Origin of the sequence: Xanthomonas nasturtii (assembly GCF_023337365.3) — a bacterium.
Lineage (GTDB): Bacteria > Pseudomonadota > Gammaproteobacteria > Xanthomonadales > Xanthomonadaceae > Xanthomonas > Xanthomonas nasturtii.
Map to the genome: position 1 here is coordinate 1,204,226 of NZ_CP142084.2, position 54,790 is coordinate 1,259,015.

At 62.2% G+C, this 54,790-nt stretch carries 52 protein-coding genes, 2 tRNA genes, 1 other RNA gene and 2 pseudogenes (1 of these 57 only partly in view); 33 read left to right on the forward strand and 24 right to left on the reverse strand.

What is annotated here, in order from left to right; all coding sequences use genetic code 11:
• Positions 1-342: 342 nt before the first annotated feature.
• Together M3O59_RS05255 and gloB are read right to left on the reverse strand one after the other, a co-directional pair.
• On the reverse strand, positions 343-1,524 hold the full coding sequence (locus M3O59_RS05255; protein WP_116906221.1) for a lytic transglycosylase domain-containing protein: 1,182 nt from the start codon (positions 1,522-1,524) through the stop codon (positions 343-345).
• On the reverse strand, positions 1,521-2,288 hold the full coding sequence (gene gloB, locus M3O59_RS05260; RefSeq protein WP_064634253.1) for a hydroxyacylglutathione hydrolase: 768 nt from the start codon (positions 2,286-2,288) through the stop codon (positions 1,521-1,523). The genes M3O59_RS05255 and gloB overlap by 4 nt, the downstream gene beginning before the upstream one ends.
• A gap of 12 nt (positions 2,289-2,300) precedes the next feature.
• Between gloB and M3O59_RS05265 the strand changes: the two genes are divergently transcribed.
• Genes M3O59_RS05265 through dnaQ form a run of 3 tightly spaced genes read left to right on the forward strand, consistent with a single transcriptional unit; the run spans position 2,301 to position 4,196 of the window.
• Positions 2,301-2,957, forward strand: coding sequence for a hypothetical protein (locus tag M3O59_RS05265; RefSeq protein WP_064634254.1), 657 nt, complete (start codon positions 2,301-2,303; stop codon positions 2,955-2,957).
• A 43-nt stretch (positions 2,958-3,000) separates the two neighbouring features.
• Positions 3,001-3,453: a ribonuclease HI gene (gene rnhA, locus M3O59_RS05270; RefSeq protein ID WP_064634255.1), complete on the forward strand. Its 453-nt coding sequence runs from the start codon at positions 3,001-3,003 to the stop codon at positions 3,451-3,453.
• An 8-nt stretch (positions 3,454-3,461) separates the two neighbouring features.
• A complete protein-coding gene (gene dnaQ, locus M3O59_RS05275; protein WP_064634256.1) occupies positions 3,462-4,196 on the forward strand; it encodes a DNA polymerase III subunit epsilon in 735 nt (244 codons plus the stop codon).
• Positions 4,197-4,239: 43 nt separating this feature from the next.
• Here the strand turns inward: dnaQ and M3O59_RS05280 are convergent, their stop codons facing one another.
• Complete coding sequence (locus M3O59_RS05280) at positions 4,240-4,944, reverse strand: PP2C family protein-serine/threonine phosphatase (RefSeq protein ID WP_064634257.1); 705 nt, start codon at positions 4,942-4,944, stop codon at positions 4,240-4,242.
• 197 nt (positions 4,945-5,141) lie between these two features.
• On the opposite strand from M3O59_RS05280, the gene M3O59_RS05285 reads away from it, so the two are divergent.
• Positions 5,142-5,232, forward strand: a tRNA-Ser gene (locus tag M3O59_RS05285).
• A 241-nt stretch (positions 5,233-5,473) separates the two neighbouring features.
• Positions 5,474-5,878, forward strand: a complete 405-nt coding sequence (locus M3O59_RS05290; protein ID WP_064634258.1) for a DUF6165 family protein — start codon at positions 5,474-5,476, stop codon at positions 5,876-5,878.
• 94 nt (positions 5,879-5,972) lie between these two features.
• On the opposite strand, the gene M3O59_RS05295 is transcribed toward M3O59_RS05290, so the two are convergent.
• Positions 5,973-7,022 carry a glycosyltransferase family 9 protein gene (locus M3O59_RS05295; protein ID WP_116906222.1) on the reverse strand — a complete coding sequence of 350 codons (1,050 nt, stop codon included), beginning with the start codon at positions 7,020-7,022 and terminating at the stop codon, positions 5,973-5,975.
• 20 nt (positions 7,023-7,042) lie between these two features.
• Here M3O59_RS05295 and M3O59_RS05300 point away from each other — a divergent pair, with 20 nt between their 5' ends.
• The 6 genes from M3O59_RS05300 (at position 7,043) to M3O59_RS05325 (ending at position 10,938) form a co-directional block, all read left to right on the forward strand.
• The gene (locus M3O59_RS05300; RefSeq protein WP_116906223.1) at positions 7,043-7,792 is read left to right on the forward strand and encodes a 3-deoxy-D-manno-octulosonic acid kinase; all 750 of its coding nucleotides are present in this window, start codon (positions 7,043-7,045) and stop codon (positions 7,790-7,792) included.
• Positions 7,792-8,544 carry an MBL fold metallo-hydrolase gene (locus M3O59_RS05305; RefSeq protein ID WP_116906224.1) on the forward strand — a complete coding sequence of 251 codons (753 nt, stop codon included), beginning with the start codon at positions 7,792-7,794 and terminating at the stop codon, positions 8,542-8,544. Before M3O59_RS05300 ends, M3O59_RS05305 begins: the two co-directional genes overlap by 1 nt.
• Complete coding sequence (gene moaA, locus M3O59_RS05310) at positions 8,544-9,575, forward strand: GTP 3',8-cyclase MoaA (RefSeq protein WP_116906225.1); 1,032 nt, start codon at positions 8,544-8,546, stop codon at positions 9,573-9,575. The genes M3O59_RS05305 and moaA overlap by 1 nt, the downstream gene beginning before the upstream one ends.
• A gap of 180 nt (positions 9,576-9,755) precedes the next feature.
• Positions 9,756-10,253 (forward strand): cyclic pyranopterin monophosphate synthase MoaC, encoded by a 498-nt coding sequence (gene moaC, locus M3O59_RS05315; RefSeq protein ID WP_116906226.1) that lies wholly within the window; start codon positions 9,756-9,758, stop codon positions 10,251-10,253.
• On the forward strand, positions 10,250-10,495 hold the full coding sequence (locus M3O59_RS05320; protein WP_064634264.1) for a MoaD/ThiS family protein: 246 nt from the start codon (positions 10,250-10,252) through the stop codon (positions 10,493-10,495). The genes moaC and M3O59_RS05320 overlap by 4 nt, the downstream gene beginning before the upstream one ends.
• Positions 10,492-10,938 (forward strand): molybdenum cofactor biosynthesis protein MoaE, encoded by a 447-nt coding sequence (locus M3O59_RS05325; protein WP_064634265.1) that lies wholly within the window; start codon positions 10,492-10,494, stop codon positions 10,936-10,938. Before M3O59_RS05320 ends, M3O59_RS05325 begins: the two co-directional genes overlap by 4 nt.
• A 276-nt stretch (positions 10,939-11,214) precedes the next feature.
• Here the strand turns inward: M3O59_RS05325 and ffs are convergent.
• An RNA gene (ffs, locus tag M3O59_RS05330) (signal recognition particle sRNA small type) lies at positions 11,215-11,311 on the reverse strand.
• Positions 11,312-11,968: 657 nt separating this feature from the next.
• Between ffs and M3O59_RS05335 the strand changes: the two genes are divergently transcribed.
• The gene (locus M3O59_RS05335; RefSeq protein ID WP_040151037.1) at positions 11,969-12,220 is read left to right on the forward strand and encodes a type II toxin-antitoxin system CcdA family antitoxin; all 252 of its coding nucleotides are present in this window, start codon (positions 11,969-11,971) and stop codon (positions 12,218-12,220) included.
• Positions 12,220-12,540 (forward strand): CcdB family protein, encoded by a 321-nt coding sequence (locus M3O59_RS05340; RefSeq protein WP_116906228.1) that lies wholly within the window; start codon positions 12,220-12,222, stop codon positions 12,538-12,540. The genes M3O59_RS05335 and M3O59_RS05340 overlap by 1 nt, the downstream gene beginning before the upstream one ends.
• An 83-nt stretch (positions 12,541-12,623) precedes the next feature.
• On the opposite strand, the gene M3O59_RS05345 is transcribed toward M3O59_RS05340, so the two are convergent.
• The 4 genes from M3O59_RS05345 to M3O59_RS05360 all read right to left on the reverse strand — a co-directional run bounded on the left by M3O59_RS05345 (position 12,624) and on the right by M3O59_RS05360 (position 15,612).
• Positions 12,624-12,947 carry a hypothetical protein gene (locus tag M3O59_RS05345; RefSeq protein ID WP_116906229.1) on the reverse strand — a complete coding sequence of 108 codons (324 nt, stop codon included), beginning with the start codon at positions 12,945-12,947 and terminating at the stop codon, positions 12,624-12,626.
• Positions 12,944-14,302 carry an IS5 family transposase gene (locus M3O59_RS05350; RefSeq protein WP_330462279.1) on the reverse strand — a complete coding sequence of 453 codons (1,359 nt, stop codon included), beginning with the start codon at positions 14,300-14,302 and terminating at the stop codon, positions 12,944-12,946. The genes M3O59_RS05345 and M3O59_RS05350 overlap by 4 nt, the downstream gene beginning before the upstream one ends.
• 200 nt (positions 14,303-14,502) lie before the next feature.
• Positions 14,503-14,817, reverse strand: coding sequence for a hypothetical protein (locus tag M3O59_RS05355; protein WP_116907014.1), 315 nt, complete (start codon positions 14,815-14,817; stop codon positions 14,503-14,505).
• 42 nt (positions 14,818-14,859) lie between these two features.
• Positions 14,860-15,612 (reverse strand): hypothetical protein, encoded by a 753-nt coding sequence (locus tag M3O59_RS05360; RefSeq protein ID WP_116907013.1) that lies wholly within the window; start codon positions 15,610-15,612, stop codon positions 14,860-14,862.
• Between the two features lie 104 nt (positions 15,613-15,716).
• On the opposite strand from M3O59_RS05360, the gene M3O59_RS05365 reads away from it, so the two are divergent.
• From M3O59_RS05365 to pycC, 3 genes are all read left to right on the forward strand, one after another.
• Positions 15,717-16,043 carry a helix-turn-helix domain-containing protein gene (locus M3O59_RS05365; protein ID WP_116907012.1) on the forward strand — a complete coding sequence of 109 codons (327 nt, stop codon included), beginning with the start codon at positions 15,717-15,719 and terminating at the stop codon, positions 16,041-16,043.
• A 369-nt stretch (positions 16,044-16,412) separates the two neighbouring features.
• Positions 16,413-17,324, forward strand: coding sequence for a Pycsar phage resistance system effector protein PycTIR (gene pycTIR, locus M3O59_RS05370; RefSeq protein ID WP_116907011.1), 912 nt, complete (start codon positions 16,413-16,415; stop codon positions 17,322-17,324).
• A 7-nt stretch (positions 17,325-17,331) separates the two neighbouring features.
• Positions 17,332-18,027: a Pycsar phage resistance system uridylate cyclase PycC gene (gene pycC / locus M3O59_RS05375; RefSeq protein WP_116907010.1), complete on the forward strand. Its 696-nt coding sequence runs from the start codon at positions 17,332-17,334 to the stop codon at positions 18,025-18,027.
• A gap of 86 nt (positions 18,028-18,113) precedes the next feature.
• On the opposite strand, the gene M3O59_RS05380 is transcribed toward pycC, so the two are convergent.
• The 3 genes and pseudogenes from M3O59_RS05380 to M3O59_RS05390 form a co-directional block, all read right to left on the reverse strand.
• Complete coding sequence (locus M3O59_RS05380) at positions 18,114-19,127, reverse strand: site-specific integrase (RefSeq protein ID WP_116907009.1); 1,014 nt, start codon at positions 19,125-19,127, stop codon at positions 18,114-18,116.
• Between the two features lie 36 nt (positions 19,128-19,163).
• A protein-coding gene (locus M3O59_RS05385) for an IS3 family transposase (RefSeq protein ID WP_249047164.1) occupies positions 19,164-20,266 on the reverse strand; the annotation gives its coding sequence in 2 pieces (ribosomal slippage) (positions 19,164-20,017 and positions 20,017-20,266; 1,104 coding nt in all).
• Positions 20,267-20,333: 67 nt separating this feature from the next.
• A pseudogene (locus M3O59_RS05390) lies at positions 20,334-20,531 on the reverse strand (integrase); the annotation flags it as partial.
• 552 nt (positions 20,532-21,083) lie between these two features.
• Between M3O59_RS05390 and M3O59_RS05395 the strand changes: the two are divergent.
• The 9 genes from M3O59_RS05395 to M3O59_RS05435 all read left to right on the forward strand — a co-directional run bounded on the left by M3O59_RS05395 (position 21,084) and on the right by M3O59_RS05435 (position 32,508).
• Positions 21,084-21,308, forward strand: coding sequence for a hypothetical protein (locus M3O59_RS05395; RefSeq protein ID WP_147308600.1), 225 nt, complete (start codon positions 21,084-21,086; stop codon positions 21,306-21,308).
• A 403-nt stretch (positions 21,309-21,711) separates the two neighbouring features.
• The gene (locus tag M3O59_RS05400; RefSeq protein WP_116906936.1) at positions 21,712-22,191 is read left to right on the forward strand and encodes a JAB domain-containing protein; all 480 of its coding nucleotides are present in this window, start codon (positions 21,712-21,714) and stop codon (positions 22,189-22,191) included.
• 70 nt (positions 22,192-22,261) lie between these two features.
• Positions 22,262-22,453, forward strand: a complete 192-nt coding sequence (locus M3O59_RS05405) for a hypothetical protein (RefSeq protein WP_116906937.1) — start codon at positions 22,262-22,264, stop codon at positions 22,451-22,453.
• Between the two features lie 217 nt (positions 22,454-22,670).
• Entirely contained in the window at positions 22,671-23,561 is an 891-nt protein-coding gene (locus M3O59_RS05410) for a DNA adenine methylase (protein ID WP_116906938.1), read from the forward strand.
• Between the two features lie 13 nt (positions 23,562-23,574).
• Positions 23,575-25,665, forward strand: a complete 2,091-nt coding sequence (locus M3O59_RS05415) for an ATP-binding protein (RefSeq protein WP_116906939.1) — start codon at positions 23,575-23,577, stop codon at positions 25,663-25,665.
• Between the two features lie 2 nt (positions 25,666-25,667).
• Complete coding sequence (locus tag M3O59_RS05420) at positions 25,668-27,032, forward strand: DNA double-strand break repair nuclease NurA (protein WP_116906940.1); 1,365 nt, start codon at positions 25,668-25,670, stop codon at positions 27,030-27,032.
• Positions 27,033-27,166: 134 nt separating this feature from the next.
• Complete coding sequence (locus M3O59_RS05425; protein WP_116906942.1) at positions 27,167-27,805, forward strand: DUF1629 domain-containing protein; 639 nt, start codon at positions 27,167-27,169, stop codon at positions 27,803-27,805.
• Between the two features lie 37 nt (positions 27,806-27,842).
• Complete coding sequence (locus M3O59_RS05430) at positions 27,843-31,817, forward strand: hypothetical protein (protein ID WP_249047162.1); 3,975 nt, start codon at positions 27,843-27,845, stop codon at positions 31,815-31,817.
• Between the two features lie 40 nt (positions 31,818-31,857).
• On the forward strand, positions 31,858-32,508 hold the full coding sequence (locus M3O59_RS05435) for a hypothetical protein (RefSeq protein WP_116907063.1): 651 nt from the start codon (positions 31,858-31,860) through the stop codon (positions 32,506-32,508).
• A gap of 391 nt (positions 32,509-32,899) precedes the next feature.
• On the opposite strand, the gene M3O59_RS05440 is transcribed toward M3O59_RS05435, so the two are convergent.
• From M3O59_RS05440 to M3O59_RS05450, 3 genes are all read right to left on the reverse strand, one after another.
• Positions 32,900-34,258, reverse strand: a complete 1,359-nt coding sequence (locus M3O59_RS05440) for an IS5 family transposase (protein WP_330462196.1) — start codon at positions 34,256-34,258, stop codon at positions 32,900-32,902.
• A 105-nt stretch (positions 34,259-34,363) separates the two neighbouring features.
• Positions 34,364-36,685, reverse strand: coding sequence for an AAA family ATPase (locus tag M3O59_RS05445; protein ID WP_249047113.1), 2,322 nt, complete (start codon positions 36,683-36,685; stop codon positions 34,364-34,366).
• A gap of 285 nt (positions 36,686-36,970) precedes the next feature.
• Positions 36,971-37,297, reverse strand: coding sequence for a conjugal transfer protein TraD (locus M3O59_RS05450; RefSeq protein ID WP_116906593.1), 327 nt, complete (start codon positions 37,295-37,297; stop codon positions 36,971-36,973).
• 266 nt (positions 37,298-37,563) lie between these two features.
• Here M3O59_RS05450 and M3O59_RS05455 point away from each other — a divergent pair, with 266 nt between their 5' ends.
• Together M3O59_RS05455 and M3O59_RS05460 are read left to right on the forward strand one after the other, a co-directional pair.
• A complete protein-coding gene (locus tag M3O59_RS05455; protein ID WP_249047112.1) occupies positions 37,564-38,130 on the forward strand; it encodes a MobA/MobL family protein in 567 nt (188 codons plus the stop codon).
• A 214-nt stretch (positions 38,131-38,344) separates the two neighbouring features.
• On the forward strand, positions 38,345-39,160 hold the full coding sequence (locus M3O59_RS05460; RefSeq protein WP_249047114.1) for a hypothetical protein: 816 nt from the start codon (positions 38,345-38,347) through the stop codon (positions 39,158-39,160).
• Between the two features lie 50 nt (positions 39,161-39,210).
• Here M3O59_RS05460 and M3O59_RS05465 read toward each other — a convergent pair whose 3' ends face one another.
• The 4 genes from M3O59_RS05465 to M3O59_RS05480 form a co-directional block, all read right to left on the reverse strand.
• Positions 39,211-39,552: a hypothetical protein gene (locus M3O59_RS05465; protein WP_103093317.1), complete on the reverse strand. Its 342-nt coding sequence runs from the start codon at positions 39,550-39,552 to the stop codon at positions 39,211-39,213.
• Between the two features lie 589 nt (positions 39,553-40,141).
• Positions 40,142-40,882 carry a hypothetical protein gene (locus M3O59_RS05470; protein ID WP_065466149.1) on the reverse strand — a complete coding sequence of 247 codons (741 nt, stop codon included), beginning with the start codon at positions 40,880-40,882 and terminating at the stop codon, positions 40,142-40,144.
• 181 nt (positions 40,883-41,063) lie between these two features.
• A complete protein-coding gene (locus tag M3O59_RS05475; RefSeq protein ID WP_147308556.1) occupies positions 41,064-42,578 on the reverse strand; it encodes a site-specific integrase in 1,515 nt (504 codons plus the stop codon).
• Between the two features lie 85 nt (positions 42,579-42,663).
• A tRNA-Ser gene (locus M3O59_RS05480) sits at positions 42,664-42,756 on the reverse strand.
• Positions 42,757-42,891: 135 nt separating this feature from the next.
• Between M3O59_RS05480 and dnaX the strand changes: the two genes are divergently transcribed.
• The 4 genes from dnaX to M3O59_RS05500 all read left to right on the forward strand — a co-directional run bounded on the left by dnaX (position 42,892) and on the right by M3O59_RS05500 (position 46,445).
• Positions 42,892-44,973 (forward strand): DNA polymerase III subunit gamma/tau, encoded by a 2,082-nt coding sequence (dnaX, locus tag M3O59_RS05485; RefSeq protein ID WP_116906594.1) that lies wholly within the window; start codon positions 42,892-42,894, stop codon positions 44,971-44,973.
• A 6-nt stretch (positions 44,974-44,979) separates the two neighbouring features.
• Complete coding sequence (locus tag M3O59_RS05490) at positions 44,980-45,300, forward strand: YbaB/EbfC family nucleoid-associated protein (RefSeq protein ID WP_116906595.1); 321 nt, start codon at positions 44,980-44,982, stop codon at positions 45,298-45,300.
• A gap of 100 nt (positions 45,301-45,400) precedes the next feature.
• Positions 45,401-45,994 carry a recombination mediator RecR gene (gene recR / locus M3O59_RS05495; protein WP_116906596.1) on the forward strand — a complete coding sequence of 198 codons (594 nt, stop codon included), beginning with the start codon at positions 45,401-45,403 and terminating at the stop codon, positions 45,992-45,994.
• 100 nt (positions 45,995-46,094) lie between these two features.
• Positions 46,095-46,445 (forward strand): histidine triad nucleotide-binding protein, encoded by a 351-nt coding sequence (locus tag M3O59_RS05500; protein ID WP_064631625.1) that lies wholly within the window; start codon positions 46,095-46,097, stop codon positions 46,443-46,445.
• 244 nt (positions 46,446-46,689) lie between these two features.
• On the opposite strand, the gene M3O59_RS05505 is transcribed toward M3O59_RS05500, so the two are convergent.
• Genes M3O59_RS05505 through M3O59_RS05520 form a run of 4 tightly spaced genes read right to left on the reverse strand, consistent with a single transcriptional unit; the run spans position 46,690 to position 51,080 of the window.
• Positions 46,690-47,223 (reverse strand): Slp family lipoprotein, encoded by a 534-nt coding sequence (locus M3O59_RS05505; protein ID WP_064631623.1) that lies wholly within the window; start codon positions 47,221-47,223, stop codon positions 46,690-46,692.
• On the reverse strand, positions 47,220-49,172 hold the full coding sequence (locus M3O59_RS05510; protein ID WP_116906597.1) for a transglutaminase TgpA family protein: 1,953 nt from the start codon (positions 49,170-49,172) through the stop codon (positions 47,220-47,222). Before M3O59_RS05510 ends, M3O59_RS05505 begins: the two co-directional genes overlap by 4 nt.
• The gene (locus tag M3O59_RS05515) at positions 49,165-50,121 is read right to left on the reverse strand and encodes a DUF58 domain-containing protein (protein WP_116906598.1); all 957 of its coding nucleotides are present in this window, start codon (positions 50,119-50,121) and stop codon (positions 49,165-49,167) included. The genes M3O59_RS05510 and M3O59_RS05515 overlap by 8 nt, the downstream gene beginning before the upstream one ends.
• Before the next feature lie 5 nt (positions 50,122-50,126).
• Complete coding sequence (locus tag M3O59_RS05520) at positions 50,127-51,080, reverse strand: AAA family ATPase (RefSeq protein ID WP_064631617.1); 954 nt, start codon at positions 51,078-51,080, stop codon at positions 50,127-50,129.
• A gap of 37 nt (positions 51,081-51,117) precedes the next feature.
• Here M3O59_RS05520 and M3O59_RS05525 point away from each other — a divergent pair, with 37 nt between their 5' ends.
• Both M3O59_RS05525 and M3O59_RS05530 read left to right on the forward strand, forming a co-directional pair.
• A complete protein-coding gene (locus tag M3O59_RS05525; protein WP_147308555.1) occupies positions 51,118-52,971 on the forward strand; it encodes a glycosyltransferase family 39 protein in 1,854 nt (617 codons plus the stop codon).
• Positions 52,968-53,762 (forward strand): annotated as a pseudogene (locus tag M3O59_RS05530) (glycosyltransferase family 2 protein); the annotation flags it as partial. The gene M3O59_RS05525 and the pseudogene M3O59_RS05530, both read left to right, overlap by 4 nt.
• A gap of 461 nt (positions 53,763-54,223) precedes the next feature.
• Here the strand turns inward: M3O59_RS05530 and M3O59_RS05535 are convergent.
• On the reverse strand, positions 54,224-54,790 hold the 3' portion of the coding sequence (locus M3O59_RS05535) for a Maf family protein (RefSeq protein ID WP_116906600.1). It continues 9 nt past the right edge of the window; 567 of the gene's 576 nt are visible here — the last part of the coding sequence; its start codon lies off the right edge, out of view; its stop codon occupies positions 54,224-54,226.

Consider the following 54,790-nt stretch of genomic DNA (forward strand, 5'->3'; position numbering starts at 1 on the left):
AAGCAAGGCAGCCAGATAGCGATGCATGTGGCTGACTCAGCAGCGCGCGTCGTTGTCATCATGGCTTGCGCTGCGGAATGCTTCTGCAGGGTGTGTGATCCTTGCCGGATCGCGAGTGGCAAATGCGGCGCGCATTTCAGCTCTTTGGCGCGTCGCGCCGTAGCTGCTCACCGGGCTAGCTGCGCCCTGCCACCACTCCGCTACCTCTCGGGACCGCAGCGGCATTCCTGCAAGAAGGCTAGTTCGGTGAGTGAAGCTCGGTGTCTAGGCAATTGCGATGCTGGTCGGTTGCCTGCACCGCACCGCAGAACGCTCAAGCGCGCTGCAAACAAGACCTACAACTCAAGGCGTGTCGTCGAACGACAGCACCATGCCCGGCTTCAGAACGGCACGTTTGTCCAGGCCGTTGTTGGCGAGCAGCGTCGTCACGGTGACCCCGTAGCGGCGTGCGATTGCCCAGGCCGATTCCCCATTGCGCACGGTGTGGGTGCGTGTGGGTGAGGCCGATGCTTTGCTGGATGCCCTGGCAACAACGGTCGGCTTAGCATCGTCGCTGTCGGCGGCATTTCCCAGATCAGCGGATGCGACCGCGACGCTGGTCGAACCAGGTTGCGCCGGCGCGATCGGAGCCAGCACATGCACGCCGCCCGGCGCGGCGCGTGCGCCGGCCAGGGCGGGATTCAGGCGGGCGAGCAGCTGCGGCTCGATCGCGCGCTGCCCGGCCCAGGTGTTGAGGCTGGTGCCAGCCGGCAGCGCATGTTCGGTGAGTACCGGAACTTGACGATCCAGCGAGGTCAGCAAGTTGCCCTGTTGCTGCGCGTGATCGAGCACGCAGGCGAGTGCGTGCAATTTTTCCACGTATTCGTAGGTGACTTTGGACATTCCCGGCAGTTCGGACGGGCGCGCGTTCTGTGCGTTCATCCCGGCACTGCGCATTGCCTGCAGCACGCGGTACTCACCGGCGTTGTAGGCCATCAGCGCCAGGCGCCAGTCACCGCCGAACATGCCGTAGAGCGTTTTGAGATAGCGCACGGCCGCAGAGGTGGAATCCACTGCCGACAGGCGGCCGTCGTATTGCGCGCCGACCGGCACGTGGTGGTTGCGCGCAGTGGTGGCAATGAACTGCCACAGGCCGGCGGGGCCGCTGCCATTGCGTGCGCCGGGCCGGTAGCCGCTTTCGACGAAGGGAATCAGCGCGAACTCGGTCGGCATATCGGCTTCGCGCAGTTCGTCCACCACGTAACCGAACAGCGGCAATACATCCTGTGCATCGTCGGCCAGGCGTGCCGGGGCGCGTGAGAAATGTTGTTCCCAGCGAGTGTCGCTATGCTCGCTATCGCAGCCGGGGTCAGCACGGCCTTCCAGGAACGAGGAAAAGATCTCGCGCCCATTGCGCACACCCGGTGCGCTGCTCGGCGTGGCGGTGCTGGTTGCGGCTGCAAGACGGCTGGCATCGTTGGACGACGCGGCTGCCGGTGCGATGGCCGCACAGGCGGCCAGCGCTGCCAAAACCAGGCGCCTCATGCGCGAAATTCGTCTTTCCAGCGCCGAAGTTCGGCGAAAACATCAACTTCAGAGGAAAGTGCGCCGGCTGCGCGCGGTGCCACTGCGGCGCGGATCTCGGGGCGGTTGGTGCGTAAGAACGGATTGGTGGCCAGTTCACTCTTGAGCGAAATCGGCAGGGTAGGACGGGCTGCATGACGCATGGCCTGGGCTTCCTGTTGACGGCGCTGCAAGGCAGCGTTGGTGGGATCGACGTGCAGCGCAAAAGCCGCATTGGCCAAGGTGTATTCGTGGCCGCAACACACAAGCGTTTCGCCGGGCAGGGAGGCCAGGCGCTGCAACGAGTCGAACATCTGAGGTGCGGTACCTTCGAACATCCGCCCACAGCCTAGGCTGAACAGGGTATCACCGCTGAACAGATGGCCGTCGGTCACGAAGGCGATGTGACTGCGGGTGTGACCAGGCACTTCAAGCACCTGGAAATCGACATCGAGCAGGCTCAAGCGCTCTCCCTGACCGACCTGATGGGCGCCGGCAGGAATGCGTTCGTCGGCCGGGCCGAACAGTGCCAGGCCCGGCCAACGCTCCTGCAGCGCCGCCACGCCCCCGATGTGGTCGCCATGATGATGGGTCAGCAGGACGGCGCTGGGAACCAGGTCATCGCGCTCTGCGGCAGCCAAGACCGGCTCTGCCTGGCCGGGGTCGACGATGACGGCGCGGCCGTCCGCAGCGACCAGCGCCCAGATGTAGTTATCGTCGAATGCGGGCAGGGCGATCAGTCGCATAGAATTGGGACCATGCCCGCCACGCCATTCTCCCGTCAAGCTGGTGTCTCATCCTGGTTTGATACTGGAGCCGGGCGAGGCCTGCTCCAATTGGAACGCCGCCTGGCGCTGGAAGCGCTGCAGAGCCGTCCGTCGCAGCCCTGGCTGTGGCTGACACCGACGCGCGAGCTGCCTGCGCGCGAATCCCTGCAAGGGCGCGGTTTGCGCCTGCATCGCAGTGCCGGGCGCTTCACCGGCGATGCGCGCTGTGCAATGCCGTTTCCGTTGCCGACCGAAAGCCTGCAGGCGATTGTGGTTCAGCATGCTGTGGTTGGCGGGGCAGCGGATTTTCTGGCCGAATGCGAGCGGCTGTTGATGCCCGGTGGCCGGCTGTGGCTGTTCACGCTCAATCCGATGAGTCCCTACCGTTTCCGTTGGGCGCGCCGTGGGCCGGTGGCGCTGCGGCCGGATCGTTGGCGTCTGCTGGCACAACGCGCTGGCCTGCAAAGCGTGCAGGCGGAGCGCTACCTGGGGCCGATCTGGCGCACCGATAGCAGTTCTATCGATCCTGGCCGCGCACCCTGGCGCGCGGTGTATCTGCTGGAAGTGGAAAAACGCGCCGCTGCCGCGATCGGCCCGACGCCGATCATGCTGCCGACGCGCTGGCCGCAACCGGTGGCCACGCTCTGACCTGGCTAAGTCTGACCTGTTGAAGTAACAACTCTGGAAGCTGATGAAATCAATCGAAGTGCATACCGACGGCTCCTGCCTCGGCAATCCCGGGCCGGGCGGTTGGGCGGCCCTGTTGCGTTACAACGGGCGCGAGAAGGAGCTGGCCGGCGGTGAGGCGGTGTCCACCAACAACCGCATGGAACTGATGGCGGCGATCATGGCGCTGGAAACGCTGACCGAGCCGTGCCAGATCGTGCTGCATACCGACTCGCAGTACGTGCGGCAGGGCATCACCGAGTGGATGCCGGGCTGGGTGCGGCGTCACTGGAAAACCGCGGGCGGCGACCCGGTCAAGAATCGCGAATTGTGGGAGCGGCTGCATGCGGCCACGCAACGCCACAGCATCGATTGGCGCTGGGTGAAAGGCCACAATGGCGACCCGGACAACGAGCGCGTCGACGTGCTCGCCCGCAATCAGGCCACCGCCCAGCGCGATGGTCGCGCAACATCGTAAGAGGACACATGCGTCAGATCATTCTCGATACCGAAACCACCGGCCTGGAATGGCGCAAGGGCAACCGCGTCGTTGAAATCGGTGCGGTGGAGCTGCTCGAGCGGCGCCCGAGCGGCAATAACTTCCATCGTTACCTGAAGCCCGATTGCGACTTCGAGCCTGGCGCGCAGGAGGTGACCGGGCTGACCCTGGAATTTCTGGCCGATAAACCGCTATTCGGCGATGTGGTGGAGGAGTTCCTCGCCTACATCGATGGCGCGGAGCTGATCATCCATAACGCTGCCTTCGATCTGGGTTTTCTGGACAACGAGCTGGCGCTGCTGGGCGACAACTACGGGCGCATCGTCGAGCGCGCCACGGTGGTCGACACCTTGATGATGGCGCGCGAGCGCTATCCGGGGCAGCGCAATTCCTTGGACGCCTTGTGCAAGCGTCTGGGCGTGGACAACTCGCATCGCCAGTTGCATGGCGCCTTGCTCGATGCGCAGATCCTGGCCGATGTGTACATCGCGCTGACCTCGGGTCAGGAGGAGATTGGTTTTGCCAGCGCCGACACCGGCCAGCACACCGACACCGCCGGCGGCATGATCGCGTTCGACCCGGCGCTGTTGTTGCCGCGTCCGCGCGTCGCGGTGACCGCCTCCGAATCGCAGGCGCACGAAGCGCGTCTGGCGCAGCTGCGCAAGAAAGCCGGGCGTGCGTTGTGGGATGCGCCGGCCGAAGAAATCGCTGTTGCCGGCTGAGGCGTCTGGCACAAGGTGGATTGCCGCCGTTGGGGCCGCCGCGTCAGTAACTGCGCACCAGGATCGCGGTGATGTTGTCCGAACCGCCGCCATCCAGGGCTGCGGCAACCAGACATTCCACGCATTCCTGCGCGCTGCAATCGGCCTGCGACAAGGTGGCCGCGATGGCGGCATCGTCCACTTCTTCGGTCAGGCCGTCGCTGCACAGCAGTAGCTGCATGCCGGATTTTAGTTCGCCCTGCATGGTGGCAACATTCAGATGCGCCGGGTCGGTCACGCCCAGTGCCTGGGTCACCACGTTGCGGTGCGGGTGTGCGCGTGCCTGCTCGCTGGTGAGCGTGCCCTGGGCGATGAGTTCCTGCACGTAGCTGTGGTCCTGGCTCAACTGCGCCAGCCGGCCATCGCGCCAGAGATAGGCACGGCTGTCGCCGACCCAGGCCACTTCGAAGCGCTGGCCCAGCACGCGTGCGGCCACCACGGTGGTGCCCATCGGCAAGGTGTCGTTGCAACGGCGCGATGTCTTGATGATCTCCTCGTCGGCGATGCGCACTGCCTGGACCAGCGGAGTGCCCGCGCGGATTTCACGCACGATGGTCTCGCGTGCCAGCGCGCTGGCCACTTCGCCGCAGGCATGCCCGCCCATGCCATCGGCGACCAGCCACAGTCCCAGTTCGCTATCGCCGTAATAGGTGTCCTCGTTGAGGTCACGGCGCAGGCCGACATGGGTAAGGTGTCCGAATTCGAGCATGGGGCCGGGTCGCCAAGGATGAAGATGCGCCACCATCATCGCGGCCCGACCGGTCAGCGGCAACAGACCGCACACGGGCGTCGCAGCACCGGTTCACGCCTGAGCGATGGCCGACCCTGCCGGCGCTGGCCCAGGCCGCTTGTGGCCTGGCGCGTGTGCCCGTATGATGCACGGCCCCAGGACACTGGGGACCATCTGGAGAGGTGGCAGAGCGGTTGAATGTACCTGACTCGAAATCAGGCAGGCGTTTATAGCGCCTCGGGGGTTCGAATCCCCCCCTCTCCGCCAGATTGAGGCGAGCAGTTGTGCCAGTGCCGCGTGCGTTTCGCCGGCGTCATTGGGGGGGTGAAAAGCCCCGGGTTCGACAGACAGCGCAGCTGTTTGCACGGCGAAGGCACGTGGTGCCGAGTGAATCCCCGCTCTGTCGCCAGATTCGCATCAGCCCCCGCAAGGGGGCTTTTGTTTATGTGTCGCAGCCGCCTGTGGATGCGATGACTACAATCCGCTCGACCCCCGTTGGAGGCCTGTCATGTCCGAGATCCTGGTGCCCGTGTCCTTTGGTGAGCTGCTCGACAAGATCGCGATCCTGCAGATCAAGTCCGAGCGCATGAGCGATGCGGCCAAGTTGACCAATGTGCGCAACGAGCTGTCTGCGCTGGAAACCAGCTGGATGGCGCATCCGGCCGCCGGCCACGACATCGTGCGCCTGCGCGCCGAGCTCAAAGCTGTCAACGAGCGGCTGTGGGTCATCGAGGACGACATCCGCCTCAAGGAACAGGCGCAGAGCTTCGACGACACCTTCGTACAGCTGGCGCGCAGCGTGTACATCGAAAACGATGAGCGCGCGCGCATCAAGAAAGAGATCAACCTGGCGCTGGGGTCTTCCTATGTGGAAGAAAAGTCGTATCAGGACTATCGCGCCAAAGGCGTCTGAGCGCATTGGCTCATAGATTGTGCCGGTATGGATTGCGCTGGTGATGCAGCCAGCGCGATCAGGGGCGTAGGCGGGTCTGGTTGAGCTGCGATCGTCAGCGCGGATGGTCGGTGCGATAACGCTCGAAGGCGGCGATTGCATCGTCCACGGTGATCAGCGACATCACCTCGTCGAATTCAATCTTGGTACCCCAGCTCAGCTGGTCGGCCGGCTTGTGCAGGAACTTGCGCGCGGCCGCGTCGTAGCGATCCACGCAATAGCGCACGTCCGAATACGGGCCGCTGCGTAGCGGGTTGCTGGCCGCGTGCAGGCCGAGCACTTTGATGCCCATCGCGTTGGCGATGTGCATCGGCCCGGAATCCGGCGTGGCCACCAGATCCGCACGTGCGAGCAGGGCGGGCAGTTGCTTGAGCGTGTCCTTGCCGACCAGGTCCAGCAGCGGGGCGCGCGCGGCCGCGACGATGGCATCGGCGGTGCTGCGTTCCAGTTCGCTGCGCCCGCCGCATAGCACGACCCGCCAGCCTTGTGCGGCGGCATGATCGGCCAGTGCGGCGTGGCGATCGGGATACCAGTTGCGGCGCGCGTGGCTGGAACACGGGGAAATCATCAGCACCGGGCGGCCATCGTCGTCCCATTGCGCACGCGCCCAGGCGTGCGCCTCGGCAGGTACCGGGAGATCCCAACGGACCTGGGTCTGGCGCAGGCCAAGCGGCTCGGCAAAGCTGCCGATGGCGTCGAGCACATGGATGCCGGGGCGGTCGGCGATGCGCTCGTTGACGAACAAGCCATGCAGGTCCTTGGAGCGGCTGCGGTCGTAGCCGATGCGGCGCCGCGCCGGCACGAAGGCCGACAGCACGTTGGCGCGAAAGGCCACCTGCATCTGCAGCAAGGCATCGAAACGGCCCAGCGGTGCCAGCGACCGGCGCAGCGCGCGCATGCCGGCCACGCCGCTGCGTTTGTCGTAGGCATGGAAGTGCACGCCGGGCAGGCCATCGAGCAATTTCAGCCCGGCCTTGTCGATGATCCAATGCAGCTGGCTTGCCGCAAACCCTGCCTGCAAGGTGCGCACCAGCGGCACCACATGGGTGACATCGCCCAGGGCGGACAAGCGCAGCAAACACAGCGATGCGGGCGTTACAGCCATGGTGTTGTTAGACTCGATAGATGGTTTCTTTCGATGCCACCGAAGCGATGGCGCCGTACCGCGAAGGTCGCGGCTATGGTGCCATTCTGTTCGACCGCGAACGGCTGCGGCAAGCCGATGCCAGCCTGTTTTCGCCGCAATCGTGGGGCGACAGGGCGCGGCCGGTGGGCGAAGGCGGGCGTGGCGGCGCGTGGTTCGTGGACGCGCCGTTCGGCCACAGCGTGCTGCGGCAGTATCTGCGTGGCGGCATGGCCGCACACGTGAGCCGCGATCGTTATCTGTGGAAAGGGGCAGGGCGCACACGCAGTTTTGCCGAGTTCCGGTTGATGCGGGAGCTGATCAAACGCAAGTTGCCGGTGCCGCGCCCGTTGGCTGCCTGCTATCTGCGCGAAGGCTTGGGTTATCGCGCTGCGCTATTGATGGAGCGGCTGGAACATGTGCGCTCGCTGGCCGATCACGCGCAGGTGGCCGGCCGCGGTGCACCGTGGGAGGCGACCGGCCAGCTGATTGCGCGCTTCCATCGCGCCGGCCTGGATCATGCCGATCTCAACGCGCACAACATTCTGTTCGACGCCGGCGGGCATGGCTGGCTGATCGATTTCGACCGCGGCGTGCTGCGCATTCCGGCCACGCGCTGGCGCGAACGTAATCTCAAGCGCCTGCATCGTTCGCTGCTGAAGCTGCGTGGCAAGCGCAGTCGCGAGGACGTCGACAAGGACTACGAGCGCCTGCATCGCGCCTATGAACTGGCCTGGGGCCGGGGCTACTGATGGACTGGGCCTTGCGGGTGCAGGGGGTCGGCAATGCGTCGGCGGTGGCGCTGGGTTCGCCGATGGCCACGCTTGAGTACGCTGGCGCGCCATGGCTGACCATCGATTGTGGCAGCGAGGGGCTGACCGCCTACCAGGCCCATTACGGCCAGCTGCCGCAGGCGATCTTCATCACCCACGTGCATCTGGACCATGTCGGCGGGCTGGAGCGGATGTTCGTCGACAGCTATTTCTCCGAACGCCGCGGGCGCACGCGCCTGTATGTGCCGGCGCCGGTGGTGCCGCTGCTGCAGCGGCGCATCGCCGATTACCCGAACGTACTGGCCGAGGGCGGGGCGAACTTCTGGGATGCGTTCCAGCTGGTGCCGGTTGGCGACGCGTTCTGGCACGCCGGCGTGCGGCTGGAAGTGTTCCCGGTCCGCCACCACTGGCCCGAGACGGCCTACGGCTTGCGTCTGAAGGGCGCGCTGGTCTGGACCGGCGATACCCGGCCCATCCCAGAGATGCTGAAGCGTTATGCAGACGACAACGAGCTCATCGCGCATGACTGCGGCGTTCACGGCAACCCGTCGCATACTGGAGTGGATGATTTGGAGCGGGAATACCCGCAGGACCTGTTGAGCCGCATGCTGCTGTACCACTACGCCAGCGACGCCGACGGCGATGTGCTGCGTGCACGTGGTCACCGCGTTGTCGTGCCCGGTCAATACCTCACTTTGGCGGACCCGACCGCCGCCACGGTGCGCTGCTGATGGGCGCCTTGTTGCTGCCGGATCTTGCCGCAGCGCCGATGCAGGACCGCTACCGCCGCCCGTTGCGCGATCTGCGCCTGTCGGTGATCGAAGCCTGCAACTTCCGCTGCGGTTACTGCATGCCGGCCGATCGCGTGCCCGACGATTACGGATTCGACGCGCAGCAACGGCTGAGTTTCGATCAGCTGGAAACCCTGGTGCGTGCCTTCGTCTCGGTCGGGGTCACCAAGGTGCGCCTGACCGGTGGCGAGCCGCTGCTGCGCCGCGACCTGCCAAGCCTGGTTGCGCGGCTGACTGCGATCGAAGGCATCGAGGATCTGGCGCTGACCACCAACGGCACGTTGCTTGCGCGCCAGGCCGTTGCGCTGCGGCAGGCCGGGCTGCGACGCATCACCGTCAGCATGGATGCGCTGGATCCGGCGTTGTTTCGGCGCATGAGTGGCGATCGCGGCGAGATTGCGCAGGTGCTGGCCGGCATTGCCGCCGCCGAGCAGGCCGGTTTCCAGCGTCTGAAGATCAATTGCGTGGTGCAGCGGGGCGTCAACGAAGATCAGGTGCTGCCGCTGGTGGAGCACTTCCGCGGCACCGGGCACGTGCTGCGCTTCATCGAATTCATGGACGTGGGCAGCTGCAACGGCTGGACGCCGGATGCGGTGGTGACGTCTGCGCAACTGCACGAACGCATCCACGCGCGCTGGCCGCTGGTGGCGCTGGACGCCAATTACACCGGTGAAGTGGCGCAGCGCCATGCGTTTGCGGATGGCGCTGGCGAAGTGGGCTTCGTCAGCTCGGTCAGCGTGCCGTTCTGCGGCGATTGCCAGCGCGCGCGCGTTTCGGCCGACGGGCATCTGTATACCTGCCTGTTTGCCAGTCAGGGCCACGACCTCAAGCCGGCCCTGGCCAACGGCGAGCCTGCGCTGGCGACGCATCTGCGTCAGCGCTGGAGCGTGCGTGGCGACCGCTACAGCGAAGTGCGTGCCTCGGCGCCACGGCGCGGCAAGCCGGTCGAGATGTTTTTGATCGGCGGATGAGCGCGGACCCAGTGCTGGCGCAGCTGCGCACGCCGTCGATGGATGGCCGTCGTAAGGTCGTGCGGGCCTTGCGCAGCTGGCTGTTGCGCAGGAGCTGATGGATGGCAGTTGCTGTTCCATCAAGGCACCCTGTTCACCGAGAATGCCGCATCCTGATCGCCTGCCTTCGTATCGCTTCCCATGCCTGCAAACTCCCGTTCCGCCCGTCTGACCCACCTGGATGACGCCGGGCTTCCCGCCATGGTGGATGTCTCGGACAAGGCGGTCACCGCCCGTAGCGCCACCGCAGAAAGCCGTGTGCGCTTTCCTGCAGCGGTAGCTGCACATCTGCGCGCCAACGGCCTGCGTAGCGCCAAGGGCGGCATCGTGGAGACCGCAGTGATCGCCGGCACCATGGCGGTCAAGCGCACGCACGAATTGATTCCGTTCTGCCATCCGTTGCCGATCGATGCATGCCGCTTCGAGATCGACTGGGCCGGCGAGCAGGTGTTGGACATCCGTTGCACGGTGCGCTGCGTGCATCGCACCGGCGTGGAAATGGAAGCGCTCACCGGTGCCAGCGTGGCGGCGTTGACGGTCTACGACATGTGCAAGGCGTTGTCGCACAGCATGAGCATCGGCCCGACCAAGCTGGTGTCCAAGCGCGGCGGCAAACGCGATATCGGAGCGGCGCAATGACGGCCACGGTGACGGTGTTGTATTTCGCCAGCCTGCGCGAGGCTGCAGGCATCGCCGACGAGCGCGTGCAGACCGGTGCGGCGGATTTGCGCGGGCTTTATGCGCAGCTCGATGCGCGGCATGGACTGCGCTGGACGCCTGCGCAGTTGCGCGTGGCCGTGGATGGCGCCTTCGCGCGCTGGGAGGATGCGGTGCGCGATGGCAGCGAAGTGGTGTTCATTCCGCCGGTGTCGGGAGGTTGAGCGTGAGCGAGCAGGTTGCAGGGATCTTTGCGCTGTCCGACGCGGCATTGCCGGTCGATCATCTGCGTGCCGGCATGGAGCACCCGCATGCCGGCGCGTTCGCCAGCTTCGAAGGCTGGGTGCGCAATCACAACGAAGGCCGCGGCGTGGCCGGCTTGCGCTACGAAGCCTACGCCGCGCTCGCGCAGGCCGAAGGGCAGCGTGTTCTCGACGAAGCAATGCAACGGTTCGCCATCGTGCACGCGCAGTGCGTGCATCGCGTGGGCGAGTTGCGCATCGGCGACATGGCGGTATGGGTCGGCGTCAGTGCGGCGCATCGTGGCGCCGCATTCGACGCGTGCCGCTACATCATCGACGAGGTCAAGGCGCGCGTGCCGATCTGGAAGCACGAGTACTACCTGGAAGGCGATGCAGGCTGGCTGCATCCAGAAACGCAACCGTAGGCATGCGTGCTTGCGAATCGGGCGGCGCGAGGGTGCCCGTGCGTTGGCGGGTCTCCCTGCCGGTTGCCCGCCTCGTCCGTATCGCGCCGTGGGAGAAGCTAACGCTTCGGGAATGCGCGCGCCGGTGTCACGGCGGGCACGAACGAATAACTGATCGGCTTTGCGCATAGGTGCACAGCGTGGCGCAGGAAGAGTGCTGCTTCTTGCTCGATCAGTTGCACGCAAGTCAGCGTTCCGCCTGGTTCGAGGGGCGTCTGTCGAAAAGTGAGGGTGGTGTCCCCGCCGGTTGACCTCGGCGCCCGCGTCAATCGATACCGTTGCTGCCTTCCGGCCCTGGCGGGATTTTCGATCTAGCGTCGCGAGGGACCGACGGGGCCACCATAAGACGTGGGCCATTGGCATGGCCCTGCGATTTGCGGCGTTGGTGCCTGTGCGCAAATCATGAAACTGGCGGAGAGAGGGGGAGGTACTGATCCCGCTCTAACTTCCTGACTCTCCTACAGCCACGCAAACCAGGAAGGTGTCCTGCCTTGTGGTCTGCCATTGTAGCGGGCTGGCTTCTGTGCCGCTAGCCCAACGTTAAAGTATGGGTGCCTCACGAGCGATGGCCCTTGCAGGTCCAGGAGGACGCACAACGCGCCTCCGGTAGCTAAGGGCTGCCCCCTGAAGTTGCGGCAAATATCCTTGGGCCGACACGAGCGTGCATAATCCTACGGCAAATACGCTTGAATCGGCAGTGGAACGGCTTTCAGGTGCCTGGCAAAACGCGTTTCGACTCGCGAGCGCTTCTCCCCAAGAGTCTTCAAGTCTGGCACTCGATTGCACCTAAGCTTCCAGATGCGTTCACGTATGCGGTCGAGTTCGATTCGAGGAGCTGATCGAGTCAATTCATAGTGTAGGCATGGTGCTGCGGGAACCATTCGTGAAGCGAATGGACCATGCTGCAGCGATGCCTAGCGTTTAAGTGTGCCTCTTGTCAACACTCATCTTCGCGCATATCATGGATACGTAATCTCGACTGGAGAAGGCAATGAAGAGCTTCTACAACCTCATGGCGCCCAAAAGAGACGTCAACCTTTCTCTGAATACAGATTTGGTGGCCGAAGCGAAACACTTTACTGAAAATCTTTCAGCAGAGGTGGAATCTCTATTGGCAGACTTCGTCGCGGTCAAAAAAAGCGAGGAGTATTCTCAGAAGAACTCCCGTCATCTGGCTGCTGAAGCTTGGGGAGAATTTCTGAAGAGCAATCCTTCTTTCGCGGAAGAGGTGTCATCCTTATAATGGCCCAGTTCGATGTTCACGAATATGGCGGTAAGGCAAAAAATACTTATCCTTACATGATGATTGTCCAGTCGTCAGACTTCAACGCTAGCCCAAGGAGAGTAGTAGTTCCCCTTGTGGAGAAGGCAAAATTCGGGATCATCAAGGATTCAAAGTTAAATCCAGTTATTGCTATCGGCGGGATTCAACTCGTATTGCAGCCGTTGGAGATTGCCGCGATCGATACGGGGAAGCTTGGTTCACTTTTGGGTAATGCCAAAGCAGCGACTCGCGAAATAGTGGATTGCTTAGACTACCTTTTTACTACGGCTTTTGACTAGAATGTGCTGTAAAAAAGCCCAGTTTAACTGGGCTTTTTGTTTGGATTCTCAAGTCTCTTCATTGAGCCTCTCAAGGATCACTTTTAGCTAGTTAGTTGCACCCAGAGCACGAGCAGCACCATGGGGACTCCGCTGAGCATCGAGCTGACCCAGAAAGCCCCCATCGCGGTCAGCGGGGTCATGACCCACCACTGCCACCAGCTGAAGCCACGATCGCGCTGGCGGGCCATGTGAGCCTCGAAAGCGTAGAGGCGCTCTGCTTTTCGCAAACCTCGCCGAGCCATGAGCGGCCCAACGATAAAGCCGAATGGGCCTAGGAAGAGCAGGCTGAGCGAGAACCACCAGAAGAATCGATTGTGCGGAGTGGTCACCTTTTTAGGTAGTCGCCCCTGAAAAACCCCCTTCAAGCACCAAAGGTCAGCGGCGACCGGTGCGCCAGGCTCAAGGATGCCCCTGCCATCGCCTGCAACCAGGCACGCAAAAAGGCGATCCAGCGCATCAGCCAGCGCAGGTTGTAGCCGGCGGCGCAGCCGAGCACGTGCAGTGCATCGCCTTGGGCACCCTTTAGATAACAGCGATTCAAGCGGCAGTCCTGTTTCAGATGTCCAATCACCGGCTCCACCGCTTGCCGGCGTTTGATCCAGCTCCATTGCCGTCGTGTCAGCGTCTTGGCCTTGCCGCGATGCAGGATCTGCACGCCATCTACCTCACGTCCGCGATACCCCAGGTCCACGATCGCTACCTGCGGGGTTACATTCACATCCTGCAGCAACCCACGCGTCTGCTCCAGCTGCTCGGCCAACGTATCGCCGTCGTAAGGATTGCCGGGAAAACTGCGCGCGCCCACGATCAAGCCTTTGCGCGCACTCACCGCAATGCCGACCTTGACGCCAAATTCGTAAGGTGTCCGTGCCTTGCCCTTGCTCATGCATTCCACTTCCGGCGCATGCAGGGCGTAGAGCTTTTGCTTGTCCTTGGGGCGTTGTGTCAACACCCGTTGTGCGCGTTCCAGCCAGACACTGATGCGCTCACGCACCAAGGGGTCCAGCTTGCGTTGCAGATCGCGTAATACGCGTCCCAGGAGCGTGCGTTGGCGTCGCAGCACCTTGTGCATGCGCTTGAACTGGCGCGCATGCGCATAGCGCCCGGCCTTGCGGCTCAAGACCGGGCCTTGCCGCGCATAGGTCTGTCGTAGTGCGATGCCGTGGCGCTTGGCCAGCAGCACCAGCTTCTTGCGCGCCACCTCCAGCAGCCGGCTGTCGGTGGGATGGGCGATCGCCTTTTCCTGCACGGTGGTGTCCACGATCACCCGCGACAACTCGCGTGCATCCACCGCCTTCATCGCATGCGCGGTGTTGATCGTGTGCGCCAATAGCTCTTCCATGCCCGCTTCGCCCAGACGCTGTCGCCAACGTGTCAGGGAACTGGGATCGCACGGCAAGCAGGTCTGGAATACCACCTCGCCGGTGAAGAACTGCCAGTACGGATTTTCCAGCCAGCGCTCGCATACGGCCTCGTCGGACAGGTCGTAGGCGTGCTTGAGGTAGAGCAGCCCGGCGATCAGACGCATCGGCAGGCCGGGCCGTCCGCCGCTGGCAGTTGTGGCCGGCAATCGCGGCAATAGCGCCTGCTCCAACGCACTCCACGGCAGCCGATGGCTCAGCTGAACCAGTGGATGGCGCAGGTCGATCTGGTTTTCCAGACGCGAACGAAACAACTCATCGGCAGGCAACTGCTCGGCGGCAGGACGGCGTGTACGCATGGGCGAAAACTGCCAGAAACCAGCGCGTACAGTAACGAAAACTGGCAGTTCCAGCACGCCGAAAATGCGGGGGACGCCCTGCAATGGATGTGGTTTGGGGGTTTTTCAGGGGCGACTAGGTACAGCGCGCATGGCGCCGTCTTCGCGGAAGCCGCCCACAGCGCCGGCTGTCGTTCCCACCATCGAATTGGGTTGGGTCTTCATTTGGCGTAGGCCCTCCAGGTGCCGTCGCTCTTGGCGTAGCGCAGGTTCTTGCTCACGGGGATGGGCACTTGGCGGCCTCCGATGTCGATAGACACTTTGCCGCGGGTGTCGCAGCGGTAGCCCTCGGCGCCTTCCGCTTCCACGCAGCCGGTGAGTTCAAAGCCCTGGACGTCGCTGACCTGACCGGCTCCGCTGTCCTTCAGCAGTTGGACAAAGGCTTCCTTGGCGTTGTCAGACGAGGGCTTGCCGCCGCAGGCGGTGAGGCCAAAGGCTGTGGTCAACGCGACCAGACCAATCCATGCGTTTTTCATGTCGTTCCTTTATTGAGTAATGGGAGCAGGGACGGAGGCGGCTTACTTGTCGCGATTCCCGTCAGCCTGGAAGCCAGCAATCCAAAGCCTGGAATCTTTGAATGGGGTCAGCATTCCGGAAGGACCCGGGTGCAGATCCGCGGTCTGGATGAAGCCGCTGACCCATGCCACGCGCAGCGACACATCCACAGCACGGTCAGCGACGCCAGGGCGGCTCACGTTGACGACGAAGGGCTGGGCCGGAGGGTTGGGACCGGTGGAGCGCTGAGTGCCTGTGTTGGGCTTACTGGGCGGCACGCGGATGCCGTTGAGGGAATCCCTGCCTTTCCACAGAGCGGAGGTGTTGAGCTCCGCGGTCTCGCCCAAGTCATCGGTCTCGGTCAGCGGGGCATCGAAGCAGGTCCGGAAGGTCTCCGTGGTCGAGGCCGTGGGGCTGGTCCAGATGCGGGCCTCCGCCGTCCAGCAGGGCAGCGAAGCGCCCCACTCGGTGAAGATCAACGCGACTCGGGGCCAGTCCAACTTCCCGAGCTGGGCTTGCTGGTGGTTGTCGCCTTTGAAGAGCCCGGGCAGCTTCCCGGCGCCGCTGAGAGGCACGTAGATGGCGCCAGTGCCTTGCGCGCTGGTTTTGCTGCCCGAGTTCGGCTGGATGCCGACCATCTGCTTGCCAGAGTCGGCCAGGCTTTTTCCGAGCTGACGGAAGAAGCTGGGCTTTGGAGGCTGGGTGTCCTGGGCCTGGGCAACGCCGGCCATGGTCAATGCGAGCAGGGCGGCGCCTGCAATCCTTGCGGTCTTCATGAAATCCCCGTGTGTTGTTGGAGGGTGCTACATTTCATGAAGAGTCTGCCATGCAGTGGAGGAGCAAGTCATGCTGTCCGGCCAACTTTTCAACATCCGTTCACGTGCCGAAGGCTTCTCCCCGAGCTCTCTTTGCTGCCCGCCTGAAACAGGCTCGGGAGTTGCGCGGCATCGCCAGCCAGCGAGCGCTGGGGGTTCTGATGGGGCTCGATAAGAAGCTGGCGAGCAGTCGGGTCAACCGGTATGAAACAGAGGTCAGCGGGATCGACTTGGACGGGTTGGCGCGGCTGGCGGACGTGCTGGGCGTGCCCATGGCCTACTTAGTCGCGAGAGACGACCACGTGGCCGACGTTATTCTGGCGTTGGAAGAGCTTTCGCCGGAGGAGCGCGCTGATGCGGCGCTTTGGTTGCTGAAAAAGCTCAAGCGGTGACTGTCGTTGGTTCCCTTTCTAGAAGGAGAGCTGCAAATGGCAACGAGGAAAGTCGGACGCGATGCTGGAACGGGTCAGTTCAAGCCCGTGAAGGAAGCTCAGCGGGACAAAAAGGGGTCGGTGGTTGAGACGATCAAAACGCCGCCTCCGAAGCCTAAGAAGAAATAAGAAACGTGTGCCACACGGAAGTGGCACATCTTTGGCAGAGTCACAGACGCGCGCTTTGCCACAGGCTCGGTAAGCAGGCCTGCAAGATGAGGCAGGATGTAAGGTTTCCTCAGCAAGGTAAAACTATGGTCCTGGGATGCGCCTTGAATAGCGGGCGGCCGTGCTCCATCCTGAACAGACGTAGGCGCTATAGGGGGCGTAATGATCGAGCGATTCCAGGGGGACGAGGGGCGACGGCGCTTAGTCGCGGTCCTGACGGAACATAGGTTGGTAGCAAACCGGCAGCAGCTTGCTGAGCGGCTTGTCGCCGCGGGCGAGTTGATGGAGATTCCTGCGGGGACTGCGTTTATCAATCAGGGCGATCAGACTTCGGAAGTTTTCTTCATCATCACCGGCAAAGTCGAAGTTCGGGTCAACGGCAAGGTTGTGGCGAACCGCTTTCCGGGCGATCCCGTCGGCGAAATGGCCGCAGTCGAACCCTCGCAGCCCCGGGCGGCATCGGTCATCTCCCTTGAAAAAACCGTCTTGCTCAAAGTCAGCGAGGCCGAATTCTCGGCAGCTGCGGAGCAGTTCCCCGACGTGTGGAGGCGGATTGCGGCAACACTTTCCCGGAGACTCGCGGAGCGAAATCACTTGGTAACAACCCAGCGAGAGCGGGTTCGGGTCTTTATAGTGTCTTCGGCGGAGGCGCTTCCTATCGTGGACTTGCTCATCAAACAATTCGAGCATGACCGGTTCTTGGCGGTGGCATGGAAGAACGGCGTCTTTCGAGCATCGAGCTACACGCTGGACGAGTTGGAAGCGCAGTTGGACGACTCGGATTTTGCGATTGCAGTGGCCCAACCAGATGATGTGGTCATCACGCGCGAGACCAAGTGGCCCGCAATGCGCGACAACGTGACCTTTGAGCTTGGCCTTTTCATGGGGCGACTTGGACGACGGCGTGCGTTCCTTATGGAGCCGCGTGACGTGGATATACAGTTGCCGAGCGACTTGGCCGGCATGACGACCATCCCATATAGTTACGTGCCCGGGACGGATGCAGAACACTATATAGCGCCCGCGTGCGCGAGGCTTCGAGAATTGATTCTGGCAGCAGGCGCCAAGGACTAGGGACAACATGGGACTTAAAGACGAGTTGGCGGCTTTCTGCCAGGACGTATTTCAGGGACAGTGGGAGACAACGGAGGGCAAGAAGGTTCCTGATGAAGATAGTAGGCTGACCCTCAAGAACACGGCGATCACTATTGATGGAACTGTCTTGTATGCCGATCTCGACGGCTCGACCGCGATGGTGGATGGTTACAAGAACTGGTTCGCGGCTGAAATCTACAAGACTTACCTGTATTGCTGCGCGCGGATCATTGCTGAGGAAGGCGGAGTTGTAACTGCCTACGATGGCGACCGTGCCATGGCGGTCTTCATCGGGGAAAGGAAGAACACAAGAGCTGCCAGAGCCGCCATGAAGATCAAGTGGGCTGTTGATGAGATCATCATGCCCAAAAAGGATGCGCGCTACACGAGCAACAAGTTTGCTTTGAAGCATGTGACCGGGATAGACGCATGCTCCCTGTTCGTGGCGAAAACGGGCGCTCGCGGTGCGAATGACTTGGTTTGGGTTGGAAGAGCGGCGAACTACGCAGCCAAGTTGACTGCGCTTCCTTCGAGCTACACCTACATCACCGAAAGCGTCTACAGCATGCTGGCGGAGGAGGCGAAGATTTCAAATGGAAAGTCCATGTGGGAGAAGGTCACATGGAATACGTTCAACAACTCTTTAATTTATCGCTCGAGTTGGCGCTGGCGCATAGACTAACGGAATATCCATAGCCGGGTCTCGTTAACGAGGTGCCACGCAAAGCGGGCGGTTGGCAGGCGGGCCAGGTCGACCACAAACGCCCGTCATGGATAGAACTTGCTTTCATCGGTCAGCCATTTGGCGAACTGCCCCCGCTCATAGCGCGGCAGTTCCACGTTGGGCTGATACAACTCCAGGGCGTTGATCTGCTTGCTCCGGGTCACCTGCGGCTTCTTGTGGAGGTAGTGCCTGCGAAGCACCTGGACTCGGTCCCGTGGATCAGTGCTGTGGCCGGTGACCAGGGCAATCTCCTTCTCCGGAACGTCCTGGACATCGAGCTCGGTGGCCAGCGTGTGGCGGAAGGCATGGAACCCGATGCCCTTGGGGAAGCCGAGGCTTTTCAGGTAGCGGCCGAAATCGACCACGAACTGCTGGCTGTAACGTGCGTTGGTTTCCCCGGTGGTGCGGTTCACCCCAGCAGAGAGCAGCGGGAACAGCCGCGGATGGCCCGTCTCCTTCATGTCCTCCACGAACTCAAGGAGGCCTGCCTCCAACAGCGGCTTGGCAATGGGGATGATGCGCATGCAGCCCGCGCCCTTCATGCTTTGCCGGCTGCGCCGTCGTCGCTTTGGGTCTGCGGCCAAGTCTTGGTCCAACGTCTTCTGGAAAGCAATGCACCAAACCCCGCGTTCCTCGATGATGTCTGCCAGCTTCAGCTGGCAGACTTCATTGACCCTGGCTCCGGTATATAGGCCGATCATCGGTGCCCACCAATACTGCGGTTTTTTTGCCCAAGGAATGAATGTCGCGGGGTCGAAAATGGCTTGCAGGTCTGCGTCCTCGAACAGGCGGATCGCCTTGTCGGGATCGATGGTGTCGTCCTTCTTGGGCTTTCGGAATGCCTTCATCGGTGACAAGTCGATGGTCTGTCCGTTGACCAGGTGGTTGAAGAAGGCAACAAGGAATCGGCGGTGGCGTTCCTCGGTGGCAGGCGCCAGCGGCGGCACGTCTTGCTCTTTCCCCAGCGCGATCGCTTCATCAAAGGAGAGGTCCTTCAGCAGCGGATCCGACAATAGGTTCCTTGGGGCCCAGCGCAGGAGCTTCCAGAGCGCTTGGATGTGGCGACGTCCCCCCGTCCTGAGTAGCGGCCGGGTCTAGAGTCCGGGGTTGATGATATCGGTGTTGGCCAGCTGTTGGGCATACGCGGACGGGGTCATGCCGCCAATTGCTTTCTTGGGTCGCTCCTCGTTGTATTCGCGTCGCCAGCGCTCGATCTCGGTGCGTGCGTGCAGCAGTGTCGGGAACCAGTGCTCGTTGAGGCATTCATCGCGCAGCCGGCCGTTGAACGATTCGACATAGGCGTTCTGATTCGGCTTGCCGGGTTGGATGAGTCGCAACTGCACGCCATGCGCATGCGCCCAGGTGACCATCGCCTTGCCGCAGAACTCCTTGCCGTTGTCGGTGCGGATCACCTTTGGCAAGCCGCGGCTGATGGCCAGCCGCTCCAGCACACGCGCCACGCCATAGCCCGAGATTGCTCGCTCCACCTCGATGGCGACCGCCTCATGTGTGGCGTCGTCCACGATCACCAAGCACTTGATCGCCCGGCCGTCGGCGGTGCGGTCGAACACAAAGTCCATCGACCACACCTGGTTGGCCTGCGATGGACGCAGCAGCGGCTGACGCTCGCCCACTGGCACGTTCTTGCGCTTGCGGCGGCGGACTTGCAGCTGCTGCTCGCGATACAAGCGCTCCACACGCTTGTAGTTCACCAGGCGCCCTTCCTGGCGCAGCTTGAGATAGATCATCCCCACGCCGTAGCGCTTGTGGCGATGCGCCAGTTCCACGATGCGCTCGCGTAGCGCAACGGTGCGGTCCTCGCGCGGGCAATAGCGCAGCGCACTGGCGCTCATGCCGATCGCGGCCAACGCGCAACGCTCGCTGGCCCCTCGCCCCATCCACTCGCGCACCAGCGCACGACGCGCCGGTGCGCTCACCATTTTTTTTGCAGCGCCTCCTTGATCAGATCGTTCTGGAACACCTGCTCGGCGAGCAGCTTCTTCAGGCGCGTGTTCTCTGCCTCCAGGTCCTTGAGTCGCTTGGCATCGGGCACGCTCATCCCGCCAAACTTGCTGCGCCACAGGGAGTAGGAGGCCTCGCTGAAGCCATGGCGCCGGCACAGATCCTTGATCGCCACGCCGCTTTCGGCCTCACGCAGAAAGCCGATGACCTGCTCGTCAGTAAAACGCTTCTTCACGTCCAATCTCCTTCGGGTAGGGAATTGGACTCCAAACTGCGGCGCTACTCAAAATCGGGGGGACGTCGCTGTTCTTCAGGCCGCTCTTCCGCCCGGTTTCGTCGAGCGCGGCGAGGATGCACTCCTGGAGATTGATGGCGGCTTCCCGACCTCGGATGATGGCGCGGTCGATGCGGAACCGTCCGACGTGGATGCCTTCCAAGTGCAGGAGGCCGAAGGGCGAAGCGATGTAATCGTTGAGTGCTGAGGAGGGTAAAGCGGTCATGGGTCACTTCCATCGGAGATGGAAGTAGGGATATGACAGGACGAAAATTCGTCAACGGGGTCGATACAAAAACTTGCGGCGGCGGCGCAGTCCTTAGGTGTTGGGATATTCCCAATGGAGTGCTTCCCGGGTCCGCCAATTCGTTATCCGGCGAGAAGCCTTGTAAACCAAGGGTTTCAAGAGAATTTGTGTCGATTTATCGCAGTCAATTGCGTACTGTTTGCAGTAAATAAGCTAACTAAATAGCTTAAGTAGCGTTGCTTTAAAGTGAATATAAGTTAAATGTTAGACTATTAATTGTTAGTTTTAATTTATTATACAAAGAGTAATGAGCCTGGTTCGGAACTTTCTGACATTCCATCGGGCGCGAGACCTATGGCGCGGTAAACGTCGGAGGTTCAATGTGAGCTTGCCGGACGTGGGACACAATGGTCGCTCACCCCGCGGGACGCTTGAGCAGCGTCGTGCCGGCACCTGAAAGAAACTGACTCCGTGCTGCCCTGGCGACGATGCGTCTCAAGCGGTGCGACCGGGCTGCCGATACTCGAGCCCATGGACCGAGCCGAGTTGCGCATCCACCTCAATCAACTAGACGCAGCGGTGCCAGCGTTGCGCGCGTCTAGCCCTGATCGCCGCCACTTCTGGCAAGCCTTTGCCAACATGGCTGCTGCTATCGAGCAAGAGGCTACGACTGGTGAGGACGTGCAGTTCGTCGGCCGTCGAGCTGACGAAATCTTGTCCTGGCACGGGCTCGAGAGCACAGACCAAAACGTCTGAGTCCATCGGTGCTGCCTTGGTCCATCCTTTTGGATAGCAGTGCACTTGTCGTGCGCAGGCATGCAGGCCTCACGCAAGGAAGCAAAGCTCCGCAGTGGCCTCATCACTGGCTGCAAAGCCCAGTCATCGCCTGCTGCCATCAATCGACCCCGCCCATCCAAATGCCGTTTGGCCCGTAGGCCTTGTAGGGCATGCATCGTGCTATCTCCACCAGCGCTGGGCCTCTCAAAGGGACCTTAGCTTCGCTGCCCCGACCGCAAGGGCGAGCCTCCTCCTCGACGCTGGCGCTTTGTTGCGGCCCTCCGCTGCGCGCCTAACGGTGCTCACTTCCGGGTGCGGCAGGGCCTGGCGCTTCGCTGGTCGGTTCCCACGAGGCGCACAACGCGCTGGTGGAGAAGAACCGATGAAGCGCACCCAAGACCTGAAGGCTCAATACCAACTTCAGATGGACGAGGAGGGCATCTTGCTCGCCGCCGCGACCATCCTGGAACAGCGCCTTCAACGCCAAGGCCGCATCCACAGCCCCGACCAAGCCGGCGACTACCTGGTTGCCCGCTGCGCTCACCTGACGCACGAAGTCTTCGGTGTCGTCTTCCTGGACAACCAGCACCACATCATTTCTACCGAGCACTTGTTCACCGGCACCGTCGACGGCTGCGAAGTCCATAGCCGGGTCGTCGCCAAGCGTGCCCTTGAGCTCAACGCGGTGGCTGTCATCCTCTTTCACAATCACCCGAGCGGGAATCCGGAGCCCAGCCAAGCCGACCGCCAAGTCACTGAGCGCCTGCAGCAAGCGCTGGGCCTCCTGGACATCCGAGTGCTGGACCACTTGGTCATCGGTGGCCAGAAGAGCGTCAGCCTCGCGGCAAGGGGGTGGGCATAGCCCGCCCCCTTCACCGGCCCGGTCTGCCGACGCTAGACTGCCGAGGCAGATCCACATCCATGGAGCAGGAATGAAGGCGTTCCGCGTGCGAGGAATTGTGTGGGAGACCGGCGGCAAATGTCCTGACTTGCCCGCTGAAGCCACGGTCGAATGCGAGAGCAAAGAGGACATCGCCGGTGCACTCAGCGATGCCTATGGATGGCTGGTGAGTGACTTTACTGTCGTAGGCAGATCCAGTAGCGGTCGCGGGCCAAGCGCGTAATTCGGCCCTAGAGATGCGAGCCACCCTGCTTGTTAGACTAACGGCACTACTTGGACCCCAATGACCATGCAAGCTGCTTCTCCTCGCCTGCGAAGCTCGGATGGAACTGCGGAACTTTGATCGCTTGCTCCAAATTTGGTTTGCGAAAAGCCTCCACGATTGACAAATCAGCACCCGTCTTTAGCATTGCCTTACTGAAAAAGAGCAAAACTGTGACATGAGCGAGGGTAAGGACGGAAACTTTTATAGCCCTCTGCGCTACCCAGGTGGCAAAGGTCGAATGGGGCCTTGGCTCGCAAGGCTGATGCGTGAAAATGGCTTGGAAGGAGGGTGCTATGTCGAGCCCTATGCAGGTGGGGCTGGGGCTGCCCTTTATTTGCTTCTGCGAGGGCATGCTAAGCGAATTGTGATCAATGACGCAGACCCAGCTATTCATGCTTTCTGGGAGACATTAGTTGCTCGTCCTGACGAGTTGATACGTCTTATTTGGGCGCATGCTCCAACGATGGAGACCCGTGGTTGGTCCCAACAGGTGCTGCGAGACATAGCAAATCACACACCTGCTGAGGTCGGTTTCGCTGCTTTCTTCTTGAACCGAACCAGTCGGTCGGGAATTCTAAATGGGGGCGTTATTGGAGGGAAAGAGCAAGCCGGCCCCTACAAGCTGGACGCACGCTACAACCGTGAGAGATTGGTCGCGCGCATTGAAGCAGTTGCAGCTTACTCTGACCGTATTCAAGTGCATGGCCTTGATGCGCTAAAGCTATTCTCGAAAATTAGGAGCAAGCTTCCTAAAAAAACGCTTATTTACATGGACCCGCCTTATTACGTTAAAGGGTCTCAGCTTTACCGGAATTGCTATGGGCATGGTGACCATGCTTTGGTCGCACACGCAGCCAAGCGGCTAGAGCAACCTCTTGTGATTACTTACGACGACACTTCTGAGATTCGTAAGATTTATAAGGGGATGAAGTCGACACTTTTCTCGCTTACATACTCAACACATCTGGCCCGTCCATTGGCGAGCGAGGTGCTTTTCTATAACAATCTCACTCTTCCCATGCCCCCTACGCTTACGCGTCGCATGGCCCTAAGTGAATGCGCTTAAGAAGGAAATAGGCATGAACGGACTTCTTACTCAAGTTTTGTCGAACACTCCGCTGTCACGGCTGATAGGCAAGCCCAGCCAGTCTTTCGTCGGCTACGTCTATCGTATGTCTTACGACGAGTGTCTGATTCAGACAAACGACAAATTCAAGCATGAAGTCAACGGTTTGCCTCACAATTCCTTTCTCGTTGCCGCTGGATTCGATCCAGAGAAATTTTCAGAGTCTTTTGAGGTTGACCGAGAGGTGGTGTTGTTGCGGGTGCTCGGTCCATCGCCGCTGCCTCAGGACGGAGATATGGTTCGAACACGCATCGAGCACCACCAGCGTCGGTTGGAAAACGAGCGTTATCCAGGCGATAAAAATGATGGTCTCGACCCCATGACAGCCAACGAGTTGCAATGGGGTGGCATGCGCTGTCGGGTGCTTGGAACCTTCTACACCGGTCCTGATGGACAACTACGCCTGGGAAGTGATTTAGAAAACTTCATGAGCTTGTCAAGGATGCGCGCTTACAAGCCGCGCGCCGAGGCCTTGGAAATGATCGTCAATCACATGAATCCGGAAGTCAAAGCCAAGGCACAGGAAGAGGCTAAGAAATCAGGGTTTGAAGAAGCGCCCCGGCCGATTGACATTGGCCAAGTTCGTTACACCTCAACCGATCGGTTGCATAGAGGTAAAGACGAGGTGCGTGTCCCGGTGCGTATCCAGCCCGCAGACTTCTTGGCGCGGCGAACAGCAGTGTTGGGAATGACCAGAACCGGTAAGTCCAATACTGTGAAAACGACTGTTTCTGCTGTCGCGTTGGCCGCCTTGAAATCGAATATTTATGTTGGTCAGTTGATCTTCGATGTCAATGGTGAATACGCAAATGCTAACCACCAGGACGATGGGAGCTCTATCGCAGCGGTTTTTGGCCAGGAGCGCGTGGTGCGTTACCGAGCCATGACTACCCAGGGCTTCGAGGATCTCCGGACCAACTTCTACCAGGAGCCCGCGCAGGCAATTGGTTTGATTCAATCGCTCTTTCGAGCGACTCCCTCGTCCTACTCTGGCCAAGATTTGGAAGCTTTTATGGGCACATCTTTGGAAGAGCCAAGCACACAGGACAAAGGAGATCATGTGCGGTGGGAGAGGCACGTCGCGGTCTTTCAATGCATTCTCTCAAAAGCGGGTTATCGCGCGCCATCTAACTTCGTCGTTAAAGTCCCGCTTAGCAGGGCCTTGGTCAAGCAGGTGACTGAGACAATCGATGGGGTTCATGTCCCGTCTTCCGAGAAATCTTCTCTTGAAGATGCTTGTGTATGGTTTGAGGCCATACGTTTGGCTAATCGAACCCTTAAAGAACGGCAAAAGGAAGGTAGTAAACCCACGATTGGTTTGGAGTCCTCGACCAAGGGAAAGTCCTGGGTAGATCCAACATTAGAGGCTCTTTTAAACATGCTTGCGCGTGAGAACACGCGCGGCCAACCATTCGGAGGATACAGGGCTGTTCAGGCGTATACCCCATACCACTCTGAACGCCGAAGCGCCGACGTAACCGTGGAAATCATTGCCCATCTGTCAAAGGGTAAGATTGTTATACTTGATTTGTCGGTTGGGCCGGTTGAAATTCGCGAAGTTTTATCTGAACGTATCGCGCGTCAGCTCTTTGAACGTCAGATGGGCGAACTCAATCAGGGGAAGGTGCCGCAAAATGTTGTGCTGTATGTCGAGGAAGCTCACAACTTGATCGGGAAGAAGTCCGAGCTCACTGCTACCTGGCCGCGCATTGCCAAGGAGGGTGCGAAAGCAAAGATCGCATTTGTCTATGCAACTCAAGAACCATCGTCTGTCCATCCGAACATTCTGGCGAATACAGAGAACTGGTTCGTTACGCACCTAAACAACGATGACGAGCTGCGAACGCTCGGGAAATTTTACGACTTCGGTGATTTTCTGCCGTCGTTGAAGTCTGCTCAAGATGTAGGCTTTGCCCGGATTAAAACTCTCTCAGCGCCCTTTGTGATTCCTACGCAAATCAATCGCTTTACGCCTGAGCAGGTTCGCGAAGAAATGCAGCAGCTCGGTGTGGATGCTGGTCAGCTTGGACTCGGAGTTGTTTGACGATGCCCTACCCAGGTGAACGAGCAGGTAAAGGCGGGCATGCGGACTTTGTTCGCAACCCTGACGTGGCCACATTTTTGGAAAGCTGCGCTTACCTTCGACAACCTTCCGAACAGGAAGCAGCAAAAATTGGGGCTTTATTTACCACGGCTCCCAGTAGTCCGGAGCCATTGCTACCACGAATGGTCATCGCCTCAGATGCCAGCAAGAGTGACACGCCGATAAGTGAGCGGTTGCCCAGCACGCAGATTGGATTTTTAAAGGTTAGCCACGTTCTTGTGAATATGGAGAAGTATGCTGCTCTGGTCCCTGCCGGTGGGCGCTTCGTTGACCCTTTTCGAGCTGCTGAGATCCACAGGGAGGCACACCCGGTTACCTTTACAATGCCAGGAAGCAATGTTCGTTATAAGGGGAGCAAGGGTGTGAAAGACGGCTTCCGGCATGCACTTTTCGATCACCTGCAGAGGGTGGGGAGTGAAAGTCACCGTGGTCAGACCCTACTGAAAACTTTGCGTGACCTAGAAGTGGGCCACATTAGTTTATCTAAGTGTCCAAGTTGTCAGGAAGAGATTTCTTTAGTATTTGATGGCGCTGCCAACGAGCTTGCCTGTCCGGTTTGCGCGGCTCCGATCTATGTTAGTGATTCTCTCCGCTTGCATGAGGGAATTAGCGATTTCGGTGACAACAGTTCAGCGATGACCCGCATGATGAATGCAGTCGAGCATCTGATGCTCGCTTCTTTCGTCAAGCAAGTCCAGATCGAAGACATTTCTCGTCTTTCTGATCTTTCTTTTGTGGTGGACGGGCCTCTAGCAATATTCGGTGAGCCTGCAAAACTTTCTCAGCGCCTCCAACGTTTGATATACCAAGTCAACGAAGAGCTTGCGTGTCGAAATCTTCGGCCTATGCTTGTCTTGGGCCTTCAGAAGACTGGGGGTTTGATGGATCATGCAAAGTTGATTGAAGCTCATATTAGGCCTGGGTCCTTACGAGTGGTTGACGATGAGTATCGTAATCAATACATCACTGGTGCCGAATCACCGTCTGATAACTTCGGCAACGAGACTTACTATGGCCAAGACTTTTTATTTCGCACTGAAAGTGGACGGATTTTCAATTTCGCAATACCCTATCCGTTTCAAGACAAGACCTATGCCAAGGGAGGCTTAGGGTTTTCCAAGGCTAAAGTCGAGTCGGCTCGTTATGGGACCATGATCCAGCAGGCGTGCGACCTCATTAGGCATTTCGAGATGGATTTGTATGAAAGTGCGATCGTTCCCGTTGCACTGGCGCATCGTCACGCCTCGATTAGCCTAACGCCTGGAGGAAAGGTTTTGGATCTGATGGTTCGAGCGGGATTGAAATAGCTAGCATTTGATGATGGGTAGAGCAATTCTAAGTGGCTTCGCTAGCGCGGGGTTTTCTGTCAGCAGGCATATTGGTTCAATGAGGGCTTGAGGGTAAGCTTTTCAGCCAGCCGAGAGACAGTGGAATGTTGCATATGGAATCGACAAACGCCGGTCAGCCCAAGCCTGGGGAGTTTTTCATGCTTGAGGCGGGCAAGATAAACGGGCCGACCAACGGCGTGGTCTTCGAAAATCTAGACCGGCTGCTTTCGCCACCTCGGTTGATTCTGCTCCCCGAAGGCGGCGGCTTCCCACCACTTCGCGAGACCCCGCGCTTGGTCTACAACCCCAGCAAGGGCCCGCCACCTTTGGACCTGGAACCTGGTTTCAGCGGCTACTGGCTGGTGTCTGAGCGGCTCCAGCAAGTCATGGCAACTATTGATCCCCGCGCGTTTGCGTTCGCAGAAGTGGACTACCGCCTGGCCGACGGCAGCGCTGGGCCGCGACATTTCCTTTGCGACGTGGTCCAACAAATCGACGCATTGGATGAAGTGGCCTCACAACTCTTTGTTGACACCACAGAGCCGTTCGTTAACGGCAAGTTCTACGACCTGACGGGTGGGGCCAGCGTTACCTTCGACCGCCAGCGGTTGGGCGACGCTAACGTGTTCAAGACCCCTTACACCGGTGCAGTCTTCTGCGATCGGGTATTCAAGGACGCAGTGACGGCGGCTGGAATGGCGACCGATACTGACGCCGACGGCCTTTGGCTGATCGACGCTTCGGATATCTAGTCGCGCAAGCCCGACGGTTTAGGAAGGAGCCAGACCCATGTCTCGCAGCAGGCCTGTTTTCCAAGACCACCACGCCATCGAGCAACAAACGCTGGATCGAAGCCCCTTGCTCAAAGCGTTGTCGGACGCAGGGCATTTCGATATTCACGCGCCGGAAAACCGACTCTTCCTGCCATCGGAACCCGCGTTTGCGCAGACCCTGGGCATCACTCCGCATAGCGGGGGGCCCATCGCTGACTACCAAGTCGGGCTACGGCAGAGGTTGTGGCGCTTGGAGCAGACCCCAGACGGAGTGGGAGCGCTGGCGGGCGATGCGGATGCTCTGGAGCGCATCGCTGAGCGTGTGGAAACGCTGCGCGATACCGTCCGTGTGGGCCTCATTCGAGGCGACCTGCACACCAACGCTCCATTGGGGTTGAAGCCTGACGACATCCGTCCAGGCGTCCAGAACTTCTTTCGCAACGAAGTCGCTTATGGGCAGGCCCATGTCGTGCAACTTCAGAGTCTGAAGGGCTATGCGGCGGTGGATAACGGCTGGGCGGCGGTGACGCATACCGAAGCCCGTGTGGCGAGCACGCTCCAGCATATCCAGAGTGTGCCCAACCCTTTGACCCGCGGTGGTGCGGTCGAACTCCAGCGTCATGGTTTGTCTCAGGCTATTTCAAACGCTTACCACGGCGGACGCTTGACCATATCGCCGGGGGGCGTGGCCCTGGTTGAGAACACCTTGGGCGAGGAAGCCGCCAGACCTTTGCGAGTTCTTCGCGGTCAAACTGGCGCCGCTTCCATTGAACTACTGTTGGGCAACGCTTCGGCGAGCACCTTGGTGCGTTCGGGCGGTTTGTTGGCGACCGGCGCAGACGCCGTGATGACAGCTCGCCGATCTGCCGAGTTGCTGGAACAAGGCAATGCCACGGCTGCGCAGTCCGAGGTCACCCATGCTTTGGCGCGCAATGTCGGCGGCTGGGCCGGTGGCGCGTCCACCGCCGCCGCGATTGGTGGCAGCGGCTTCGTGCCTGCTGCCCTAGTGGTGGGCGATGCGCTGTTGATGAGCAAGGCCTTCGACAAAGGCGCCGAGGTGCTGGACAACCGCGCCATCTACCACCAAACGGACAAGGCTGGCGTGGAGTGGCAGTTCAATGGTCGCAACTGGCAGCGCGAAGCTTCCATCGACCGCACCCAGGATGGCATCAATAACCCAGTCGAGCAGCCGGTGAACGCGAGTTATGCCAAGTCCCAGGAGCTTGGCGCGCTGGCCAACGCCAAGGCCGTGGAGTTGGCGTTGGGCAAAGCTCCTCCACCGCAGGACCCGTTCAACCTCCCTGCACGGGCCAGCGACCAGTTTGGACTAGACAACCAGAACTGGCATCGCAATCCCGAGAGCCAGGCATGGGAGCGGCAGGTCAAAACTGCCGTGTCCGGTGCGAACGACCGGGGCAGCTACGAACACCAATCCGCCTCCCCGGAACGCGCGCAGCAACTCAACCAAGAAGCCCTGGGCCGTATCGAACACAACATCGCCACCGGGCGCGAAGCCATCGCCGCCGCCTACCTGGAGAACCACGCCGTCCAGCGAGCCCAGGCCTATGGAGTGGAAGTGCCGGCGGCGGTCGAAGCAGCCCAAGCCAAGTCAGGCGCGGTGCTGGGCTCAGATGCGCAGATCTACCTGCGCAACGAGATGGGCCAGTGGGCCGGCAAGAGCGGGATAGCCAGCGGCAACTTGGCGATGGAACTGGAACTGACCGACCAGATGCGGCAGCCCTCGTTGGAACGCTCCCAGGAAGCCTTGGCGGCGATCCAAGCACTTCCCGCGCCCACAGTGGCGCAGATGGAGCACAACGAGTTGCTGCACCGTTACCGGGCCGCAGGCGTTGATTTGAACGTCAACCCGCAGACCCAGCAGGCCGTGGAGCTGGCGGCGCAGCGGACCAGGGACGCCAACGGCATCACCGGGGCGACCATGCAGCAGTTGCAGCGCAACGAGGCCGGGCAATACGGCTATGACAGCCCCATCGCCCACCTGCAGCAAGGGCCCAATGGCACCGCACGCGTGGTGGCCGTCACCAGCAGCGATGACATTCGGCAGGCGCTGAGTGAGACGCAAGGCAATCGGCGAGAATCGCCGACCTTTGGGCACGTGCTTGAGGGAACGGCAGACGCGGATACCTCGACCTCCGAGTCGTCAAATCCGCAGCAAGTGCTGGATATCCAGGCACGCATGCAGGCTTCCGTCGCGGCGCAGGCGCGACAAGAGCGCGAACAGCAAGATCGCCTCGCGCAAGAGCAACACGCCGCGCAGGTGCGCGAGCACCTCCAGCAGACACAGCCTGCGCACGAAGACAGGTCACAAAGCGAACAAGCGGTCCAGGCGCACGCAGTGCTGGAAGGTCAACGCCAAGCCGAGCAGCAGCGTGAGCTAGAAGAGCGCCAGGTGCAGGAGCGCCAAGCGCAAACCAGCCAGCAACGCGAGCTGCAGGAGCGTGAGGAGAGGGACGTCCAGCAACGGCAGGCGCAGGAACGCCAGGCTGACAATCAGCAGCGGGAGCAACAAGACCGGCAGGCTCAAGAAACCAGGCAGGTTGAGGCCCAGGAAGGTCAGGCTCGGCAAGCGCAGCAACAAGAGCAACGACAAGAAGCCTCGCAGCAACCGGACGCTCAGCTGCACGCTCCAGATGCGGCGCTGGATCAACAAATGCCGCAGCCCGAGTTGCAGCAGGCATATGCCCACCAGCAGCTAGATGCGCATAACCAACAGGCAGGCGAACGCGCGGCTGACACTACGCCCGACCCACAGACGCAGCCGCATCAAGCAAGAGAAGCGGGACGCGCGCTGGAAATGCAGGCAGTGGAAAGCCGAGATGCCTCGCGCCTGCCGATTCCTGCACCCGAGGGCCAGGAATCCGGCAACCCACCTTTGCAAAGCGCGCAGGCCGATGCGGTGACCCTGGCGCTGTATCACCAGGTGCAAACGCAGCAGGCGGAGATGGAGCAAGCGCCGATCCGCCAGCAAGACGCGGCACGTGAGCAAGAGACAGAGCCGGTTCGCGTCATGGCCCCAACAACGCCTGCGACAGCAGCCCCATTGATGGCACCACAGGCCAGGGCGCTTTCAACTCCTGAGCAAGAGACCAAGGCAGAGCAGCCCCGTCCCTCAGACACCTTGATCGCTGCTCATGGTGCGCCGTTGCTGCCACCTCAACACCTCGCGCAAGCACACGAGCAGTCCCCAGAAGCCAGTGCCGTGAGTCGCTCCTCCGTCGGGGCAGCAGACGCAGAAAACCAACGCACTCAATCGACCCCAGCGCAGGACCGCAGCGCAGCAGACCCGGGCGGTGCTCTATTCCTGGAAGAGACCATGCGCTCGCTGCGCCAGCTGCAACAGGAGATTGAGCGGGCTGATCGAGAAGACGAACGCTTCCACCAGGAATGGCGGGAGTATCGTGAGCGCGGAGAACCTTATCCCTTCGCTCAAAAGAGGGCGCTAGACCAGGAGGGTGGCAGCATCGATGCATTCAGTGCGCACCAACCAAGTGGCCGCTCGCCCAGTGAAGCTGCTGAGCGAACCGATGTCTTCCCGCCTCAGGCTCAGCGCTTCGCCGGTCCAGGTGTAAGGGATGCGCCAGACGATTCTTCGCAGGTGGCGCGGAAATCCATCACGGGCGACCCGGACGTTGACGAAGTGCTCTACGCGCTCGACAGCAAGAACGAGCTGGCGATCGAGCAGGCATTGAATCGGGTGGCCAACAGCGCAGCGACGCAGGCGCTCATCAAAAGAGGCAACGAGTTCCTGGAAGCGCAGGCCCAGCAGGAGGCCCAGGAGCTCGCCGCCACACGCCAAGCGCTGGGGATGGATGTCTCAGCGGAAATCAACACCAGCCGCGGGCCGGTCATGGTGATGACGCTGCCGGAGTTTGCCAAGGGACCGATGCAGAGCGGTCCCCAAGGGGACGGCGGTGGAGGTGGAGACGGCGGTGGTGGAGGAGGGGGCGGTGGTGGTGGTGGCGGTGGTTAGTCAAAATCACCTCCATGATTAGTCGAGCTTAGGAGACCTCATGGACAGGCAAGACGCGGCCGCAATGGCGGAAATGATGGCCACGTTGAATGCATCGAACGCCTCGTTGCAGGAGACGGTCAAAGTGCTGACGACGCTGGTTGCATCCATGCAGCAGCGCGAACAACGGCTGCGCGAGGTGATCGCCGAACAACTCCAGGTGCTCCAGAACGCGGCCAGCAGCGCCGATGCCAAGGTCACTCGGGTATTGGACAACGCACTGCCGAGGCTGACGCAGCTGACCAATCAAGCGTTGACGCAGACGCTGGAACCGGCCGCCAAGCGGTTCAACAAAGAGATGGCCCACGCGGACGAGACGTTGCAGCAAGCCACTCGACGTTACGCGCAGGCCCAGCAGTCCTTGGAAACACGGATCACGCGGCGCATGGGCATCGCATCCGCCACGATGCTGGTGGCGGGCGTGTTGGGCCTAGGGGCGGTGGCTTACTCGGTGGGCATCATCAACGAAAAGCGAACCGAACTCGCACAGCTTCGAGCGTCCATCGATTACCTGGACCGCGTGTCGCGTGCGGACGTGGCCCCCTGTGGCGAAGGCCGGCTTTGTGCCACCCTAGAGAAGAATGGACCGCGTTACGGCAACCAGAGGCAATACAGAGCGATCAACCTACGCACACCATCGGCTGCGCGATGATGTCGTTGCGTGTGGGCGGAGTGCGCGATTTATGGCCCTAGCAGCGCGAAGCATGTTCCTGTGGATGGCTAGGAGTTAAAATTACGCACCGCAAGAAGTCAGGAATGAGCTACTTCTAAACAGCCGCGAGCGGTGAATCGAGCCTAGGCTTTTTGTTTGACTGCGACCTCTGCACGTTGGCTGAAGTCCTTTGACCAAGCCAACATGGCTTGCACGTCCGCCAGCAGATCGTCTGGCTCCGGAAGCCAAGTGGGTGTATCCGTCGGTTGCGAGTGCTCAAACGCGGAGTATTTAGTCATCATCCCGTCGATCAGTGCGCAGTCTGCTGGGGTGATCGTGCTCAGTCGCTGTAGCTTGTTGAGCGTATTGAGTCGCCCCTGAAAAACCCCCTTCAAGCACCAAAGGTCAGCGGCGACCGGTGCGCCAGGCTCAAGGATGCCCCTGCCATCGCCTGCAACCAGGCACGCAAAAAGGCGATCCAGCGCATCAGCCAGCGCAGGTTGTAGCCGGCGGCGCAGCCGAGCACGTGCAGTGCATCGCCTTGGGCACCCTTTAGATAACAGCGATTCAAGCGGCAGTCCTGTTTCAGATGTCCAATCACCGGCTCCACCGCTTGCCGGCGTTTGATCCAGCTCCATTGCCGTCGTGTCAGCGTCTTGGCCTTGCCGCGATGCAGGATCTGCACGCCATCTACCTCACGTCCGCGATACCCCAGGTCCACGATCGCTACCTGCGGGGTTACATTCACATCCTGCAGCAACCCACGCGTCTGCTCCAGCTGCTCGGCCAACGTATCGCCGTCGTAAGGATTGCCGGGAAAACTGCGCGCGCCCACGATCAAGCCTTTGCGCGCACTCACCGCAATGCCGACCTTGACGCCAAATTCGTAAGGTGTCCGTGCCTTGCCCTTGCTCATGCATTCCACTTCCGGCGCATGCAGGGCGTAGAGCTTTTGCTTGTCCTTGGGGCGTTGTGTCAACACCCGTTGTGCGCGTTCCAGCCAGACACTGATGCGCTCACGCACCAAGGGGTCCAGCTTGCGTTGCAGATCGCGTAATACGCGTCCCAGGAGCGTGCGTTGGCGTCGCAGCACCTTGTGCATGCGCTTGAACTGGCGCGCATGCGCATAGCGCCCGGCCTTGCGGCTCAAGACCGGGCCTTGCCGCGCATAGGTCTGTCGTAGTGCGATGCCGTGGCGCTTGGCCAGCAGCACCAGCTTCTTGCGCGCCACCTCCAGCAGCCGGCTGTCGGTGGGATGGGCGATCGCCTTTTCCTGCACGGTGGTGTCCACGATCACCCGCGACAACTCGCGTGCATCCACCGCCTTCATCGCATGCGCGGTGTTGATCGTGTGCGCCAATAGCTCTTCCATGCCCGCTTCGCCCAGACGCTGTCGCCAACGTGTCAGGGAACTGGGATCGCACGGCAAGCAGGTCTGGAATACCACCTCGCCGGTGAAGAACTGCCAGTACGGATTTTCCAGCCAGCGCGCGCATACGGCCTCGTCGGACAGGTCGTAGGCGTGCTTGAGGTAGAGCAGCCCGGCGATCAGACGCATCGGCAGGCCGGGCCGTCCGCCGCTGGCAGTTGTGGCCGGCAATCGTGGCGATAGCGCCTGCTCCAACACACTCCACGGCAGCCGATGGCTTAGTTGAACCAGTGGATGGCGCAGGTCGATCTGGTTTTCCAGACGCGAACGAAACAACTCATCGGCAGGTAAGTGATCGGCAGCGGGACGGCGTGTGCGCATGGGCGAAAACTGCCAGAAACCAGTGCGTACATTAACGAAAACTGGCAGTTCCAGCACGTCGAAAATGCGGGGAAAGCCCTGCAATGGATGTGGTTTGGGGGTTTTTCAGGGGCGACTATTGATCTCGCGTCGGTAGCGGTTGACGATGCCAGAACAAAGGTCGTCCTCTACGGAGCGCTCAACCAAGATGCGGAAGTTGCTGCAAGCGGCCTTCAGCGCAAGCTCTTTCAACGACGGATCCAGCTTCTTGAGCTGTCCGATACTGCTGACCATTTGGCTAAGGCCTGCTTGGGGCTTCAGGGAGAACGTGTTGATCTGCGCAGGCATGCCGGTTTTGCTGTTATCCCGGGCGATCGACTCCACATTGACGCTGACAGCAGGCTGATTGAGCCTAAACCTTTGCTTGGCAGCAGTCTGCAGAAGGACCATCAGTGAAAGCCGGTGCGTGAACACGATCACTTGGCGGCGCTCGGCCAAGTCCACCAGGCGTTTGGCGACCGCTTCTTCGTAGCGTTGGTCTAACGAGGAGATGGGGTCGTCGAAGATCACCGGCATGCCCCGCTCAAGGCCAGTCGCGTCGGCCAAGAAGGCCGCTAAGGCTACGATGCGTTGCTCCCCCTCGCTCAAAATCTCGCGGTTCTTTTGGCCTCCTTGCGCGCCCTTCAGCTCGACGTAAAAGGTGAAAGCGCCTTTGCCTTGTGCTCGGCATGCCATGCGGACGGGAAGCGAATTGCCCCCCAATGCCTGCAGCTCGGCATTGAAGCGATCGCAATAACCTTGGGCCAGCTCCGACTGGGCAATTTCATTACTCTTAGACGTTAGCGGTGCGGTCAGTGTGGATTTGACCGCTGCTTCTACCGTCGCCACGCGCTTGAGGCGGATCACGTTGGCCCAAACGGCGTCGCGCTGTTCTGCTAGCCACTGCTGCGCTTTCAACTCGGCCAAACGTGTTTCCTTCTCCCTTCGTCCGTTCGGATCCAGCAAGCCCACCAATGCGTCGCGCTCAGCGCTGGCCGTCTTAACCTTATGGTCGTATGCGTTAGTCCATACAGACCACTCCACGGGCGGTGCCGCTGTGGCCTCTGTCATGGCTCTTAGCCTCGCCTGGATTGCGTTAAGCAGTTGCGTAGCGCTTTCGGTTTCTATGCCAATAGCGGCACACTGGGCCTGCCACGCGACATCGGGAAGAGGACTGGGAAGCGCCTTTTTCAACGTCGCCAGCTTGTCCTCTGCGGTTTTTGCTTCCGTCTGCAGCGTGTCCTTGAGGTATTGCTCAAAGCTGGTCAGCCGTGCCTTGCCATCTTTTCCCAGTGGTTGCTGGCAAAGGACACAACATGCCTCCTCCCCGACGTGGGGGAAGGGATGATCGGGATAGGCGTAATTAGTCGAATACGTCTTTGCAGCGTCCCAAAGGGTCCTCCACACGGCTTCTCCGACACCCTTCAGCGGTAACCCATTTAGGAAAGACGTGGCGTAGGCGGTGGCGGCCTGGCGCTTTACCTCTGCGTTGCTGCGGGCATCCATGAGCGCCTGGGCTTTCTCATCGCTAAAGCGCTCCCTCAGTGCCGAGACGCTTGTGGCCATCTGCAACAGGCGCTCCAGCTCCCCGACTATTTTGGCGTGGGCCACTTCGGGGTTCGCCTGGGCCAGCGCCGTCTCCAGCGTCAAGCGCTCTTCATTCAGGGCAGAGGGGAAGGAGCAAGCCGTGTCGACATCATCTTCAGTTAGTCTTGCTGTCACCTTGCGGAACAGAGTGGCAGCCCTGCTTTGGGCATGGTCTTCCGGAATGAGGGGCAGGCTACTGATGAGCCGGGCCGCGCGGGCCCTCAACAGAGCGGCAACGTCGTCCGAAATCTTGATGAGCATGCCCACAAACCGCATGGCACGCGGAAGGTGGGTGGCGGTGGTAGCGGTGTCCCCGAACTCTAGCGCCGTCGCAGAATCGAAGACCGGGACTGCTTTCAACTTCGGATGGGGGCCCTGGGCCTCTTCCCATGTGAGATCAGCAGACACAATGGCGCCATCGGCCCGCGTCGTGCTGACCTTGAGCAAAGCGGAGGCGGCAGCGGGGCCGTGCTTGAACACGTTGCCGTAGATAGCTCCCTTAGCCCTTGCCCCGCACACGTGCTTCATTAGGCGGGCATATCCCGATTTGCCGGCTCCGTTGGGACCGTAAACTACCGTCATCTGGCCCTGCCTAAGATCTAGGACGGCATCTTCCCCGATGGCGTTGACGCCTCGGATGCAGGAGACCGAGTCGATGCGAAGATCTGCGGCCGATGGCGTTCCCAAGATGATTCCTGGTGCCAAGGGTGGGTGCGGGGCCTCTAGCGTTTTGGCAGCTTCTGCCAAGCAATGGGAAGCGATTGCCTCCATCTCTTCTTCGGTCGGTATGCGACGGTGCTCAATAACGATAGTAGCCGCCATGCGCAACCAACTAGGCCGGCCGTTAAGCCAGTCTTCGAGTGTTGTAGGCACAGCATGACCTTCCTTCCTCACCATTAATCACGTCCCCTGTGCTCTACGGTAAGCCAGAAAGGCGCCGTTCCCCTTCATGAATAGTGGACTTCGCCATCGCATGGATCAAGTGGGTATAGATCCCATGTGTGAGACTAAAATTCGATGTCGGTAATCCTGCAAAGTTCAGAAAACTTTTTGCTATCGCCATGACCTTTAAAGATGTGTTCGCTTGAATTCTCCTCGCGCCCCCCATCAGTGGGTGCTGTGACTTTCGCCAGCGCTGGCCACCGCCATCCGCAACGCACCGGTTGAATGCGCCTGGTTGAGCACTGTGTGGTCATTGCGATTTTTCACGTGAGCCAAAAGCGCACCCACCAACTCGGCATCCTCCAGCGATTCTGCTCCTGCAAGAAATACGAGCTCTGCCACCCGTGTGCGTCGCTTGGCTTCTTCGCGGCGCTGCGTTTCCTTGGCCTTCACGGCTTGGCGCTGTTGCGCTAAAAGCTCTCGCGCTTGACGTTGAGCCAGTCGTTCCGTCGCACGTTGAATTTGGTCGTGATAGTGATTGGTGGTGTTCATGCGTTTCTCCTGCCTGGTGGAAATGAGTCAACCAGGAAAACGGCTTACGTCAAGCGTTGAGCTGGTCTCGAATTTCGTCGGCCCGGAGAATCGAAAAGGCTGAAAAAAAAGGCTTAGAAGAAAGAAGCAAGAGCGCACCTAGGTGTCACATGGTGACACGTGCGCAAAGGGCTCCGCCCCTTGAACCCCAAGCGCCGAGGGCGCTTGCGAAAATCCAAAGCCGAGGCATAAACCAAGCAACCCCACTGCTTCGGAATCGCCGCCTCATGGCCATCTACCATGCCAACGTCAAAACCTTCAGCCGCGCCAGAGGACATTCGTCGATCGCAGCGGCCGCCTACCGCGCCGGCCTGCTGCTCGAGGACGCGCTCACCGGCCTGCGCCACGACTACCGCCGCCGGGACGGCGTGGTCGAAACGCGCTGCATCGCTCCCGAGGACGCGCCAGACTGGGCCCTGGTCCCCGCCCAGCTCTGGCCGGCTGCAGAGGCGGCTGAGCGTCGCAAAGATTCGACCGTCGCGCGGGAGTTCGAGTTTGCGTTGCCCCACGAACTCGATGACCTCCAGCGGTCCGACCTGGCCGTGGAAGTCACCCGTGCGCTCGTCGGACGCTACGGGTTCGCGGCCCAAGCCAGCATCCACAGCCCAGGAAGCAAGGACGGCTTGAACTGGCATGTCCACGTCCTGGCAACGACTCGGCGCATGGGGCCGGAAGGTCTCACGGACAAAACCAAAGGAACTGGATGGCGGGCCGTCGGGACGTGTCGAGGTGCAGTGGGTGCGCGAACTCATCGCCTCCACCATCAATGCCCATCTCGAAAAGGCAGCGCTTGAGATTCGGGTGGACCACCGCAGTTTGGAAGCACAGGCAAGTGACGCCTTGGCGCGTGGCGACCTGGCCGCGGCTGCCATCCTGTCCCGGGAGCCCACCAAGCACGTCGGCAAGAACGGCACCGCGCTGGCCCGGCGGGGCCAGTCGTCGGAGCGTTCAGACGAGAACCGTCGGATCGAAGAGACCAACGAGGAGACCTTCCAAAAGCTCATCGCCGTGTTTGAGCAGGAAGGGCGCGCCATGCCGGTGCCCGACGGTCACAGCCAGGACCAGGCAGAGCGCGAAGCTCGCCGACCTTCTGATGTGCTGTCCTTGCCGCTCGGGCTTGGGGCTGGGCGCATCGAGGTGTCCCGCAGCATGGCGACCATTGCCCGTGGGTTGGGCCTGATGGAGGCTGAGGAGGCCAAGCCGTCGCGCGAGCCACGTTCGGTCTCCGAGCTCGCGGAGGAGGCTAGCGACGAATGGGGAGTGGCTGTTCAAGCGGATCCCCACTTGGCTCAGACGCTCCAGGCCACACTGACCTTGCTTCAGTGGATCAGGGAACGCGTGGCCGCCTTCGCCGAAGAGGCCCGGCTACGCCCGGACCTCAACGAGTTGCTCCGTCGACTGCGGCGCTTCAAGGCAGCGGCCATGAAGTTTGCCCGGCGGCTATTGGCGGTGCGTCGAGCGGAGAAGCTGCACCACATGGCCGAGAACTCATGGAGCGACTTCGTTTCGAACAATCCCGAGCCCGGTCCGTCGTGGATGCAGGGGGAATGGAAGCAGCGGCGCGGGCGCCGACTCGGCACCCTCGAAGCCCGAGCCACAGAGCTGGCCGATGCAAGGGCCAGGGTGACCCCGGAGGAACAAGCCCTCTGCGAGAGAGAGGCGTCGGCCAGCGCGGCGCACCTCGAGGCCTGGAGCCGGGACATGCTCCAGCGCTATCCCCTCCAGCTCGACATGGCGCCCAAGCCGGATAGGACCCGTCCAAGCCCTGCCGTCGACGCACCTCCTGTGCCTGTCTACGTTCCCAAACCGCCGCGCTTCCACTGAAACCAAAAAGCCCCGCAATGCGGGGCTCAATCTTTGCTGCGCCTTGCGAATCAGTGCAGTGTCGGGCGCTTTTTATTGCGCACTGGATCCAGCTGTGTGTCTTTGGGCGTCCGGCCTGCGCGCCATTCGTCTATCGATGGGAGCTCCCGAACGATGACGGCCTCCCGCGTGCGCACGGCCTGGGATGGCTGGGGAGGGGCATGCTCCAAGGATTGGGCGGCGGCGCTCCCACCTGGCGGCTTCTTCTGGCTGTAGACAATCAGTTCGCCGGCGGACGCCCAGGCATTGCAAACATTCCGTTGGCGCACCAGCGGCTCGTCAGAGAGCGTTTGACTCATCAGCCCGGCGAGCAAGTGGCCGGCAATTTCGAGTTGTTGGGGATGGGTGGTCATGAAAACTCCTGCGTGTGGGGAAGTCCTCATCCAACCAAGAATCGCCATTTGCGCAAGAGCTCGCTTCGAGCCTTGCTTCACAAAATTGAATACGGGCAAAAATTCGATAGCTGCTATGTCATTTGACGACTAGAGGTGTTGCGAATTCGACCTGGCTTCTCGTCTTTAGCGCAGGGGGGCAGGCACGCAACTTAGGCAGAGCAAGGGAAGCAGTTCAGCCGGGTCGGTGAGCTCCGGTTTGTTCGCGATACCAACCAGCCGCCGGCCTCCTCCCGTTGCGTGGTCAGCAGGGTCATGGCTTCGACCAAGAATCTTGGATGCCGTTTGGGCAGTGGAATGGGGCTTTTGTTTTGCTCGGCGCGTCTCCAGGCTCGGGCTTCCTCGTAAGCCGAATTCGGCTCCGTAAGTTACCCCTCAAAAGAACCCAGAGGTGCCTTTCAAGGGCGCCCCTTCTTCATCCCTGGTGGCACGCTATCGAACACATGGATTGGTTCCCTTGTTGGTGGCCGGACAATCTGGGTCTGCTGCGTAGCCGGTCGCTGCTGAGGTGCTGGCTTCGGCGGCGGCGGTTGGCTGGGAGGCTTATTGCTCATAGATCATCAAGTCCAAAATCGTGATCCTTCTGCGGAAATTTCTCATTGATGACCATCGGGTCTCGGACTGGTGGGCGTTTGATGTCCTTGGCTGTCGTAGATGGCAACGATGCAGGGCTATTGGCGGGCTTCTCAGGTTTGCTGGGGGTAATCACTTTCTTAGCGTCCTTTAGCGATTTTGGTGCGACGTCATCCGCCGGCTTTGTTGGGGAAAGGCTGAAAAATACTCCAGCGAGCATGAGGGAGCCAACGCTGGCGATAAGGAATCTGTGCCCAAGCGCGATCCACTCGGCCTTCTTCTTATTTTGGATTGAGTTATTCGACGCGGATTTCGCGTAGGTCTGGTCAAGATGGTAGTAGAACTCGCGCCGCGCCTCCTGTTCGGCTCTTGATTTTGTGATGCCAAGCCCCCGCCACTTCTCCCTATACTCATGCTCGAAATGCTCACGGTCGCCCAGCCATTCAAGCATGTCCGGGGCATGGGAGTATTTGTAACGGACTAGGGACTTGGCAAGGCAGAACAGATTGCAGAGCAGCAGCACTGCCGTTACAGCCAGGGCAATAGAAAGGCCGAGCTTGGACGCTGGATGTTCGATGTCTACCGACCTTGCCATCGTAAGGGCACCGCCAGCCACAACAGTTAGGATGCCTACGGGAAGCGAAAGGCTATTATTCAGGGCGTCTCGACGCTGCAGCTCCCAGAGGTGGTGATCTTTGAACGTCGTGTCCCGGTCCATTGGTTTAGTCCTGCGAACCCGAAGCCAGCTCGAGCTCGGATAGTCTCTAAGTTGGCCTGAGTTTATACGACCATGCGGCCGATCTATGCGCCCATGAGAAGGGTGCGCCCCATGATCTTCGGGTTGACGATATTGCAGTCCAGAAGAATGGCCACACGTGCCTCGTGCGGAGCAATGCTCATCAACCAGCCTTTCGTTGCTTTGAGGAGCTGGACTGCGGGGCCATCAGAGCGCGAAGGGCCGATATATTTAGCCCATAAGCAAGCACGGCTAGCCCCGGCGACACACCCCGGAGTCCGTCCAGCTTCTCCTTGGGGGTAAAGGCTCGGCTGTAGGTCACGTGGTGCTCGTCGTCCAGCTCATGGCCAACCAGCTGGGCGCGGAGCTCGGACACCACGCCCGCGCCTTGCAACTCTTGGATTAGGGTTTTGCGCAGCGAGTGGAAGCCGCGCTTGGCCGTGGGCCAGTTCTTGCCCACCTCGGCCAGGTGACGACTAAAGGCTTTGGAAATCCAGTTGCCTTGGCCGTTCTTGGCGTCGGCCTTGGCCGCCGGGAACAAGCGTTCCTGACCCTCGGCCCGCGCCTGCTCGACCCAGGTCAGGAAGCCCAGGGCCAGCAGGTCGGGGTGGACCGGCACCGTCCTCAAGCTCACGTCCGTCTTGACCTTCTGATGCTCTCCCTCATCCGAAATCTGGATGCAAGGGATGCCGCCGTCCTCGACCACGTCGGCGGTCAGAAGTTGGCCGACCTCCGAGGCGCGGGCGCCGGTAAACAGCCCTAGGAGGGAGGCCCATCGCGCTGCCAAGGGCAATGCTTCGAAGGCGGCCGGCGCGAACAAGGCCTGGACCTGGTGGGCGTCGTAAGCTTTAAACCCGAACTTCCGCCGGGCCCGCTTCTCGCGGGTGGAGTAGCTCACGTGCCCGGACGCGGGGTTGTCGCCCCGGGGGTAGTGGCCGGACGCTTGGGCCCACTCGAAGAACCCGCCCTTGCCGCCGATGTAGCTCTGCTTGTTGGTTAGCGTCGGAGTGGAGGCACCTTTGTCGCGCATGTCCTGATACCACCGGGCCAGGTCTGAGCGGGTGACCGTGTGCAGCTTGGTCTTCTCACCTAGGAAGCTGGTCAGCAGTTCGACAGCGGTCCGCTTGATGGTCCAGGTCTTGGGCAAGGTGCTGGCTTTGAGGCTGTTCAACCAAGCGTCTCGGGCCTTGCCCAGCGTGATTGATTCGAGAGCGAGAGCGGATTTGGTTACCCGCCTTGGCGTGGGGAGGGGCGGCACTTGCTGTCGAATCAGCTCCCCCAGCGCGCTCGGCTGCGGGGCCGTGAGCGCCATGAGTTGCTGGTAGAGCGTGACGTCCTCTGGGGTGTCAATCTGCCATTGCTCGGTGATCGACCCGTCCGCCGAGCGCGTCCGATTCAAGGTCAGCTCCTGCGGGCGTTGGGCGCCAGTCAGGCGCGCCAGAAGCGCGTCCAAATCGTCGTCTTGGCTTTGCATGCGTCGGTCCCTCAACACAGTGAAGACCTGAGCATACCGGGCAGCAAGGGTCAGCGCGCGCAGTCTGGCCTCCCGCATGTCATAAGTGTGGAGGGTCCGTTTGAAGGTTTGGCGGCCCACGACGGGCTGCAAATCTACCGGCACACGCTGCCGATACGACCAGAGTCCGGAGGGAGCTCGAACGAGATGATGAGGAATGCGCATAAGTGTCGTGTGTTCCGACTTGCGCAGCTGCAACCAGTTTTTACGCTAACAAAAAACCCCTGATTTCTCAGGGGTTTGCGTATTCTGGCGGAGAGAGGGGGATTCGAACCCCCGAAGCGCGGTTTAGACGCTTACACACTTTCCAGGCGTGCTCCTTCAACCACTCGGACACCTCTCCGTACCTGCACGACCGTGGCCGAACAGGGCCGCAAATTCTAGCGGTCGCCGGCCCGTACCACAAGCTGAATCTTCCAGCCGCAGTCGGTGAGACGGGCCGTGGCACAATATCGGCTCAAACAAAGCCGGTTGCCCGATGTCTTATCTCGTTCTCGCCCGCAAGTGGCGCCCGAAGCGTTTTGCCGAGCTCGTAGGCCAGGAACACGTGGTCCGCGCGCTCAGTAACGCGCTCGACAGTGGGCGCGTGCACCACGCGTTCCTGTTCACCGGCACCCGCGGCGTGGGCAAGACCACCATTGCGCGCATCTTCGCCAAATCGCTCAATTGCGAGACCGGTACCAGTGCCGATCCGTGTGGGACGTGCCCGGCCTGTCTGGACATCGATGCCGGCCGCTACATCGACCTGCTGGAGATCGATGCCGCGTCCAACACCGGCGTGGACGATGTGCGCGAGGTGATCGAGAACGCGCAGTACATGCCCTCGCGCGGCAAGTTCAAGGTCTACCTGATCGACGAAGTGCACATGCTGTCCAAGGCGGCATTCAATGCGCTGCTGAAGACGCTGGAAGAGCCGCCGGAGCATGTGAAGTTCCTGCTGGCCACCACCGACCCGCAAAAGCTGCCGGTGACGGTGTTGTCGCGCTGCCTGCAGTTCAACCTCAAGCGCCTGGATGAGGATCAGATCCAGGGCCAGATGACGCGCATTCTGGCTGCCGAACAGATCGAATCGGATCCGTCGGCGATCGTGCAGCTGTCCAAGGCGGCCGATGGCTCGCTGCGCGATGGTTTGTCGCTGCTGGATCAGGCGATCGCCTACGCCGGCGGCGCGCTGCGCGAGGATGTGGTGCGCACCATGCTGGGGACGGTCGATCGCACCCAGGTCGGCGCGATGCTGCAATCGCTGGCCGATGGCGATGGCGCGCGCCTGCTGCAGGTGGTGGCCGCGCTGGCCGAATTCTCGCCCGATTGGAGCGGCGTGCTGGAGGCCCTGGCCGAGGCGCTGCATCGCGTGCAGGTGCAGCAGCTGGTGCCGTCGGTGGCGTTCGTCGGCGACGGCATCGACCCGACCCCGTTTGCCGCGCAGCTGCGCCCGGAAGTGGTGCAGCTGTGGTACCAGATGGCGCTCAACGGGCGCCGCGATCTGTATCTGGCGCCCAGCCCGCGCGCCGGTTTCGAAATGGCAGTACTGCGGATGCTGGCCTTCCGCCCCGCAGCGGTGGTGCCGGCTGGCGGCGCCGACGACGGGCGCGGTGCCACCGCAGCCGGTGGCGCACGTTCGGCCGCTGCCGGCGGACAGGCTGCCGCTTCGGCAGTGGCGGCGCCGGTAACGGCAGCGCCCGGCATGGCGTCTACGCCTGCCACGGTGACGGAATCGCTGCCGGTTGCCGTCGCGGAGGCGTCCCCGCCGGCATCAGCGATTCCGGCGACTCAGGCTGCGGCCGACGCTCCGGCGCCGGTTGTCGTGCTTCCTGCCCAGGCGTCTTCTTCGGCCAACCGCGCCTCTGCAGCCAGTGCGCGCAACGACGACACGCCGCCGTGGGCAGTGGACGATGCGCCGGTGCGGACGCAGGCAGTGCCCGCGTCCGACACGATGGCCGCGCTGGCGCCTGAAGCCACCATGGCCCCGCCGTCTGCACCCGCCGAGCTCGCGCCGCCGGTTGCGCCTGACGCTGCGGTTGCAACGTCGGCTTCGGCCGCGACGTCTTCGACTGCCGTGGCGGTCGAGCCGCCTGTGCTCGTAGAGCAAGTGGTGGTGAGTCCATCGGCAACGGCGCTGGCTGTGTCAGATTCGGTGGCCGATACATCGGCCTTGCTCGATGACGGCCGCATCGCCGATGCCGAGCAATGGCTGGAGCTGGTCACGCGCAGCGGTTTGAATGGCCCGTCGCGACAGCTTGCCGCCAACGCTGCGTTTATCGGCCATCGCGATGGCGTACTGCGGCTGGCACTGGCGCCGGGCTTCGAATACCTCAATTCCGAGCGCTCCATCGCCAACCTTGCGCAGGCGCTGGCACCGGTGCTGGGAAACACCCCGCGCATCGTGATCGAAACCGGCAGTGCCGACGTCGAGACCTTGCACGAACGCGCCAACCGCCAGAAAGGCGAGCGCCAGAGCGCGGCCGAAACCGCCTTCATGAACGACCCGACGGTGCAGCAGCTGATCCAGCAGCAAGGTGCGCGGGTCGTCCCCGATTCCATCCGCCCTTACGACGAGTAACGACCCATGCGTGGAAACATCGCCCAACTGATGCAGCAGGCGCAGAAGATGCAGGAAAACCTGCAGCGCGCCCAGGAAGAACTGGCCAAGCTGGAAGTCACCGGCACCGCCGGCGGCGGCATGGTCAGCGTGACACTGACCGGCGCCAAGGAATGCCGCAAGGTGCGCATCGACCCGAGCATCCTGTCCGACCCGGAGATGGCCGAAGACCTGATCGCCGCCGCCTTCAACGACGCCTCCAACAAGATCGACGCCGAATCCAAGGACCGCATGGGCTCGGCCACCGCCGGCATGCAGCTGCCGCCCGGCATGAAGTTGCCGTTCTGATCGAAGGGATTCGGGAGCCGGGATTGGGGATTCGCTGGAAGCGAGATTTGCTTCTGCAGTTGCGAATCCCGAATCTCCAGTTCCCAATCCCGGCCACCCAATGTCCACTCTGCTCGAACAACTGATCGAGGCCTTCCGGGTGTTGCCCGGGGTGGGCCAGAAGTCTGCCCAGCGCATGGCCTATCACGTGCTCGAGCGCGAGCGCGAGGGTGGGCGGCGCCTGGCCACGACGCTGGCCAATGCGGTGGAAAAGGTCGGGCATTGCGTGCAATGCCGCGATTTCACCGAGTCGGAAATCTGCACCATCTGCGCCAGCAGTAGCCGCGACCGACAGCAGCTGTGCGTGGTCGAGTCGCCGGCCGATCGTCTGGCGATCGAGCATGCCACCGGCTACCGCGGCCTGTATTTCATCCTGCAGGGGCGCCTGTCGCCGCTGGATGGCATCGGCCCGCGCGAGCTGGGGCTGGACCGGCTCGGTGAGCGCCTGGCTGCTGGGGAAGTGACCGAAATGATCATCGCCACCAACGCCACCGTGGAAGGCGAGGCGACCGCCCATTACCTGGCGCAGCTTGCCCGCCAGTATGCGGTGCGCCCGAGCCGGCTCGCGCAGGGCATGCCGCTGGGCGGCGAACTTGAATATGTGGACCGCGGCACCCTGTCGCACGCCTTCGGCACCCGCAGTGAGGTGCTTTGAGGGCTGGGATTGGGGAGTCGGGATTGGGGATTCGCAAAAGCTGGTCGGCGCGCGCGGTAAGCTTTGGCCAATCCCGAATCCCAACTCCCCAATCCCGTCTATGACCGACACCATCTTCGGCAAAATCATTCGTCGCGAAATCCCGGCCACCATCGTTTATGAAGACGACGAGGTGCTGGGCTTCGAAGACATCGCGCCGCAGGCGCCGGTGCATGTGCTCTTCATTCCCAAGCAGCACGCCATTCCCACCCTGGACGATGTGCCGCCGGAGCAGGCGCTGCTGGTCGGCAAGCTGGCCATTGCGGCGGCAGCCTACGCGCGCGCGCAGGGACTGGCGCAGGACGGCTACCGCATCGTGATGAATTGCCGCGAGCATGCTGGCCAGACCGTGTTCCATCTCCATCTGCATCTGCTGGCCGGTGCGCCGTTGGGTCGGTTCGGCACGCCGTGATGGAGTTGCTCGCTCTGCCACCGGCGTGACCGAACCGGCGCTCTGGCGGCCCGGGCAGGTGACGCTTGCGCATGGCCAATCGCCAGCTTTGCCGTGACCTGGCGACGACGCACGGTGTCAGGCACTCATGCGTACTGCGCACTCCAATGGCGCCATGCTCTAGCTGCAACTGCCGACGCGCAAACAAAAACGCCGCTCCCTGCGAGCGGCGTTTTTGCGGGATAACGCATGGATCAGCGGCGCATTACCACCAGCCGCGGCCCCAGCCCCAACCACCGCCCCAGCGCGGGCCCCACGGGTCGCCCCACGGGCCGTACGGATAGGCTGGCACCACGTCCACGTCGCGCACGACTGGCCACAGGTAGACCACGTCGGCATTCACCTTGGGCAGCTTGTAGTCGTACTCGCCGATCTTGGTGGTTTCGTAGCCTTCGATCTTGCCGATGAAGGTGACTTCGCGGCCTGGCTCGAACACCGCCGGATCGTAGAAGCCCGAGCGGCAGGCCAGGAAGCGGCCGTCGCTGGCGTCCACGGCGTTACGGTCCGGGCGCCCACTGGCATTGAGTGGGCGCGAGATCAGCTCGAAGCAGGTCTGGCCCTGGCTAGGTGTGGTCTGGATGATCTTGCCACCCCAGCGCACGGAGGTGCCGACCTGGGCGCTGGCGGTGGAATCGCTCGGACTGACCGTGGGGAACTGGCCCTGCAGCGGCTTGGGCGCGGTGGCACAGGCTGCGAGCCCGAGCACAGCGATAAGAGGAACAAGAAAACGGGTACTCATGAGGAAGCTCCGGTTCGCGGGCGATGCTGCAGCAAGTCTTTCAAGAGAGTGGCGCTGTCCGAATCAGCGCCAGCGTATCGCGCGGCAGCGAAACGTTGGCTGAGCGCCAACAATGCCGTATTCGGGTGTGAGCGGGCGACACGTTGCGCCCAGGCGATGGCCGGTTCATGCGGCTCGCGGGCAAGGCCGAGCTTGCGGTAGCGGCGGCTCAGCCGGTGCCAGGCGCGCAACAGCGGGTCGCGCTCACCTTCGCCGCGCGCCAGCAGCCAGCCCATCCAGGCCAACGCACTGATCGCGAACAGGCCGAAGATCGCCGCCAGCTGGGAGGTGTCCAGCCGATCGATGCCGAATGGTTGCAGCAGCCGTTGCTGGCGGTCGGCATCGAAGGACAGCACCATGTCGTTCCAGCCGCGACGGAGCCAGTCGCCGACCTGGGCCAGGCCGGCCCAGGTGCCGAGCTGGGCGAAGTTGTTGCCGCCACCGGTTTGCAGGCGATCTTCCAGGGTGTCGTAAATGCGCTCCGGCGCCACTGCGGCGGTGGGATCCACGCGCACCCAGCCACGCCTGGGCAGCCAGACCTCGGCCCAGGCATGCGCATCCATGCGCCGCACCACCCAGTAGTTGCCCAGCCCGTTGTAGGAGCCGCCGGCATAGCCGGTGACCACGCGTGCCGGGATGCCGGCCGCGCGCATCAGCACCACGAACGAGGAGCTGAAGTGTTCGCAGAAACCGGCCTTCTGCTGGAACAGGAATTCGTCGACGCTGTTGCGGCCGAGCAGCGGCGTGTCCAGCGTGTAGGCGAATTCGCGGGTGATCCACTCCAGCGCGCGCTGCACCACGGCATCGTCGTTGTTGCCGGCCTCCGCACGCCATTGCCGTGCCAACGTGAGCGTGCGCGGGTTGAAGCCGGGCGGCAGGGCAAGCGCGCGTTCGCGCAACTGATCGGGCAGGTTGGTATCGAAGCGGGTGGGTGGCGCCGATTGCAGCTCCCAACGCGTCAACGCGCTCAATGGGCGCTGCGCGAACAGCTCGTAATCGGGCGACAACTCGGCGTTGGCCACCGCTTGGGTGGGCAGATCCAGCGACACCAGTTGGCGGCGATCGGTGGGCTCGTAATCCAGGCGATAGCGATAGGTCTGTGGCCCGGCCGTGACCGAGGCGGGCTGGCCGCGGCCGGTCCAGCGCGCGCGCTGCCAGGTGCGGCCGTCGAAATCCCACATCACCGGCCCGCGCCAGTAGCGTTGCTGCGGCGGAGGCGCCTTGCCGGTGAACTGCACGCGCAGCGCCGGGCTGTCGTCGGCCATCAGGTCGATCCATTCGCCAGGCGACATGTTGTCCGACAGCCCGGGACGCGACAGCGCGCGTTCGGGCACGCCCCACAGCGGTGAACTCAGGCGCGGCAGCAGCCAGAACGTGGTCAGGGCCAGCGGCACGCCGATGGCGACCAGCTTGCCGATGCCGCGCAATTGCAGGCGCAAGGCCGGCGTGGCGGTGCGGTGCTCTTCGTCGGCCAGCCGCTGCATGCTCAGCAAGGCGCTCACCACCGCCAGCAGCGCCAGGCCCATGGTGGCCGGCCCCTGGTCGAGCAGAAACGCTGCAAACGGCGCGAACAACGCAAAGCCGAGCAGGCTGCGCGCATCGCGCAAGGTGCGCAGCTCGGACGCCTTGATCGCCAGCATCGATGCCAGCACCGCGCAGCCGGTGTCGCGGCCGAAGCGCATGCCGATCTGCCAGTACACCGCCGCCAGCATCGCGATCACCAGCAATAGCCGCACCGGCGCCATCAAGGTGCCGCGCCAGCTCAGCACACCGACCAGCACCGCGGCCACGGCCACGGTGGCGGCAAGCAGGCCGGGCAGTTGCAGCAGCAGCGGCGTCAATGCCAGCCAGCTGGTGGCCAGCACCCAGCCGCGGCTGGCCTGGCTGATCGGGAGGGGTGGCTCAGTCATGAGGAAGCAGGGCCAGGGCGCGCAGACACAGGTGATGGTGCGAAGGCCCTTGCGCGGGGCCCAGGGGCGGCTGGCCCGGCAGCAGCAGGCGATAGCGGCGCCCGTCGCGCTCGGCCAGGTTGACCCAGCGCGCCAGCCGCGCGATGCGGCGCTCGTACGGCAGGGCGTTGAGCGTGCGCCAGTCCAGCGTGACTTCGATGCCCAGCGGCTGCTCGTATTCGCGCACCAGCAAGGTGTCGCGACGCGCCGAATGCTTCCAGGAAATGGTGCGTGGTGCATCGCCGGCGCGGTAGGGGCGCAGCTGATGCAGTTCTTCGCCTTGTGCGTGCAGGCGGGTCTGGTTGGGCGAACCTGTGCCCTCCGGCAGCAACGGCCCCTGTTCTTCGGGTTTGGGATAGGCCAGTAATGGCGTTTCCGGCCATACCCACGACCAGGCGCGCACCAGCCCCAACGGTTGGGTGCTGGACAGGCGGATGCGTTCGATGTCCTGCCAGCCGCGGCGCTCGGTCGGCACCAGCAGGTCGACGTCGGCCATGTCGTGCTCGATCAGCGAACAGAACCCGCTGCTCTCCAGATGATCCAGGCGCAAACCGCGTCGCACGCGGGTATCGCGGCGTGCCAACGACACCCGCATGCGCAGCGGTTCGCCGGCTAGCACCGGCTCGGCCGAGACCGCTTCGATACGCAGCGCCGACAGTTGCAGGTGCGCCATGATGCTGCTGGCGATGCCGGCGGTGGCCAGCAGCAGCGCGAGCAGCAGCGCCGGGTTGTTGTTGTAGTTCAGCGCGCCCAGCAGCATCGCAAGCAGCAGCGCAGTGACGAACAACCCGAAGCGGGTCGGCAGCACATAGATACGCCGGCGATCCAGCACGATCGGCAGGCCTTCCGCGCCCCGCGGGCGCGCCAGCAGGCTGAGTCGGCGGCCGATGCCGCGCACGTGCGCACGCACCTGGGTCAGTCCACCGGCACGCTGTGCAGCAGCGCCTTGGCCAGTGCCGGCCCGGACGAGGATTCGGCTTCCGGCACCAGCCGGTGCCCGGCCACCGCCACGAACAGTGCCTGCACGTCTTCCGGCAGCACATGCTCGCGCCCGAGCAGCAGCGCGTAGGCCTTGGCCGCACGCAGCAGCGCAATGCCGGCACGCGGCGACAGGCCCACGCGCACTCCGGCATGCTGGCGGCTGCGCAGCAGCAAAGCCTGCACGTAACCGATCAGCGCATCGCTGGTATGGATCTGGTTGACCACCGCACGCAACGCCACCACATCGGCGTCGCTGAGTTGCGGGGCGGCCTGGGCGATCAGCTCGCGCCGATCCACCCCGGACAGCAGCGCGCGCTCGGCATCGGCGCTGGGGTAGCCCAGGCTCAGCCGCAGCAGGAAGCGGTCCAGCTGCGAATCCGGCAGCGGGAAGGTGCCGGACAGATCGACCGGGTTCTGCGTGGCGATCACGAAGAATGGTTCCGGCAACGCATGCGTCACGCCGTCCAGTGTCACCTGTTGTTCGGCCATGGCCTCCAGCAGCGAGCTTTGCGTGCGTGGCGGCGCGCGATTGATCTCATCGGCCAGCAGCACGTTGGTGAACACCGGACCGGGATGAAACTGAAACTGGCGCGAGGCGGCGTCGTACACCGACACGCCCAGCACATCGGCCGGCAGCAGGTCGGAGGTGAACTGCACGCGCTGGAAGCCCAGCCCCAGGCTGGAGGCCATCGCATGGGCGAGGGTGGTCTTGCCCAGGCCGGGCAGGTCCTCGATCAACAGATGTCCACCGGACAGCAGCGCCACGAACGCCAGCCGCACTTCCTGCGCCTTGCCCAGCAGCAGCGAATTGACCTGGTCTTGCGCGCGCCGCAGCGATTGGCGCAGCGCATCGGTTAGCATTTCCGTGGAACGCAGCGGTGTCGACATCACAATTCCGTAGGTGGAAAGAAGAGTGCACAGGGCAATGCAGGGGGACCAACGGGCACATCGCACCTTCGTGATCCTGTGGACACTGGCCACGGCCGTCAAGCTATTGATCGCGGCACGCTTGCCGCTGTTCGTGGACGAGGCGTTTTACTGGCAGGAAGGCCAGCACCTGGCGGCGGCCTATTCGGATCTGCCGGGCATGACCGCCTGGCTGGCGCGGCTGGGCGTGGAGCTGGGCGGGCATCATCTGCTGGCCTTGCGGCTGCCGTTTCTGGCCATCGCCGCACTGCTGCCGTGGCTGGTTGCGCACATCGCCACGCGCTGGTTCGGCTCCACGCTGGGCTGGCAGGCCGGCAGCCTGACCTTGCTGATGCCGCTGTCGGCCACGCTCGGCATCCTGGCCGTGCCCGACGTGCCGATGGCCCTGGCAGCGGTGCTGTGCATGGACGCCGGCGCGCGTTTGCTGCGCGAGGTCGATGCCACCAGTGCGCTGGAGCTCGCGATTGGCCTTGTCATCGGCGCGCTCAGCCACTACCGCTTTGTCGGGGTGATCGGCGTGGGCTGCATCGCGCTGCTGTGCATTCCGCAAGGGCGCGCGGTGATGCGCGACCCGCGCATCTGGATGGCGCTGACCGTGGGCGCGGTGAGCTGGCTGCCGCTGCTGTTCTGGAACACCGACCATGACGAAGCCGGCCTGCGCTTTCAGTTGGTCGACCGGCACCCGTGGCGCTTTCAGATCACCGGTCTGTGGTTTCTGCTGATCCAGGCGGTACTGGTGACGCCGTTGCTGGCCTGGGCAATGCTCAAGGTGGGCCTGGCCGGCACGCGGGCCGGCGGCGGTTCGCGTGCGCAATGGCGCTATTTCGGCCTGCTGGGCGGCATTTCGACCGTAGCGATCTTCGTGCTGGGCTTCTTCAGCGATGCCGAGCGGATCAGCTTCCACTGGCCGTTGCCGGGGTATCTGGCACTGCTGGTGGCGGTGCCGGTGATCCTGATGCGCTGGCCGCTTCCACTGCGCCGCGCGGCGTGGCTGATTGCGCTGCTTGGCACGCTTGGCGCGTATGGCTACTACCTGGCGGTGTCGGTCCCGTCGATCCGCGCGCATGCCGCCGGCGAAAAATATTACCCGCGTAATTTTGCCGGCTGGAACGACCTGGCACGTGCGGTTAAACGTCAGCTGGCACTGATGCCGCCGGGCACGCGCGTGCTGGCAGAGAACTTCAAGGTCGGCGCCGAGCTCGGCTTCCAGTTGCACGAGGCCAAGATCGAAGTGCTGCGCGCCGACTTGAACGACAGGCACGGGCGCAGCGCGCAGCTGCAGCAGTGGGGGTTGCTCAGCGACGGTACGGGCACCGGGCCGCGCCTGTTGGTGCTGTCGCCCAGTGACCAGCGTTATCGCGACCTGCTCAAGCGCTATCACGCCATCTGCGACATGGTCGGGCCATTGCCGCCGCCCACGGTAGTATCCACCGATCACGGGTATCAGCGCTTTTTGCTGTTCGCACTGCCGGCGCAACGCGCGCCCGGGCCGTGTGTCACCCCGGCGATGGCCTGGATCGACACGCCGCTGCCGGGTGTTGCCGTCTCCGGCAAGGTGCAGGTGCGCGGCTGGGCCTTCAAGGACGGCGTCGGGCTATCGCATGTGGAGCTGCTGCTGGATGGTCGCCCGATCGCGCAAGCCGACTACGGCAGCCCGATGGACGTACGCCCGTACTGGAAGATTTCCACCGACCCGCAGCACCCCAATGTCGGCTTCACCGCCACCCTCGACACGCACGCGCTGCCGCCCGGCACGCATTGGTTGGGATTGCGCCTGCACGGCCACGATGGCAGCGCGGAAGATTGGTGGGAACAACCCGTCACCGTTTCAGCACCTCAGATCATGCAATGACCGATGCCTTGCCTGTTGCACGTCCCGCACATCCGTCCGGGATTCGAATCGCCGTGCTGGTGCCGTGCCATAACGAAGCGGCGACCGTTGCCGATGTGATCGGCGACTTCGCTGCCGCTTTGCCGGGCGCAGTGATCCACGTGCTGGACAACAACTCCAGCGATGCCACCGCAGCGATCGCCGCAGCTGCGGGTGCGCAGGTGTGTCGCGTGGCATTGCAGGGCAAGGGCAATGTGGTGCGGCGCGGATTTGCCGATGTGGAGGCCGACATCTATGTGCTGGTCGATGGCGACGCCACCTACGATGCCACTGCCGCGCCGGCGTTGGTGCGCAAGCTGATCGACGAGCGCCTGGACATGGTGGTCGGTGCACGGCGCGATCAACAGCAGGCCGCCTATCGCCCCGGCCATCGGTTGGGCAACGTGCTGCTGACGCGCTGCGCGGGCTTGCTGTTCGGCCGCAGTTTCGACGACATGCTGTCCGGCTACCGGGTGTTCTCGCGGCGCTACGTCAAATCCTTCGCCGCCCACGCGCATGGCTTCGAGACCGAAACCGAGCTGGCCGTGCATGCCTTGCAGCTGCGCATGCCGGTGGCCGAAGTCGAAACCGCCTATGGCGTGCGTCCGGAAGGCTCGCAAAGCAAGTTGAACACCTGGCGCGATGGCTGGCGCATCCTCACCACGATCGCAAAGTTGTTCAAGGCCGAGCGGCCGTTGTTGTTCTTTTCGGTGGGCTTCGTGCTCAGCGCCAAGCTGTCGGTGGTGCTGGCGATTCCGTTGTTCGAGACGTACACCAGCGGCACGTTATGTCGGTGTGGCCAGCAACCTTGCCGAGTCGGATGCCTATCGCGCCCGCGTGCGCGCGCTGGTGGCCGAGCGGCCCCAGCTGTATGCGTTATGGGATGCGACCCAGGACAAGCAGAGCCCCCGCGTGGAACGGATGAATCGGTGGGCGCGGCGTCTGGGATGGAGTGCTGGACCGGAATGCCCCCAATTGCGCTGGCTGACGGCGCATGGATTGCGTGCCGAACTCGATGCATCCCGGCCCGGACTGTGTCAGTTGCGCGTTCCCGAGCACAAGGCGAGGGAAGTCGTGGCTGCCGATCACCGCCTATTGGAGCAGGCGCAACAGCAGCTGCTTGCGTATGGGGTGAAGCTGGATCCGGCACGTTGTCGCAGGCTTTCCTCGCAAATCGGGCAGGGGGAGTATCCCTACCAGTTCTGCAGGCTCGATCATGAGGCCAGGCGATAGCTCAGGGCAGTTGAAACCCCGCTTGGCGCAGTAACCCCGCCAGCGCGATCAGCGGCAGCCCGACCAGGGCCGTAGGGTCCTTGGAGTGGATCGCATCGAACAGGCTGATGCCCAGGCCTTCGCATTTGAAGCTGCCGGCGCAATCCAGCGCCGGTTCGGCGTCCAGGTAGCGCTCGATCTCGGCGGCCGTCAATGCGCGCACGTGCACCTCGGTCAGATCCAGCGCGTGCAGGGCGCGCTCCGGGCCTAGCAGGCTGACAGCGGTGTGGAAGCGCACGGTCCGGCCTGACATGGCGGTGAGCTGCGCACGTGCCTGGTCCAGGGTGCCGGGCTTGCCCAGTGCCTGGCCGTCCAGGTCGGCGACCTGATCCGAGCCGATCACCCAGGCCTCGGGGAAGCGGGCCGCCACCGCGGCAGCCTTTTCGGCGGCCAGACGGCCTGCCAATACGCTCGGGGTCTCGCCCCGCTGCGCCTGCTCGTCGACCTCGGGCCGGGCAGTGTCGAACGCCAGGCGCAGGCGGCCAAGCAGTTCGCGCCGATAGGCGGACGTGGAGGCAAGAATCAGGCG

Excerpts from the sequence above, each read along its gene's own strand:
- M3O59_RS05255 (WP_116906221.1), bottom strand. The coding sequence starts at position 1,524 with ATGAGGCGCCTGGTTTTGGCAGCGCTGGCCGCCTGTGCGGCCATCGCA.
- gloB (WP_064634253.1), bottom strand. The coding sequence starts at position 2,288 with ATGCGACTGATCGCCCTGCCCGCATTCGACGATAACTACATCTGGGCG.
- M3O59_RS05265 (WP_064634254.1), top strand. The coding sequence starts at position 2,301 with ATGCCCGCCACGCCATTCTCCCGTCAAGCTGGTGTCTCATCCTGGTTT.
- rnhA (WP_064634255.1), top strand. The coding sequence starts at position 3,001 with ATGAAATCAATCGAAGTGCATACCGACGGCTCCTGCCTCGGCAATCCC.
- dnaQ (WP_064634256.1), top strand. The coding sequence starts at position 3,462 with ATGCGTCAGATCATTCTCGATACCGAAACCACCGGCCTGGAATGGCGC.
- M3O59_RS05280 (WP_064634257.1), bottom strand. The coding sequence starts at position 4,944 with ATGCTCGAATTCGGACACCTTACCCATGTCGGCCTGCGCCGTGACCTC.
- M3O59_RS05290 (WP_064634258.1), top strand. The coding sequence starts at position 5,474 with ATGTCCGAGATCCTGGTGCCCGTGTCCTTTGGTGAGCTGCTCGACAAG.
- M3O59_RS05295 (WP_116906222.1), bottom strand. The coding sequence starts at position 7,022 with ATGGCTGTAACGCCCGCATCGCTGTGTTTGCTGCGCTTGTCCGCCCTG.
- M3O59_RS05300 (WP_116906223.1), top strand. The coding sequence starts at position 7,043 with ATGGTTTCTTTCGATGCCACCGAAGCGATGGCGCCGTACCGCGAAGGT.
- M3O59_RS05305 (WP_116906224.1), top strand. The coding sequence starts at position 7,792 with ATGGACTGGGCCTTGCGGGTGCAGGGGGTCGGCAATGCGTCGGCGGTG.
- moaA (WP_116906225.1), top strand. The coding sequence starts at position 8,544 with ATGGGCGCCTTGTTGCTGCCGGATCTTGCCGCAGCGCCGATGCAGGAC.
- moaC (WP_116906226.1), top strand. The coding sequence starts at position 9,756 with ATGCCTGCAAACTCCCGTTCCGCCCGTCTGACCCACCTGGATGACGCC.
- M3O59_RS05320 (WP_064634264.1), top strand. The coding sequence starts at position 10,250 with ATGACGGCCACGGTGACGGTGTTGTATTTCGCCAGCCTGCGCGAGGCT.
- M3O59_RS05335 (WP_040151037.1), top strand. The coding sequence starts at position 11,969 with ATGAAGAGCTTCTACAACCTCATGGCGCCCAAAAGAGACGTCAACCTT.
- M3O59_RS05340 (WP_116906228.1), top strand. The coding sequence starts at position 12,220 with ATGGCCCAGTTCGATGTTCACGAATATGGCGGTAAGGCAAAAAATACT.
- M3O59_RS05350 (WP_330462279.1), bottom strand. The coding sequence starts at position 14,302 with ATGCGTACACGCCGTCCTGCCGCCGAGCAGTTGCCTGCCGATGAGTTG.
- M3O59_RS05355 (WP_116907014.1), bottom strand. The coding sequence starts at position 14,817 with ATGAAAAACGCATGGATTGGTCTGGTCGCGTTGACCACAGCCTTTGGC.
- M3O59_RS05360 (WP_116907013.1), bottom strand. The coding sequence starts at position 15,612 with ATGAAGACCGCAAGGATTGCAGGCGCCGCCCTGCTCGCATTGACCATG.
- pycTIR (WP_116907011.1), top strand. The coding sequence starts at position 16,413 with ATGATCGAGCGATTCCAGGGGGACGAGGGGCGACGGCGCTTAGTCGCG.
- pycC (WP_116907010.1), top strand. The coding sequence starts at position 17,332 with ATGGGACTTAAAGACGAGTTGGCGGCTTTCTGCCAGGACGTATTTCAG.
- M3O59_RS05395 (WP_147308600.1), top strand. The coding sequence starts at position 21,084 with ATGGACCGAGCCGAGTTGCGCATCCACCTCAATCAACTAGACGCAGCG.
- M3O59_RS05400 (WP_116906936.1), top strand. The coding sequence starts at position 21,712 with ATGAAGCGCACCCAAGACCTGAAGGCTCAATACCAACTTCAGATGGAC.
- M3O59_RS05405 (WP_116906937.1), top strand. The coding sequence starts at position 22,262 with ATGAAGGCGTTCCGCGTGCGAGGAATTGTGTGGGAGACCGGCGGCAAA.
- M3O59_RS05410 (WP_116906938.1), top strand. The coding sequence starts at position 22,671 with ATGAGCGAGGGTAAGGACGGAAACTTTTATAGCCCTCTGCGCTACCCA.
- M3O59_RS05415 (WP_116906939.1), top strand. The coding sequence starts at position 23,575 with ATGAACGGACTTCTTACTCAAGTTTTGTCGAACACTCCGCTGTCACGG.
- M3O59_RS05420 (WP_116906940.1), top strand. The coding sequence starts at position 25,668 with ATGCCCTACCCAGGTGAACGAGCAGGTAAAGGCGGGCATGCGGACTTT.
- M3O59_RS05425 (WP_116906942.1), top strand. The coding sequence starts at position 27,167 with ATGGAATCGACAAACGCCGGTCAGCCCAAGCCTGGGGAGTTTTTCATG.
- M3O59_RS05430 (WP_249047162.1), top strand. The coding sequence starts at position 27,843 with ATGTCTCGCAGCAGGCCTGTTTTCCAAGACCACCACGCCATCGAGCAA.
- M3O59_RS05435 (WP_116907063.1), top strand. The coding sequence starts at position 31,858 with ATGGACAGGCAAGACGCGGCCGCAATGGCGGAAATGATGGCCACGTTG.
- M3O59_RS05440 (WP_330462196.1), bottom strand. The coding sequence starts at position 34,258 with ATGCGCACACGCCGTCCCGCTGCCGATCACTTACCTGCCGATGAGTTG.
- M3O59_RS05445 (WP_249047113.1), bottom strand. The coding sequence starts at position 36,685 with ATGGCGGCTACTATCGTTATTGAGCACCGTCGCATACCGACCGAAGAA.
- M3O59_RS05450 (WP_116906593.1), bottom strand. The coding sequence starts at position 37,297 with ATGAACACCACCAATCACTATCACGACCAAATTCAACGTGCGACGGAA.
- M3O59_RS05455 (WP_249047112.1), top strand. The coding sequence starts at position 37,564 with ATGGCCATCTACCATGCCAACGTCAAAACCTTCAGCCGCGCCAGAGGA.
- M3O59_RS05465 (WP_103093317.1), bottom strand. The coding sequence starts at position 39,552 with ATGACCACCCATCCCCAACAACTCGAAATTGCCGGCCACTTGCTCGCC.
- M3O59_RS05470 (WP_065466149.1), bottom strand. The coding sequence starts at position 40,882 with ATGGACCGGGACACGACGTTCAAAGATCACCACCTCTGGGAGCTGCAG.
- M3O59_RS05475 (WP_147308556.1), bottom strand. The coding sequence starts at position 42,578 with ATGCGCATTCCTCATCATCTCGTTCGAGCTCCCTCCGGACTCTGGTCG.
- dnaX (WP_116906594.1), top strand. The coding sequence starts at position 42,892 with ATGTCTTATCTCGTTCTCGCCCGCAAGTGGCGCCCGAAGCGTTTTGCC.
- M3O59_RS05490 (WP_116906595.1), top strand. The coding sequence starts at position 44,980 with ATGCGTGGAAACATCGCCCAACTGATGCAGCAGGCGCAGAAGATGCAG.
- recR (WP_116906596.1), top strand. The coding sequence starts at position 45,401 with ATGTCCACTCTGCTCGAACAACTGATCGAGGCCTTCCGGGTGTTGCCC.
- M3O59_RS05500 (WP_064631625.1), top strand. The coding sequence starts at position 46,095 with ATGACCGACACCATCTTCGGCAAAATCATTCGTCGCGAAATCCCGGCC.
- M3O59_RS05505 (WP_064631623.1), bottom strand. The coding sequence starts at position 47,223 with ATGAGTACCCGTTTTCTTGTTCCTCTTATCGCTGTGCTCGGGCTCGCA.
- M3O59_RS05510 (WP_116906597.1), bottom strand. The coding sequence starts at position 49,172 with ATGACTGAGCCACCCCTCCCGATCAGCCAGGCCAGCCGCGGCTGGGTG.
- M3O59_RS05520 (WP_064631617.1), bottom strand. The coding sequence starts at position 51,080 with ATGTCGACACCGCTGCGTTCCACGGAAATGCTAACCGATGCGCTGCGC.
- M3O59_RS05525 (WP_147308555.1), top strand. The coding sequence starts at position 51,118 with ATGCAGGGGGACCAACGGGCACATCGCACCTTCGTGATCCTGTGGACA.